Here is a 56,402-nt window from a genome sequence, read left to right as displayed (position 1 = left end):
GCCGCCCGGGACGACTCGATGCTCGCCGGCGTGGCGCCCGGACTGTCCGAAATCGGCGTGATGCTGGCCTACTCGCCCGTTCACCATCTGCTCTTCGATCGTTTGGGGCCGGTGCCGTTGGTGATGACGTCGGCCAACAACGGGGGATCGCCGATCGTCTTCCGCGATCGCGACCTGACCTGGATCGACGGGCTGGCCGATGCCGTGCTCACGCACGACCGGCCCATCCACGTGCCGTGCGAGGATTCGGTCCTCACGGTTGACGACGACGGCGGCGTGGTGCCGATCCGACGATCCCGCGGTTACGCGCCGCTTCCAGTCTCGGTCCCCGCGGCGGCCGACGCCCCCGTCGTGCTGGCAACCGGTGGGGACCTCAAGACCACGTTTTGTCTGTTGTCCTCCGACGGAAACGCGCACCTGTCGTCGCACCTGGGCGACATGGCCGACCCGCGGACCCAGACCTGTTTCGAGTCGGCGCTCGACCACCTGGCGTTCATGACCGACCGGCATGCCACGGTCATCGCGTGTGATCTGCATCCGTCGTATGCCACCACCGGCTGGGCGCAACGGCAGGAGCGGCCGGTCGTGCGGGTGCAACATCACCACGCCCACGCGGTATCGCTGCTGGCCGAGCACGGCCGGCTCGCCTCCCCGATGCTCGCGGTCGCGTTCGACGGCACCGGCTATGGCACCGACGGCACCATCTGGGGCGGTGAACTGCTGATGGTCAGCGACCCGGCCGCCTGCACCCGCGTCGGACACCTCAAGACGTTCGCACTGCCCGGCGGCGACGGGGCCGTGCGTCAGCCGGCCCGCATCGCCCTGGACCTGCTGTACCGCGCCGGAATCGAGTGGGCGCCGGATCTCCCGGCCGTCGAGAGTCTCAGTGCGCAGGCACGTTACGTCCTTGCCCAACAGCTTCCGCGTGGCATCGGATGCGTCCAGACCAGCAGCATGGGCCGCTTGTTCGACGCGGTCGCCAGCCTGCTCGGCGTGTGCCAGCAGGTGAGCTACGAGGGGCAGGCGGCCGTCGAACTCGAGCACCTGGCGCGCCGGGGCCGACCGGCACCGCTGGACTTCGAGGTGACCGACGGTGAGTTGGACCCGATGCCGTTGATCACCGAGTTGGTGCGGGGACTGCGAGCCGGCACGACGCCGGCCGACCTCGCCGCCGGGTTCCACGCCGCCGTCATCCGAGCCACGGCTGAGGCGGTCGGTCAGGTGGCCGGCGACGTCGGTACCGTCGGGCTGACCGGCGGTGTGTTCGTCAACCGGGTGCTGCGCGACGGTCTGCGTAGCGAATTGGCCGACAATGGTTTCGAGGTGCTGACTCATGCGGTGCTGCCGTGCAACGACGGCGGACTTGCGTTAGGTCAGGCCGTGATCGCGGCTCGGCGGCAAGAAAGGGTGGCATAGCTATGTGTCTCGGAATTCCCGGAAAGGTCATCGACACCTGGGACGAGGCGGGGACGCGGATGTGCACCGTCGACTTCGGCGGCACCACCAAAACCGTATGCCTTGCCTATCTTCCGGACATGCAGATCGGGGAGTACACCATCGTTCATGCCGGATTCGCCATCACCCGACTCGACGAGGCGTCGGCAAATGAGACGTTACGAATGTTCCACGACCTCGGCGTGCTGGACGAAGAGCTGGCCGGTGACGAAGGCCAGGGCAGGAGGGAGCCGGCATGAAATATCTAGATGAATTCCGTGATCCAGCGGCGGCGCGCACCTTGGTCGCCGATATCAAGAGGCGCGTCACCAAGACCTGGACCATCATGGAAGTCTGTGGTGGGCAGACACATTCGATCATTCGCAACGGCATTGACCAATTGCTGGACGGTGCGGTGGAATTCATCCACGGACCCGGATGCCCGGTCTGTGTCACGCCGCTGGAGATGATCGACCGTGCGCTGGAGATCGCGGCCCGCGATGACGTAATCTTCTGCTCCTTCGGTGACATGCTGCGGGTGCCGGGCAGCAGTCAGGATCTGTTCGGTGTGCGTGCTCGGGGTGGTGACGTCCGAATCGTGTACTCGCCGTTGGACGCCACTCGGGTGGCGGCCGACAATCCCGACAAGCAGGTGGTGTTCTTCGGGGTCGGCTTCGAGACCACCGCGCCGGCCAACGCGATGGCAGTTGTGCATGCGCAGCGACTGGGGCTCACCAACTTCTCCATGCTGGTGTCGCATGTGCTGGTGCCCCCGGCCATGACGGCGATCTTGAGCTCGCCGACCAACCGAGTCGAGGCCTTTCTGGCGGCCGGCCACGTCTGCACGGTGATGGGTACCGGCGAATACGGGCCGCTGGTCGATGAATTCCGGGTTCCCATCGTGGTGACCGGTTTCGAGCCGCTGGACTTGCTCGAAGGCGTGCGGCAAGCTGTCGACCTGCTGGAGGCGGGCACCCCACAGTTGCGCAACGCCTATCCGCGCGCGGTGACCGCCGCCGGGAACGCGGTCGCGCAACAGACCCTCGCGGGGGTGTTCGTGGTGACGGATCGACAATGGCGCGGCATTGGCCTGATCCCGAAGTCCGGATGGACGCTGTCCCCACGCTACGCGGAGTTCGACGCCGAATTGAAGTTCGGGGTCGGGCATCTGCGGGTCTCCGAATCGGCGGAATGTCACAGCGGCGAAGTGTTGCAGGGCCTGTTGAAACCCAACGAATGTCCGGCGTTTGGAAAATCATGCACACCGCGCACGCCGCTCGGCGCGACCATGGTGTCCAGCGAAGGCGCCTGCGCCGCCTACTACCAGTTCCGGCGGTTGGAAGCCGCTGCCCATGCCTGAGTCTCGCGTCGCCACCGATCCGGCCGACTGGGTGTGTCCGCTGCCGTTGCGCGAGACGAAACGCATTGTGCTGGGCCACGGCGGTGGCGGTGTGCTCTCCGAGGAACTGATCGAGAATCTATTTCTGCCCGCGTTCGGTGGCGCGGCCGGCGCGCCCCGTGATTCCGCATTGGTCGACATCGCGGGCGGACGGATCGCGCTGACCACCGATTCCTATGTGGTGCAACCTCTTTTCTTTCCGGGCGGCAACGTCGGCGACCTGGCGGTCAACGGCACCGTCAACGACTTGGCTTGCAGCGGAGCCCAACCGCTCGCGCTGACGGCCGGGTTCATTCTCGAGGAGGGACTCGATCTGGACGTGCTCGGCGCGGTCGCCGAAACCATGGGCAGGGCCGCCGCCACCGCCGGGGTCGGCATCGTCACCGGTGACACCAAAGTGGTTGCCAGGGGCGGTGCGGACCAGCTTTTCGTCAACACCGCCGGGGTAGGTGTCGTGCCGGCGGGGGTGCACGTCGGGCCGGAGAGGGCGCGCGTCGGCGACCACATCATCGTGTCGGGCAACGTGGGCGAACACGGCGTCGCCATCATGAGCGTGCGCGAGGGCATCGACTTCGGCACCGTCGTCACGACCGACAGCGCACCGCTGCACCGACTGGTTGCGGCCATGCTCGCCACCGCCGGTGCCGGCGTGCACGCGCTACGCGACCCTACCCGTGGTGGCCTCGTTGCGGCGGTCGTCGAGATCGCCCGCGCTGCCTCGGTTGGTATCGAACTCGATCAGGCGGCAATCCCTGTCCCCGAGACGGTTTCGTCGGCATGCTCGTTCCTCGGGCTGGACCCGCTGCAGGTGGCCAACGAGGGAAAGATGGTGGCTTTCATCGACCCCGCGCACAGTGAGGCAGTGCTGGACGCCATGCGGTCGCGTCCCGAGGGGGCCAACGCCGCGATCATCGGCCGAGTTGTCGCCGAACATCCCGGCCTGGTGGTGGGCAGGACGCCGTTTGGCACCACACAGGTCATCGAACGTCAACTGGGCGAGCAACTTCCGCGCATCTGCTAGGTCCGGTCCGCCCGGAGATCTCGACGTCGAAGATGGCCGCCTCTAGCGTCACGAGTCATCCGGACGCCGCCGCGATACTGCGCAGCGCGGCGTCGAAGACCGCCGCCGCGGTCAGGCCCAGATGCGCTGCCACCTCGGGGCCCGGCCCGCTCTCGCCGAAGCGGTCGATGCCGATCACCGTGTCCGCCGGCCGTGCCAGAGCTCGCCAGCCGCTGCTCACGCCGGCTTCGATCCACACGACCGGCAGATCGGGCAGTGCGGTGCCGTCGGCCTGCAGCGCGGCGGCGATGCGTTCGCGCCACATCACCGAGATGACGATCGCCGATATCCCGTGCTCGCTGAGCAATTCGGCGGCCTCGAGTGCCAAGGCGACCTCCGAGCCGCTGGCCGCCAGCATCACATGAGCGGTATCGGCTACCGGCCGCACCACCCGCATGCCGTAGTGGCGGACGTCATCTAGCCCGGCACCGCCGAGTACCGGAAGATCCTGTCGGCTGAGCACCAAAGCGGTAGGGCCGTCGGTGTTGTCCGCCGCCAGCTGCCATGCCAACGCGGTCTCGGCAGCGTCGGCCGGGCGTAGCACGGTCAGCCCCGGAATCAGTCGAAGCGACTCCAGCTGTTCAACCGGTTGATGGGTCGGGCCATCCTCACCGACATGCACGGAGTCATGCGTAAACACATACACCACAGGCAATTTCATCAGCGCCGAGAGCCGCAAAGCCGGGCGCAGGTAGTCGGCGAACACCAGAAAGGTGCTGCCGAAGGGGCGCAGCCCGCCGTGCAGGGCGATGCCGTTCATCACCGCCGCCATCGCGTGCTCGCGAATACCGAAATGAATCGTGCGGCCGCTGTAGTCCTCCGGTGTGATGTCACCACCGGGGATCGCGGTGTTGGTCGAGGCGGCCAGATCGGCGGATCCGCCGACCAGCCCCGGGTAGGCGGCAGCCAACGCTGCCAGTGCCGCACCGGATGCCTTGCGAGTGGCCGACGTTCCACCCGAGGCCAGGCCGTCGGCCAGCGGCGTGAGCACCGACAGGTCGTCGGCGGCGGGAACCGTGTCGAGCGGGAAGTCCGCGGAAAGCTGCGGATGGTCAACCTGCCACGCCGCATGCATCTGAGCCCACCGCGCATGCGCCGCGCTGCCCCGCGCAGCCACTACGGCGGCGGTCGCGCTGACCGCGAGCGGCACGTGGAAATGCTCGTCGGGCCAGTCCAAACGGGAGCGCATGGCATGCAGCACTTCCGATCCCAACGGGCTCCCATGTGCTTTGGAGGTGCCTTCGATGCCGGGCGCCCCAAAGCCGATGATCGTGCCCACCCGGATGAAGGTGGGCCGGCCGTCTGTCCGAACCGCCTCGGTGAACGCGTGGTCGAGGGCGGCCACGTCGTTCCCGTCGGGGACGCCGAGCACACGCCAGCCGTAGGCGCTGAACCGGCCCTCGACGTCGTCGGTGCAACTTTGGGAGGCCGATCCGTCGATGGTGACGTCGTTGTCGTCGAAGATCACGATCAACTTGCCGAGCCGGAGGCGCCCGGCCAGTGATGCGGCCTCGTGGCTGATGCCTTCCATCAAGTCGCCGTCGCCGGCGAGCACCCAGGTGCGGTGGTCGACGACGCTGTGTTCATCGGTATTGCATCGCGCGGCCAGCATCCGTTCGGCCAACGCAATTCCGACCGCGTTGGCAAGCCCTTGTCCCAGTGGGCCCGTGGTGGTTTCGACGCCCGCGGTATGACCGCACTCGGGGTGTCCGGGAGTCAGCGAGCCCAGCTGCCGGAACTTCCGCAGTTGCTCGACCGGCATGTCGTAGCCGAACACGTGTAGCAGGGAGTAGAGCAGCATCGAGCCGTGGCCGGCAGACAGCACGAAGCGGTCGCGGTCGGGCCAACGCGGATCGGCGGGGTCGTGGCGCAGGTGGCGCGACCACAACGTCCAGGCGATCGCGCTGGCACCCAACGGTAGTCCCGGATGTCCGCTGCCGGCGGCCTGCACACCGTCGGCGGCCAGGAACCGCAGCGTGTTGATGGCTAACCGGTCCAATTCGTCCGTGCCGGTTGATGGTTCGGTCATGTCGGGGGCCAGTGTGGTTCCTGGTGTGCTGGTCGTTCTGGGTGTGATGGTCACGGTGCCACCAGCCTTCCGTTGGTCTCGCGGGCGGCTGCGCGAAGTGCGTGCGCCGCCTCGGTCATGTTCGGTCCGGCGAACAGCGCCGAACCGGCGCAGAACACGTCGGCTCCGGCCGCTGCGGCGGCGGCGATGGTGCCCGGTCCGATACCGCCGTCCACCTCGAGCTCGATATCCAGTCCGCGCCGGTCGATTTCAGCTCTGGCGGCCGCGATCTTGGGTTCCATGCTGGTCAAATAGCGTTGCCCGCCGAACCCGGGGTTGACCGTCATGATCAGCAGCAGGTCGGTGACGTCGAGCACATCGAGGACCGCGCCCAGCGGGGTAGCCGGGTTAAGGGCGACGCCGGCGCGGGCGCCAAGGCCGCGGATGCTCGACAGGGTGCGGTGCAGGTGCCGACACGCCTCGGCATGCACGATCACGATTTCGCAGCCGGCTTCGATCACCCAGCGCGGCAGCATCGGGTCAGGATCCTCGACCATGAGGTGCGCCTCGAAACCCATTGTGACTCGGTCGCGGCAGGCCGCGATCACGTCGGGACCGAAGGTCAGATTTGGGACGAACCGTCCGTCCATGACATCCCACTGGATCCGGTCGACACCGGCGCGCTCGATCTCTGCGACGTCGCGGCCCAGTTCGGCGAAGTCCGCCGGCAGCACGGACGCGACCAAAGTTGGTGTCACCAAAGCGATTCCTCCCTGAAACTCGTTTCCAGCACGTTAGGGCGCAATGCGGCAACGCTGAATCCCCCAACGCGGGGGAATCCGGGGTGATGTTCTCACCGGTGAAATCCAGCAAAAGGAGATGACGACATTGGTACTCGGCAATTATCGTGTTCGCATGACGGCGGTTACTGCAGTGCCTATTACCGGGCCCGTTCGGGTCGTTTTGGTTGACGACCACGAAATGGTTATCGAGGGCCTTAAAGCGATGCTCGCCTCTTTCCGGAACCGCGTGCGGGTCGTCGGCGAGGCAGTGGGCGCCGAAAATGCACTCCAGGTCATTGAGAGCCTGCAACCTGACATTGTGCTCTGCGACGTCAGAATGCAGGGCGCCAGCGGTCTGGACCTGTGCCGTGCCATCCGCGAACGCAACCCCGCAAGCAAGGTCATTCTGCTTTCGGTGTACGAGGACGAGCAGTACTTGTTCCAGGCCTTAAGGGTCGGGGCGTCGGGTTATCTGCTGAAGGGCATCAACAGCGACGAGCTGGTGCGGCAGCTGGAGTACGTCCAGAGCGGTTCGACCGCCATCGACGCGGGCCTTGCCGCGCGGGCCGCCGACACTGCGGCCCGGCTGCAACGGGACGAATTCTGGCCGGGCGCGCGACAGGGCCTGAGTCAGCGGGAGAGCGAAATCCTGTCGTTCGTCGTGGCCGGCCTGTCGAATCGCGGCATAGCCAGCAAACTCGTCATCGGCGATGAGACGGTCAAGAGTCACCTGCGCTCCATTTATCGCAAGCTGGGCGTCAACGACCGCACCGCGGCGGTGGCGGTCGCGCTGCGCGAGGGGATCTACCAGTGACGGGATCGGTGCGGGGGCTGGTGGACGCCGACCGCGAGGTCGCACTGCTGCTCGACATCGTGGCCGCCACCGGCAGCGGTCCGGCGATCGAACCGGTCGCGGCGGCGGTCGCGCGACTCATCACAGCGGCCACAGCATCCGACGTCTGCTTCGTGCACGTCCTCGATGATTCCGGCGGGTCGCTGACCCTGGCCGGCGCCACACCACCGTTCGACGAATGCATCGGCCAGGTCCAGCTGCGACTTGGCGAAGGAGTCTCGGGATGGGTAGCGCAACACCGTGAACCCGTGGTGATCACCAGCCGCAAAGACGAAGACCCGCGCTATGTGCCGATCGCGGCGTTGCGCGGCTCGGACTTCACTTCGATGGCGTCGGTGCCGATGGAGACGGGACCGGGCCGGCTCGTCGGCGTCCTCAATGTGCACACGGTAGCCCGCCGGGAGTTCACCGACCGCGACATTGAGCTGTTGCTGGCGATCGGGCAATTGACCGCCGGCGCGTTCGACCAAGCGCGGGTGCACCGGCAGTTGGCCGCGCGGGAACGGGTGCACGGCAGTTTCGCCGAACAGGTGATCGCCGCGCAGGAATCCGAACGCAGGCGGTTGGCCGGCGATATTCACGACGGGATCTCTCAGCGGCTGGTAAGCCTGAGTTACCGGCTCGATGCGGCCGCCCACGCCGTCGAGACCGACGACCAGGACGAGGCCACTGAACAGCTCGAAAAGGCCCGTGATCTCGTCGATCTCACGCTGGCGGAAGCCCGTTCGGCGATCGGCGGGCTCCGCCCACCCGTGCTGGACGACCTCGGTCTGGCCGGCGGCCTGGCCAGCCTGGTATCGACGATCCCCGAGGTAGACCTCGACCTGGAGTTGGCTGACGAACGGTTGCCCGAACATGTCGAGGTGGCCCTATACCGGATCGCACAGGAGTGTCTGCAGAACGTCGTAAAGCACTCCCGCGCGATGACCGCCACGGTGCGCTTTGCCGTCGAGGCAGGCGTAGCCCGACTGGAGGTTGCCGACGACGGGATCGGCATCGCCGGATTCGATCCGTCCGCCCGCCCGCCCACCAGCTACGGCATGCTGTCGATGACAGAGCGTTCCGAGCTGGTGGGCGGGCGGCTGGCCGTGCGCTCGACGCCCGGATCGGGTACCACCGTCACGGTGACGGTCCCGCTGGACGGCGCGGGCATCGCAGGTCAGGCCGGCTGAAGCTGGTCGCGCAGGCGCACCGCGGAGGCGTTGGCCGACACATGACCCAATAGCGCCTCCTGCGCCGTGCTGACCCGTGTTTCATCACCGCGCCACGCCGCCAGCGCCGGGGACACCAAGGCCCTGCCGAAGGAAAAGGTCAACGGCCACGGTGTGCGATGCGCCTGCAGCGCCGTCAGGTTGCTGGTGGCACGCGTCGGCGACTGTCCGCCGGACAGAAACGCCACCCCGGCGAGGTCGGCCGGCCAGGCACGCAGCACCGAAACCGTGGCCGCGGCAACCTCTTCCGCCGTGGCCTGGGTGGGGTGGTCTTCGCCTTCGATCACCATGTTGGGTTTGAGCACGATGCCGGCCAGGTCCACGCGTAGCAGGCCCAGCTGTTGGCGCACCGCCGCGTGCACCTCGGCGGTCACTTCGGCGCACCGGGCGATGCTGTGGTCGCCGGTCATCAGCACCTCGGGTTCGACGATTGGCACGATGCCCGCTTCCTGGCAGGCCGCCGCGTAGCGGGCCAGTGCGTTGGCGTTGCATGCGATGGCGCCCCAGCTCGGGGTGCTTTCGGTGATGCTGAACACGGCCCGCCACTTGGCGAACGCCGCGCCCATTTCCGCATACCGGGCCAGTCGGCCGGCGAGACCGTCCAAGCCCTCGGTCACCGTTTCACCCGGCAAACCCGGGCAGGGCTTCGCGCCGGTGTCGACTTTGATGCCGGGCAGCATGCCCAGTTCGCGGACCCGCTGCGGAAACGGCCGCCCATCGCTGAAGACCTGGCCCAGGGTTTCGTCGCAGAAGATGATCCCCGAGACGCCGTCCGCGAGCCCGGGCGTGCTGGCCAGGAGTTCGCGGTAGTTCCGCCGGCTGTCCGAGGTCGCGGTGACGCCTGCCTGCTCGAGACGGGCCGACATCGTCGTGATGCTCTCGTCGGCGGCGAGGATGCCCTTGCCGGGCGCCGTCATGGCCTGGGCGATCTTCCTGCACGTGCTCATCAATGCTTCCTGTCTCTAGGGGTGCGCACACCATAAGAGCAGCGCCGATAGTGCGGCGTCACCCGAATGGTGGAAAGAATGGGGGTCGCTGGACACTTAACTAATAACCTAAGTATCAGCCCCCCCCGCCTATTATCGATAGACAGGTTGATTGTTCGCTGACACGATTCGAGCCATGACCGACAGATGGAACGCGGGAGTGATCCCGTACGCAGAGATGGGCTACTGGCAGCCGGATTACCAGCCGAAGGACACCGACGTTCTCTGTGCCTTCCGGATCACCCCGCAGGAGGGGGTCCCTCCGGAGGAGGCGGGCGCCGCCGTCGCCGGTGAATCGAGCACCGCGACGTGGACGGTGGTGTGGACGGACCGCCTCACCACCTTCGAGCACTACCAAGCCAAGTGCTATCGCGTCGACGCGGTGCCCGGCGTGCCCGGACAGTGGATTGCGTGGATCGCCTACGACCTCGACCTGTTCGAGGAGGGCTCCATTGCCAACCTGACCAGTTCGATCATCGGCAATGTGTTCGGGTTCAAACCGCTCAAGGCGCTGCGCCTGGAAGACATGCGGATCCCAACGCACTACGTCAAAACCTTCCAGGGGCCCGCACACGGCATCGTGATGGAGCGCGAGCACCTCGGCAAGTTCGGCCGGCCGCTGCTGGGCGCCACCACCAAACCCAAGCTCGGTCTCTCGGCGCGCAACTACGGCCGCGTCGTTTACGAGGCGCTGCGCGGTGGACTGGACTTCACCAAGGACGACGAGAACATCAACTCCCAGCCATTCATGCGATGGCGAGACCGCTTCCTGTTCTGCATGGAAGCCGTCAACCGGGCGCAGGCCGCCACCGGCGAGATCAAGGGGCACTACCTCAACGTCACCGCCGGGACGATGGAGGAGATGTACGCGCGGGCGAACTTCGCCGCCGAGCTCGGTTCGGTGATCGTGATGATCGATCTGACGATCGGCTACACCGCGATCCAATCGATGGCGAAATGGGCCCGCGATAACAGCGTCATCCTGCACCTGCACCGCGCCGGGCACGGCACCTATACGCGGCAGAAGTCGCACGGCGTCAGCTTCCGGGTCATCTCGAAGTGGATGCGGCTGGCCGGGGTCGACCACATCCACGCCGGAACGGTGGTCGGGAAACTCGAGGGTGACCCCAACACCACGGCCGGGTTCTACGACACCCTGCGCCTCGACCGCGTCGAAGCAGACCCGGTCAAGGGCCTGTTCTTCGACCAGGAGTGGGCGTCCATGCCCGGCGTCATGCCGGTCGCTTCCGGCGGCATCCACGCCGGTCAGATGCACCAGCTCATCCACTACCTGGGCGAGGACGTGGTGCTGCAGTTCGGCGGAGGCACGATCGGGCACCCGATGGGAATCGCCGCCGGGGCCGAGGCCAACCGGGTCGCTCTGGAGGCCATGATCAAGGCCCGCAACGAAGGCCGCGACTACTACCAGGAAGGCCCCGACATCCTGAAGAAGGCCGCCGCACGCAACCGCGCGCTGGACACCGCGCTGGCCACCTGGGGCGACATCACCTTCAACTACGAATCCACCGACACCCCGGACGTTGTCGCGACGCCCACTCGGGCCTGAGCCGTGGCGATCGCGAGCCCGGCGCGAGCCGGGCGAAGCGGGTCGCCACTATCAACACAGCCAAAGGAGCCAATCATGTGCATCACCCAGGGCACCTTCTCGTATCTGCCCGACTTCACCGACGAGGAGATCACCGCGCAGATCAACTACGCACTCGACCACGGCTGGCCGCTGTCGGTCGAATTCACCGACGACCCGCATCCGCGCAACATCTATTGGGAGATGTGGGGGCTCCCGATGTTCGACCTCAAGGACGCGGCGGGCGTGCTGCTCGAGGTCAACGCATGCCGGGCGGCAAACCCGAACAGCTACATCCGCCTCAACGCGTACGACGCGAGTTTGGGTCGGCAGACGACGGCGCTGTCGTTCATCGTCAACCGGCCCGCCGAGGAGCCCGGCTTCCGGCTGGACCGCGCCGAGCGGGCGAACCGGCAGATCGGCTACACCACGTTCGCCTATGCCACCGAGCGGCCGAGCGGGCAGAGGTATGAGTCGTCATGACCGCGTTCGGCTGCCGGCCGGTTCTCGCCGAGCCCGAAGCGGAACCAAAGCCGGAAACCCTGGACCCGGGTGCAGTCGTCGACCTGGCGGCCGCCCGGGCCACCTCGGGTATCGATGAGGTGCTGTCGGGGTTGGACCGCGAGCTGGTCGGCCTGGAGCCGGTGAAGACCCGCATCGCGGAGATCGCGGCGCTGCTGCTGGTCGACCGCATGCGGGAACGTTTCGGCGTGCAGGCAGCTCAGCCGACTCTGCACATGTGCTTCACCGGCAACCCCGGTACCGGCAAGACCACGGTGGCAACGCGGATGGCCGACCTGTTGCACCGGCTCGGCTATCTGCGCCGCGGCCATCTGGTCAGCGTCACCCGCGACGACCTGGTCGGGGAGTACGTCGGGCACACGGCACCCAAGACCAAGGACGTCATCAAGCGGGCGATGGGCGGCGTGCTGTTCATCGACGAGGCCTACTACCTCTACAAGGTCGAGAACGAGCGCGACTACGGCGGCGAAGCCATCGAGATCCTGCTGCAGGTGATGGAGAACAACAGGGACGACCTGGTGGTCATCCTGGCCGGCTACGCGGACAAAATGGACCAATTTTTCTCGGCCAACCCCGGGATGCAGAGTCGCATCGCCCACCACATCACGTTCCCGGACTACTCCGTCGGCGAACTCGAGGACATCGCGGGACTGATGATCGCCGGCCTGGGCTACCGGTTCTCCGAGGAGGCCCACGGCGTGCTGCACAGATACCTCCAGCTACGTCGCGACCAGCCGTGGTTCGCCAACGCGCGCAGCGTACGCAACGCGCTGGAGCGGGCCCGGCTGCGGCACGCGCGCCGGCTTCTTGCCGAGGCCGACACGCCGGTCGGTCTGGCCGAGCTGACCACGATCGAAGCGGTAGATCTATTGGCCAGCCGGGTGTTCGAGACGCGGGAGACGGCATGACAACAAACGCGCGCCTGCGGGCGCTGGTCGAGGTGGCTGATACCGGGTCGGTGCGCGGGGCCGCCGAACGCCTGGTGGTCACCGAGTCGTCGATCTCCTCGGCGTTGCGCGCTTTGAGCAGCGACATCGGCATCACGCTGGTCGATCGGCACGGTCGGGGAGTGCGGTTGACGCCGGCGGGTCTGCGCTATGTGGAGTACGCGCGCCGCATCCTTGGCCTGCACGACGAGGCGATTCTGGCCGCACGCGGCGAGGCGGATCCGGAGAACGGCTCGATCCGGCTGGCCGCGGTGACATCGGCGGGGGAGTTGCTGATCCCGGCGGCGCTCGCGTCGTTTCGCGCGCAACATCCGGGGGTGGTCCTGCACGTCGAGGTGGCCGCGCGCAGCGCGCTGTGGCCGATGCTGTCGCGCCACGAAGTCGACCTGGTGTTCGCGGGTCGGCCGCCCGAGGATTTGCGCAAGAAAGTCCGGGTCCGCGCGATCAGCCCGAACACGCTGATCGTCGTCGGGTGCCCGGAGTTGGCCGGCGGCTTCGCGCCGGGGACGGCTACCTGGCTGTTGCGTGAGCAGGGTTCCGGCACCCGCTCGACGCTGATGACGCTGCTCGAGGAGCTCGACGTCGCGCCGCCACAGCTGGTCCTCGGCTCGCACGGTGCGGTGGTGGCGGCGGCTGTTGCGGGGCTGGGCGTCGCGCTGGTGTCGCGGCAGGCGGTGCAGCGCGAGCTCGACTCCGGCACACTCGTGGAGCTAGCCGTGCCGGGCACTCCGATCAAGCGGCCCTGGCATGTCGTCAGCCAACCCACGCCACCGATGGCCACCGAGTTGCTCATCGAGCACCTGGTCTCCCGTCCCGAGCTCGGCTGGCGCCAGGTGAGCGCGGTGCCTCGCGCGTCCTAGCAACGACCGGGTGAGGGATCAACGCCGCAGGGTGTCGGAGGGCGCCTCGCCCCACCGCTTGCGGTATTCCACGGCAAAACTCCCGAGATGGTTGAAGCCCCATCGCTCGGCGACAGCCGTGACGGTGATCCCGTCGGAGGGCATCGCGTCCATGAGCTCCTCGTGGACGCGCTCCAGCCGGCGCTCGCGAACGTAGGTCATCGGCGTCATGTTCAGCTCGTCGCGGAAGCCCTGCTGGATCGAGCGGACACTCATGTGGACCACTCTGGCGAGGTCGTCCATCGTGATGCGCTCAGCAAGATGGTCGTCGATGAAGTTCATGGCGTCATGGACGACGGCCCGCCGTGGATCTGGCTGCGCCGGCTGCAAAAACTCTTCGTGGTAATTGGACGGCTGCAGCTGCAACAGGGTGCTCATCACCAGTTCCTCGATCGCACCGATGCCCTGACCCCGCTGGATCAGCGATCCCGGGTGGAACACTTCGCTGTGGATGAGCTGGACCGCGGTATGCCAACGCATGGCGGCCTCGCTGGCAAGGTCGAATTCGGGTTCGAATTCCAACGGCCGTGTCAGGGTTCGGCCCAGTAGCCGGGTGAGGTGGGCGGCCATGGCGCGCTGCTCGATCCGGATCAGTAACTGCGGGGAGTCGTGGTCGAACTGAATCCGCAGTGCCTCGCCCGGGCTGGTCACTACCGCGCGGATCGTGTTGGCTTCGAAGTTGCGGCCGCGGTGATCGACCATCGCACGTCCGTTCATGGGCATGTGCACGCCGAAGTACTGGCCCAGCACGGGAATGTCGACCGTGGCCGCGACATGCACGTCGAGGTACAGCATGCTGACGTTGCGCAGCCGCACCCCGTGCATGGTCGCAGCAAACCCGGCCGCGTCATCGGGCCCCACGTGCAATGACAACGGCGCCAGCGCTTTGCCCATCAATCGGGTGGCTTCGGCCGGGTTCTCGGTGTAGAAGATCTCGTTGTCCGCGAGGGCCGGCGGGACGCCTCGCGAACGCACCTTGCGCCGCACCGGGTTCGCCGTGCGGCGGACGTCGATATAGCCCAGACGGGTCAGCCGCGACACCACGTAGCCCCTGCTTGTAGCTGCATCGACACATCATCGAATGGTGAAGTGCTCACTAAACAATCGGTGACAATCATGCAAGTCTCCCAGCAACTGAGCGCGCACCAACGCGCTTAACTCTTCGCAATCGTGACAGCTGCTGCGCGAAAGCGATAGGCAGAACGCCGACCGGCCGCTAGTTTGTGATCGGGGCCACAGCTCGCTGCGGCCCCCGCGAAGTCGGGGAACAGCCCACCCGATCCGTCCAGGAGGTGCCATGTCGGCAAACGGTCAGGTCACCACTCTGTCGCCGTACGACCAGTTGCGCGAACGGCTCGACGACCCGGCCGTCGCGGCGGCGCTCAACAGCCTGCTCGACCACGCCGATCTGTTGGCGATCCTGCTGACCGGCCTCGACGGCTTCGTGCGTCGCGGTGACGAGATCAGTGAGACGTTGGCCTCGAGCGTCGGCGAGCTGCGCGCGGGAGCGCGCAGCGCCTCGATAGCCGGCCTGCCCGGCTTTGACGGCGTGGCATCCGGCGCAGGGTCGGTCGATCTGCCGGCGCTGGCCGCGAGCTTGTCGGAACTGGCGTCGTCGCTGGCGACTGCCGCGCCGGCGCTGACCAAGATCCTGCGGTCTCCGCTCGTCGATCCGCAGGCCGTCGATGTGCTGGCAGAGGTGGGCCAGGCCCTCGTCGTAGGGAAAGCGGCCGCCACGGCGGACCCCGGGGGACCGAAAGGCTTGTTCGGGCTGTGGCGGGTCAGCAAGGACAAAGACGTCAACCGCGGCTTGGGTTTCCTGGTACAGGTAGCGCGAGCATTCGGCAGGCGTCTCCCGCAGTAAAGCAGACTTCAGCCCACGATTCAGCAATGCGGCCGCGACCACGGCCGCCATTTCGGAAGGAGTTTCCAATGGCTTCTGTCTTATGGTTTCAAGGCGGCGCGTGTAGTGGAAACACGATGTCTTTTCTTAATGCCGAGGAGCCAAATGTCGTCGACTTGATTGTCGATTTCGGACTGGATCTCTTGTGGCATCCGTCATTGGGGCTCGAACTCGGCAAGAATGCGCAGAAGGTCTTCTGGGATTGCGCTAATGGCGAGCGACCGTTGGACATATTCGTGTTCGAGGGCACGGTCATCGAGGCGCCAAACGGCACCGGCCGCATGGACATGTTCGCGGATCGTGCGATGAAGGACTGGGTCACCGACCTCGCCGCGGCCGCGCAGATCGTCGTGGCGATCGGTGACTGTGCGTGTTTCGGCGGCATCCCGGCCATGGAGCCCAACCCGTCGGCATCAACGGGTCTGCAATTCCACAAGCGCGACAAGGGTGGATTTCTCGGTCCGGACTTCCGATCCAAGATGGGCTTGCCCGTGATCAACATTCCCGGATGCCCGGCCCATCCCGACTGGATCACGCAGATCCTCGTCGCGTTGGCCACCGGTCGAGCCGGCGACATCACCCTCGACGAACTACACCGGCCCGAGACGTTCTTCAAGACGTTCACCCAGACCGGTTGCACCCGAGTGCAATTCTTTGAGTACAAGCAATCGACGACGTCGTTCGGAGAGGGCACCCGCACCGGCTGCCTGTTCTACGAGTTCGGCTGCCGTGGCCCGATGACCCACTCACCCTGCAACCGGATCCTGTGGAACCGCCAGTCGTCGAAGACACGAGCCGGTATGCCGTGCCTGGGTTGCACCGAACCGGAATTCCCGCACTTCGATCTCGCGCCGGGGACCGTGTTCAAGACGCAGAAGGTCAGCGGCATGATCCCAAGGGAAGTGCCGGAGGGATCGGATCACCTGACCTATATGGCGCACGCTGCGGCCGCCCGCATCGCCGCACCGCAATGGTCCAAAGAAGACATGTTCGTGGTCTGACGACCGCCACACCCACAGCCCTGGTAGTGCTCCAAATCCCGGTAAGCCCTAGAGAGGATCTTTTATGACTGCGCTCGACCTCTATGTCAGCCCATTGGGCCGCGTCGAGGGAGACCTCGACGTTCGCGTCACCGTTGAGGACGGCGTCGTCACGTCGGCCTGGACCGAGGCCGCGATGTTCCGGGGCTTCGAAATCATCCTGCGCGGCAAGGATCCGCAGGCCGGCCTCATCGTGTGTCCGCGCATCTGCGGCATCTGTGGCGGCAGCCACCTCTACAAGTCGGCGTACGCGTTGGACACCGCGTGGCGAACGCACATGCCGCCCAACGCCACCCTGGTGCGCAACATCTGCCAGGCCTGCGAAACACTGCAGTCCATCCCGCGCTACTTCTACGCGCTGTTCGCGATCGACCTGACCAACAAGAACTACGGGAAGTCCAAGCTCTACGACGAAGCGGTGCGTCGGTTCGCCCCCTACGTCGGTACGAGTTATCAACCGGGCGTGGTGCTTTCGGCAAAGCCGGTCGAGGTGTACGCGATCTTCGGCGGCCAGTGGCCGCACTCGAGCTTCATGGTGCCCGGCGGGGTGATGTGCGCGCCGACCCTGTCCGACGTCACCCGCTCGATCGCGATCCTCGAGCACTGGAAGGACAATTGGCTGGAAGCGCGCTGGCTCGGGTGCACCATCGACCGCTGGCTGGAGAACAAGACCTGGGAAGACGTGCTGGCCTGGGTGGACGAGAACGAATCCCAATACAACAGCGACTGCGGCTTTTTCATCCGCTATTGCCTGGACGTCGGGCTGGACAAGTACGGCGCCGGCGTCGGCAACTACATCGCCACTGGCACCTACTTCGACCCGTCGCTGTATGAGAATCCGACCATTGACGGGCGCAATGCCGCATTGATCGGCCGCTCCGGTGTGTACGCGAAGGGTCAGTGGTACGAGTTCGACCAGGCCAACGTTCGCGAGGACGTCACGCACTCGTTTTACGAGGGCAGCCGCGCGTTGCATCCATTCGAAGGTGAGACCATTCCGATCGACCCCGAGCAGGGCCGCAAAGACGGCAAGTACAGCTGGGCCAAGTCGCCTCGGTATGCCGTAGGCAACCTGGGCAATATCCCGCTGGAAGCCGGCCCCTTGGCTCGTCGGATGGCGGCCGGTGGTCCGAATGCCGCCGCACACCAGGACAACGACCCGCTCTTCGTGGACATGTACAACAAGATCGGACCCAGCGTCATGGTCCGCCAGCTCGCACGCATGCATGAGGGCCCGAAGTACTACAAGTGGACCCGCGAGTGGCTCGACCAGCTCGACCTCAAGGAAAGCTTCTACTCCAAGCCCATTGAGCACGCCGAGGGCATGGGGTTCGGCTCCACCGAAGCCGCGCGTGGTGCGCTTTCGGACTGGATTGTGCTCGAGGACAACAAGATCAAGAACTATCAAGTGGTAACCCCCACTGCGTGGAACATCGGTCCGCGAGACAGTGGACAGGTGCTCGGCCCGATCGAGAGTGCGCTGGTCGGCTCGCCGATCGTGGACCCCGAGGATCCGGTGGAACTCGGCCACGTCGCGCGCAGCTTCGACTCGTGTCTGGTGTGTACCGTGCACGCCTATGACGGCAAGACGGGTAAAGAGTTGTCCCGGTTCGTGATCAACGGGATGGTGTGACGCTGACTGCGCACGACTGCGGCTTGGGACCTGCCGACGACACGGACGACCTCGCACCCCCGGGGTGTGCGGTGTTGGTGGTCGGTTGCGGCAACCTGTTGCGCGGTGACGATGGTGTCGGACCCGTTCTGATCCGCCATCTTTGGGAACGCGGCATGCCCGAGGGCGCACGTCTGGTCGACGGCGGTACCGCGGGAATGGACGTGGCGTTCCAGATGCGCGGCGCCCAGCGGGTGGTCATCGTCGACGCCGCGGCGACGGGTTCGGCGCCGGGCACCATCTTCAAGGTGCCCGGAGCGGAGTTGGCGGACCTACCGCCACTGCAGGGCCTGCATACCCACTCGTTCCGATGGGACCACGCCATCGCGTTCGCCCGCTGGGCGCTCGGCGAGGACTGCCCGACCGACATCACCGTCTATCTCGTCGAGGTGGAAGCCGTGGAGCTCGGCGCAGAGCTGTCCGCGCCGGTGCAGGCGGCGATGGAGCTGGTCATCGACCGAATCGAGGCCGACCATCTGGCCGCCCTCCGGCCGGCCGCCGCGCCGGAAACCGTCGTCGAATTCACCGCCGATGGCTATCTGCGACTGGATGCGGCTTTGGCGGCCAGTCGATTTCCCTCCGACGCGGTCGCCGCCGTGATCCGCGACGGCGACCTGTGGCTGATCCCGTTGCGCGGTCCGCGCAGCGGGGGACTGCTGTTGAAGCAACGCAACCCCGCGGGTGACCGATCGCTGCTCATCCGCGAAGTGCTCGCTGACCGCGCAATGTCGGGCACCGCTGGTGCATTCTGGGACGATGCAACCAAGTCGCTGCGCGTCCCGTTGCAGGGCCGGCGGGAGCCGCCGGGGTGATTCTGATGGCTGAGCGGCCGACGGACGGGGGACAGCCGGAACGCCCACCGACGGTGGTTCGCGCCGACAGCTCGGCCGACGAAGCCCTGGACGTGCAGACCGTCGTCGTCGAGGAATGCGGCCGCTGGTTCGTCGAGATCGTCGTGGTGTTCGCCGACGGTGTGGTGCGGAAGCGAATCGACGGCCACGCCACCAAGCGCCGCGCCGAGTTGTCGGCCAACCTGATCAAACGTGCCGCCGAACGCAATATCCGAGGACCGCTCAATGGGTGAACGCCATGACCAGTACCGCTGAAGCCGCCCCCGCCACCACCTTGGCGGCCAGACCGCAGCCGCTCGGGGCGTTCCCGCTGCCGCTGGGGTATCTGCTGATTCCCGCGGGATCCGAGCACGACGCGGTGCGCACGGCGCTGTTGGAAGGAAACGAACCGGCCGCCTGGCCCGACGGGTTGCGGGCACTGCAGCTTGCCCATTCCGGTGATGTCGAGGCGGCGTTGGGCCGGCTGACCACCGATGATCCCGTGACCCGGTACAACCGGTTCGTGCTGGCACCCGACGGTGTCGACACCGACAAGCTGCGCGCCGACCTAGGCGAATTCGGCATCCTGGTCGACCTGGTGCTGTTCACGATCGGCGAGCGCGACACCGTGCCCGAAGTCGACGGCGCGACCGGCGAACTTGCCGCCGTGGCGTTGTCTGCACACGCCAGTCACGCTGTGGCACAAGGCGATTCAGCGGCAGCCGTCGCTTTGCTGGAGCGCGCCGCCCAGGCCGCCGCCGACGTGTCGTCGTGCCTTGAAGGTGTGCTGGTTGGGGCGGCCGGATCGATCTGCCGCGATATGGATGAGGCTTCGGCATTGGAGGCGCAGCCGCGCCTCGAACGGGCGTTGCGTCTGCTCGACGGCGCCGATGGACTGCGCGTTGCGCGGGCGGAATTGCATCTGGGCATCGCGGCGCTGATACACGAACGCGCCCAAGACAATCCGGGCCTGTTAGCCCAGGCGATACCGCATTATCACGCCGCGCTGCAGCTGGTGTTGCGCGAGGAGGCGCCGCTGCTCTGGGCGTCGGCGCACGCCAACCTGGCGACCGCGTACCTGACGATGCCGATGGTAGAAGCGTCCGGCCAGCTGCGTCTCGGGGTGGCAGCGCAATCGCTGCGTTCCGCGCTGAAGGTCTACACACCCGAGCGATACCCCGACCAGTGGGCGAGCGTCCAGCTGAATCTTGCTAATTCGCTGGTGTATACGCCATCCAAACACCAGGCCGACAACCTCGTCGAGGCGGTGGAACTGTACGAGGCCGTGCTCGCGGCCCGCGGCCGCGACACCGACCCGCTGGGCAGGGCCCGGGTGCTGGCCAACCAGGGCAACGCTCTGGCCCACCTCGGGATGTTCGACCAGGCCAAGGCCAAGCTTTACGAGGCGCGGTTCCTCTTCGAGCAGCAGCAGGACCACGATTCGGTGCGTGCGGTTCGAGGCGTCCTCGACGAAATCGCCAGGCAGAGCGCGCTATTACGTTCCGAGGACCTAACATGACGATGGTCGCGAAGGTGTCGACGCCCGGCGTCGAAGAACTGGCCAAGCGGGTCGACGACGCGGTCGCGGCGTTGGCCGATCTCGACCCGAAGGCGCGCGCCGTGGCCGAAGAACTCAAGTCCGCCCTGGAGGCCGTGCACCGGGAGGGACTGGTCACCATCGTGCGCCGGATGCGTGCGGACGATTCCGCACGTGCGGTGCTCTTCGAGCTGGTCGACGATCCGGTGGTGCATCTGCTGCTGTCGCTGCACGAGATCGTTCGGCCTGACCCGCTCACCCAGGCCGGCCGGGTGCTGGAATCGGTGCGACCCCAGCTGCAAAGCCACGGCGGCGATGTCACCCTGGTCCGGGTGCAAGACGGCACCGCCTATGTACGCCTGGACGGAGCCTGCAACGGCTGCTCCATGTCGTCGGTCACCCTGCGCAACCTCGTCGAAGACGCGTTAGTGCAGGAGGTGCCCGCGATCTCGGCCGTCGAGGTGCTGCCCAACGACCCATCGCCCACCCTGATCCCGATCGAAGCCCTCCGGATCGGTCCGGCCTCCAGCCGCGAGGGGTGGGCCAGGGTCGGTCCCGCCGCGGGACTGCTCGACGGTGCGTTGACCGCGTGCAGCCTGACAGCCGATTCCGGAGAGCGGGCCGAGGTGATCGTCGTCAGCGTCGAGCACCGGTTGTCCGCATACCGCAACGAATGTGCGCATGAGGCAATGCCGTTGGACAACGCGATCCTCGACGCGGGCAACGGCACCCTGACCTGCCCGTGGCACGGTTTCTGCTACGACGCGTCCTCGGGCGAATGCCTGAGTGCACCCGGCGCGCAACTCGAACAGCTGCCACTGCGCGTGGACAACGGAGACGTCTGGGTCCGAGTGCGCGGATGAGCCGCTACACGGTCCGGCGCAACATCACCGCGCTACCCCCGCGGGTCGACCCGGTGGCCGAACTCGACCTCACCGACGGCTGGTCGCCCGACGTCTGGCTGGGCGCACCGGCCCCCGGCGGCCTGGCGCTGCCACCGGCGAAACCGACCATGGCGTGGATGTATTCGCCACGCGGGGTGTACCTGGGGGATGAACATCTGGTGGTCGCGGACTCCGGAAACCATCGCGTTCTGCTATGGCACGGGATACCGACAAGCGATGAGCAGCCGGCCGATGTGGTACTGGGTCAGCCGGACGGCTCGACGGAAGGACGCGCGGCGGGCGGACGCGGACCCGAACGCGGAATGAACCTGCCCACCGGGGTCCTGGTGCATGACGGACGACTCATCGTCGCCGACGCGTGGCATCACCGCATTCTGATCTGGGACGAAGTACCGCGACGCAGTGACGTCGCACCCGACATCGTGCTGGGACAGCCCGACGCGTCTTCGGTGGACCCCAACGCCGGCGCCGATTGCTGGGCCGGGTCCTTTTATTGGCCGTTCGGCATCGCGGTGATCGGTGACGCGTTCTGGGTCGCCGATACCGGTAATCGACGTGTGCTCGGTTGGCGCAACGGAATTCCCGACCCCGGTCAACCCGCCGACGTGGTGCTAGGCCAGCCGAGCGCCGCACACCGGGAGGAGAACCGTGGCGAGACTGCCGGCCCCGCGAGCTTCCGCTGGCCACACGACATCGCGGGACGCGGGGATCTCCTGCTTGTCGCCGATGCCGGCAATCACCGCATACTCGGCTGGTCACCTCCGCCCGACCTCGACGGTCCCGCCGGCGTCTTGATTGGCCAGCCGGACTTCAGCAGTTCGCAGGAATGGCCATACGGTCCGCACACGGGTGACCGATTCCGGTTTCCCTATGCGATCGGTTTAGCGGGGGACCGGCTGGCGGTGGCCGATACCGCCAACAACCGAATCCTGTTGTGGGACAGCATTCCTTCCGACGGTCGCCCGGCTGATTACGTATTGGCCCAACCGCACTTCGGCGCCAACGGCGAGAACCGCTGGACGTCGGTTCAGCGTGACACCCTGTGTTGGCCGTACGGGCTGTCGCTGAGTGGGGACCGATTGGCGGTTGCGGACTCGGGAAACAATCGGGTCGTGATTTGGCGACGGCGATGAGACCGCGCATCGTCCAGACTGACGGGCAGACCGGGTTCTACTGGGTCACATCGGCGGGGATGCGCACCTCGCTTCCGCAGCTGGTGGCCGACGACGACGAGGCCGATCGGCTGGTGGCCACGCACCTGGAAGCACTCGACGACGCGTTGATCTTCGCGGCCGAGTCGTTCGGCGAAATCCTGGGCGGGGGAAGGAGTCCCGCTGATGCCGCCGAGCGCGACCTCCTGATTGAGCTGCACCGGACATTGGACCGGTTGTGTCTCGAGTACGCGGCCGCCGGCGACCTCGCCGGGGTCAAGCCCGACCTGCGCGCTGGAAAGATCATCGGAACCACCGCCCTGTTCTCCATCCGCGCCCGGCAGTCGCTCGGCCTGTTGGGACCGGCACCGCTGGACGGGCAACTGGACGAACCCACCCTCGGGGTGGTGGGCGGCTTTGGGGAGATGCGGCAAGTGGATCCCAACCGGCCGTGGCTGGGTGGCCGGTGGGTGGTGAGAACCGATACAGGACAACGATTTCCGCTCACGTTGTCGATGTTGATGTTTGACAGCTCGGGCGTGAACAAGGACGGCGCACGCCGGGAGCACCTGGATGCGCTCAGATCGGTGGTCGTGGCATCACGGGTCGCCGAGGCCGATCCGCTGGCCGTCACGTGTGCCGTCGACTGGCTGCTCTACGACTGGCTGATGGCCCACCGTGACGGACCCGACAGTGCCGAGATCGTCTTTCCCAGAGGCTACGAAGGTGAGGCCGGCGTCGTCGTGGCGGCCGCCGCCACCTCCGTGACCGCACGGGCAACCTTCGACCCGGGACTGGCCGGCCTGGGCGCGCTCCGGCGCTGAAAGGTCCTGCGAAACCACCTGGTATATCCCCCGATTCGGTGATCAACGGGCCGGCGGGAATGCGCAAGCTACAGGTGTGGATCCCCATCTTCTCATCATGGTTCTCGTAGTGGTCGCGGCAGCGGTGGTGTGCGAGGTGGCGGTCTCGCTGACCGCCACCATGGTTTCGGGCCGTGACGATCACCGCGCCAACCCGGGCGTCGACGTGGACGACGTCAAAACGCGCAGGCATTGACGAATGGCGCCGCTCATGTGGTTGGTGATTGTGTTGCCATTGGCCGGTGCGGCGATCATGCTGCTCGGCGGAAAGCGCACCGATGCCTGGGGCCACCTGCTTGGATGCGCCACCGTGCTGATGTCTTTCGGCTGGGGGCTATGGCTTTTCGCAGGCATGTTGCAGCGCGCCGCGCCGGATCGCGTACTGCACGAGACATTGTTCACCTGGGTGCCGATGGCCACGCTCAATGTCGACTTCGGTCTACAACTGGATGCTCTGAGCGTGTGTTTCGTCCTGCTGATCACCAGTGTCGGTGCGTTGATCCACCTGTATTCGATCGGCTATATGCGCGATGACCCGGCGCGACGCCGATTCTTCGGCTACCTGAACCTGTTCGTGGCGGCGATGCTGTTGTTGGTGATGGCCGACAACTATCTCGGACTCTACTTGGGCTGGGAAGGTGTCGGTTTGGCGTCGTACCTACTGATCGGATTCTGGTCGGATAGACCGGCCGCGGCGACCGCGGCCAAGAAGGCTTTTATCGTCAACCGGGTTGGTGACGTGGGGTTGGCGCTGGCGATGATGATGATGTTCGCCAACCTCGGGAACCTTTCCTATGCAGGGGTATTCGGCCAGCTGGCGTCGGCTTCACAGCACACGCTGACTCTGATCGGCTTGGCCTTGCTGCTGGCGGCGTGTGGCAAGTCCGCGCAGGTTCCGTTGCAGTCGTGGCTTGGCGACGCGATGGAGGGGCCGACTCCGGTCAGTGCGTTGATCCACGCGGCGACCATGGTTACCGCCGGTGTGTATTTGATCGTGCGCTCGGGTCCCGTGTTCGATGCGGCCCCCATCGCCCGTACTGCGGTGGTGATCGTCGGGGCGGTGACACTGCTATTCGGTGCGATCGTCGGCTGCGCCAAGGACGACATCAAGAAAGCCCTTGCGGCTTCGACCATGTCGCAGATCGGGTACATGGTCCTGGCCGCCGGTGTGGGACCGGCCGGTTACGCCGTGGCGATCATGCATCTGCTCACGCATGGCTTCTTCAAAGCCGGGCTTTTCTTGGGCGCCGGATCAGTGATGCACGGTATGGATGACGAGACCGATATGCGCCGTTACGGCGGACTGCGCAGGGCGATGCCGATCACCTTCGCCACCTTCGGGCTCGGTTATCTGGCCATTATCGGAGCCCCGCCCCTGGCCGGGTTCTACTCCAAGGACGCGATCATCGAAACTGCCTTCGCGGCAGGCGGTATCCGCGGTGCGCTGCTGGGCACCGCGGCGCTGCTCGGCGCCGGGTTGACGGCGTTCTACATGACCCGGGTCATGGTGATGACATTTTTCGGCCAACCTCGCTGGCGCCCGGACTCCCACCCCCATGAATCACCCGTCGTCATGACGGTACCCATGATGGTGCTGGCCCTGGGCTCACTCGGTGCCGGGGCGGCCCTTGCCGTCGGTGGAACCCTGCAACGCTGGCTGCAACCGGTGACCGACGCGAACCACTCGGCTGAGTTGGCGCCGCCCGGGCCCGGCTGGGCGCTCACGGGTATCACATTGACCATCGTCGCTCTCGGCGTCGCCGTCGGTTATCGCAGCTACGGCGCTCGCCCGGTGTCGACCGCCGCCTCGGAGTGGGTGTCGATCTTGGTCGTCGCGGCTCGCCGCGATCTGTTTGGCGACAGCGTGAACGAGGCCGCGTTCATGCGGCCCGGCCAACGCCTTTCGCGGCACCTGGTCGACGTGGAACGTCTGCGAATCGACGCCGCGGTCGAAGGCATTGCGCGCCTCGTCGGTGGTGGCTCGACACAGATCCGCAGGGCCCAGACTGGATTCGCGCGCTCGTATGCGCTGGCGATCTTCCTCGGAGCCACCATGCTGCTGTTGAGCATGGTGGTGGGGAAGCTGGCATGAGTCAGTTCCCCTTATTGAGTGCCTTGTGGCTGACGCCTCTGGTGGGAGCGTTTCTGGTCCTGTCGATGCCGGCCAACCGGCCGACGGCGGTCAAGTACGCCGCTGTCGGCGTCTCCACCGGCGTGCTGGTGATCGCCGGCACGTTGACCGTTCTCTTCGATCCGGCGGAACCCCGCTACCAGTTCGTCGAAAGCCAGCCATGGATAAGGTCTTTCGGGGCCGGATACGTCGTCGGTGTCGATGGCGTCGCCTTGGTGCTGGTGATCTTGACGACGGTGCTGATGCCGTTCCTACTGATCGCCGGGTGGAACGACGCCGAACAACCGCGCGGCTATCTGGCGCTGATACTGGTGGTCGAGTCGATGATGCTCGTCTCGCTGCTTGCGCTGGACGTCCTGCTCTTCTTCGTCTTCTTCGAAGCGATGCTGGTCCCCATGTTTTTCTTGATCGGCCGTTACGGGGGCCCGGGCGCCCCTCGTGCCGCGCTGAAGTTCCTGCTGTACAGCCTGTTTGGTGGATTGCTGATGCTGGCCGCCCTGATCGGATTGAACCTGGCGATGGGCGGAACTTTCGATTTCCGCGCCATGGTGGCCACGGTAACCTCCGGTGGCATCGCATCCAGTCCCGCGGTCATGCACCTGATCTTTCTCGGCTTCATGTTCGCCTTCGCCGTCAAGGCGCCGCTGTGGCCACTGCACACCTGGTTGCCGAGGGTAGCCACCGAAGCGTCGCCGGTGACCGCGGTGTTGATGATGGCCGTCGTCGACAAGATCGGTACCTTCGGGATGCTCCGTTACTGCCTGAAACTATTTCCCGACAGCGCAATTCAGTTTCGGCCGTTGGTTGCGACGCTCGCGGTTGTCGCGATCATCTACGGCGCTTTGGTCGCCATCGGGCAGCGCGACATCATGAGCGTGATCGCCTACACGTCGATCAGCCATTTCGGCTTCATCGTCCTGGGTCTTTTCGTCATGACGGAACAGGGTCAATCCGGCGCGACGCTGTACATGGTCAACCACGGCGTGGCGACCGCTGCATTGTTTCTGACTGCCGGATTTCTGGTGTTGCGTAAGGGCACCCGCCTTATCGCGGAGTACGGCGGAATACAGCAGGTCGCTCCGGTGCTGGCCGGAACGTTCCTGATCGCCGGCCTGGCTTCGCTGGCCTTGCCCGGGCTGGCGCCCTTCGTCAGCGAGTTTTTGGTGTTGGTCGGCACGTTTACCCGGTACCCCGCGTTTGCGGTGGTGGCCGCGACTGCGCTGGTGCTTTCCGCGATTTACGTTCTTTGGCTATACCAGCGGGTGATGACGGGCCCCAAGCGGCAAGAAGACGCTGCGCTGCGTGATTTGCGGCCACGTGAACTGGCCGTTGTCGTTCCGTTGCTGGTGCTGCTTGTCGTCCTGGGTGTGTATCCGAAACCCGCTCTGGACGTGATCAATCCGGCGGTCGCCCACACCGGGACCGATGCGGTTGCGCCACCGCCGAGGCGAGGTTAGTGCGCCGCCGACAGCTGCGCTTTGCGTAGTTCCAGCAGACGCAGCACCATCGGCGTGAAGATCAGCTGCATGGCCAGATCCATCTTGCCACCGGGGCACACGATGGTGTTCGGGCGCGACATGAACGAATCATGCAACATGGCAAGCAGATACGGAAAGTCGATGCCGTGCGGGTCGCGGAATCGGATGATCAGCATCGATTCGTCGGCGGTCGGTATCGACCGGGCGATGAAGGGGTTGGACGTGTCGACGACCGGTACCCGCTGGAAATTGACGTCGGTGTGCGAGAACTGGGTGCACATGTAGTTCAGATAGTCAGGCATGCGTCGCAGAATGGTGTCGGTCACCGCTTCCGAGGTGTACCCGCGGGTCACTTTGTCGCGGTGCAACTTCTGGATCCATTCGAGGTTGATCACCGGCACCACGCCGATCCGCAGGTCGGCATGCGCAGCGACGTCCACCTCGTCGGTGACGATCGCGCCGTGTAGCCCTTCGTAGAAGAGCATGTCGGTGTCCTCGGGAATCTCCTCCCACGGCGTGAAGGTACCCGGCTCCTGTCCATAGGGTTCGGCCTCTTGTTCGTCATGCAGGTAGCGCCGCACCTTGCCGGTACCCGTCTCGCCGTAGGTCTCGAATAGGTTTTGCAGATCGTCGAACAGGTTGGCCTCCGGACCGAAATGGCTGAACGAGTGATCGCCGCGCGCGTGTGCGTCGGCGATCGCGGCCTTCATCGCGACTCGGTCGTAGCGGTGAAAGCTGTCGCCCTCGACGAACGCGACATTGATGCCTTCGCGGCGGAAGATCTGATCGAAGGTCCGCATGACGGAGGTTGTCCCCGCCCCGGAGGATCCGGTAACCGAGATGATCGGGTGCAGACGCGACATATGTTGCCTCCAAGAATGATTGAACGATTGATTAGCCGACTACGCTGCGGTACAGGCCGCGGACGCCGTATAGCGGTGACGTGGACGGCCGTACGTAGTCCTGGCGGTGGTAGTCCTCGATCAGCTTGACCTCGTCGCACGCCCCGAATATCAGAGGCACCCGCTGATGGAGGCTTGTCGGGACGACGTCGAGGAGGCGTCGACGGCCGGTGCTGGCGGCCCCGCCCGCCTGCTCGACCAAGAACGCGATCGGGCTGGCTTCGTACAGCAGTCGAAGGCGTCCCGGCTTCTCCGGGTCCTTGGTGTCACGCGGGTACAGGAATACGCCGCCGCGGCTCAGGATTCGGTGTGTCTCCGCGACGAGCGACGCGACCCACCGCATGTTGAAGTCCTTGCCGCGTGGACCGGTCCGGCCGGCCAAGCACTCGTCGATGTATCGCTGGACCGCGGGCTCCCAGAACCGCCTGTTCGAGGCATTGATAGCGAACTCGCGCGTGGAATTCGGGATTTGGATCGACGGGCGGGTCAGGACGAATTCCCCGAGCGTGGGATCCAACGTGAAGGCGTGTACGCCGGTACCCACCGTCAGCACCAGCATGGTCGACGGACCGTAGATCGCGTAGCCGGCGCACACTTGCTGAGAGCCGGGCTGTAGGAAGTCCTCGAGCGACGGGTCCGCACCTGGACTGGCCGCGCGCAGGATCGAAAAGATACTTCCCACCGACACATTGACGTCGATATTCGACGAGCCGTCGAGCGGATCAAAGACCAGCAGGTACTTGCCGCGCGGATATTGCGCGGGCAGTAGATACGGATCGGCCAGCTCCTCGGAGGCCATTCCCGCCACCTGACCACCCCACTCGTTGGCGCGCAGGAAGTAGTCGTTGGCCAGTAAATCCAGCTTTTGCTGCTCCTCGCCCTGGACGTTCACCACATTGGCGGCACCCAAGACACCGCCGAGCTCGCCCTGCGCCACCCGGGTCGAAATGGCTTTGCAGGCAAGGGCGACGTCGAGAATCAGCGAGTTCAGTTCGCCACTGGCTTCAGGGTGGCGTCGGCGTTCCTCGATCAGGAACTTGACCAGCGTGGTGTGACGGGTGAGCATGCGCGGGAACCTCCGGCGGGCAGCAGGATACCTACCCATGGTCGGACCGGCGAGACGTTCGTTCATCCCCCGGTCGGGTGGTCAGGCGGGGGCACGCGGGCGCCGACCCGTCACGATGGCCGGATTTACCGGCGGTGAAAGCTGAGACTTGCCGGGTCGTCGTGATGGATCCCGCGCAGGTCCGCAGCGATGTACGTTGGCTGGTGTGCCGGCTGCGCACACGCCGCGTCGGCTGCGCTACTCACCCCGCTTAGCACCAACAGGCTGGGCAGCCCGGCCGAGTTCGCACCGGCTATGTCGGTGTCGAGCCGGTCTCCGACCATCAACGGCCGCTGAAAGTCGCCGCGAGACAGCGCTTCCCGGAAGATGAAGCCGTGTGGCTTGCCGACTACTCGCGGTTCGGCGCCGGTTGCCGCACGCAGCGCCGCCACCAGAGAACCGTTTCCGGGCACCAGGCCACGCTCGGTCGGCAGGGTGAGATCGGGGTTGGTTGCAATCCACGGTGTCCCGGCGCCAATCGCCAGGGCCGCCTCGGCCAGATCACGCCAACCGATGTCCGGGGCGAATCCCTGGACCACCGCATCCGGGCCGTCGGCCCACCGCCGGATGGGCTGCAGGCCAACCTCGTTGACGTCGGCTGCCAGTGCGTCCGAGCCGATGACCAGCACCCGCGAGCCCGGGGTCAACTCGGCACCCAGCAGAAGTGCCGCGCACCGGCCGCTGGTGACTACGTCGTGCGGACTCGCGTCAAAGCCCAACTCGCACAGGTGTCGTGCGACCTCGGCTGCGCTGCGTGACGCGTTGTTCGTCAAGAAAAGGTTGCGGGTGGTGGTCCGCGAAAGTGCTTCAGCGACGCCGTCGATCGCGCGTGCTCCGCGAAACAGCGTGCCGTCCAGGTCGAGTAATAAGCAGTCGTGCGACGTTGCGAGCGAGACCACGGACGTCACCGCTGGTGCGGCGGCGTGCCGACCAGTGTGACCAGGTCAACGAGTCGGTTGGAGTATCCCCGCTCGTTGTCGTACCACGACACGATCTTGGCCTGGTTGTCGATCACCTTGGTCTTTCTGCAGATTCGGCCACGCCGACAGGCGCAGCCGGGGGTTGGCGATACCCTACGGTCGGCCTTAGCCTGGTCTTCACCCCTGAATGGGGGAGACGAAAGAGTAACTGCTGGAAAGGATGTCGCCCGCCGCCCAGCACGTGCGGACGCGGATACCCGGCGAATCTAGGGCGTGCTGTCCGAAGGGGCGGTCCATTTCTCTTCGATGCGGCCATAGCGCCACACGAGCAGCGCCAGCGCCCAGGTGGCGACGAAGAGTGCGACCACGACGAACCCGGCGGTGTTGAGGTCGAGGCCGGTGAGCCAGTCCCAGACTGGGCCCCGCCATCCCAGTTGTTCGGTGAACAGGTTGAGCAGTTCGATGCTGCCGATCACCCACGCGACGACGACGGACAGACCTGTGATCGTGATGTTGTAGTAGATCTTGCGTACCGGGTTGGAAAACGCCCAGCCGTAGGCGAAGTTCATGAACGAGCCGTCGATGGTGTCCAGCAGGCACATGCCCGCGGCGAACAACACCGGCAAACACAGGATCGCGTACCAGGGCAGCCCGGCGGCGGCGCTGGTGCCGGCCAGCACCAGCAGGGCGACCTCGGTGGCGGTGTCGAAACCGAGGCCGAACAGCAGGCCGATCGGGTACATGTGCCAGGACTTGGTGATCGAACGGGTTAGTCTGCCCAGGAAGCGGTTGAGAAATCCGCGATGCTCCAGTTGCCGTTCCAGTTCGGCGGCATCGGTGCGCGGGTCGTATTGGCCGCGGCGCAATCGCAGGAAGACCCGCAGGATTCCGACCAGCACAATGGCGTTGAGGATGGCGATCAGGTAGAGGAACACCCCCGAGACGCTGGTGCCGATCAGTCCGGTGTAGTGATGCAGCGCCGAGGAGTCGTCCTGGACCGGCCCGACGATCGCCTTGGTCCCGATGGCCAGCAGCATCGCCAGCGTGAACACCACGGTGGAGTGGCCCAGTGAAAAGAAGAACCCGACGGCCAGGGGGCGCTGGCCGTCGCTCATCAGCTTGCGGGTGGTGTTGTCGATGGCGGCGATGTGGTCGGCGTCGAAGGCGTGCCGCAGACCCAGCGCGTAGGCGGTCAGCCCGACGCCGATGCCAAAGGCCTTGCCGCCCACGCTTAGTCGTGCCGGCTCAACTATCAGCAGCAGGGTGGACCAGCCGACGAGATGCAGCGCCACGATCACGGCGACCATGACTGAAACGCGCCGCCACTCCTGCGGCGTTAATGCGCTCTGCCATCCAAAGCGCAGTGAGCGTTTCCGTTCACCGACACCATCTACCACGAAGCGGCTCCTTTGGCGCGGCTTGCAACCCCATGCAAAAGTAGTGCCGACGATGAATTAGTTGCAAGTGATTCGCAGGACATTCCCGCGTAAGTTTGCGACCGACAGTCAACCGTTTCACACATCGACCCGCTCGGTGCGCTCACCCCGTGCATCCACCCGATGGGTGACGCCTCACGGCCGCCGTCGTCGCTACCGTTGCCCCGGTGGAACCGGAACTGATCCGGGGCAGGAGTGTGGTCATGCCGGACCGGAGGCTGGTGGGTCCGCTCGAACGCTGCGTGATGGAGCGGCTGTGGAGCGATCCGGGGCCCAAGACCGTACGTGAGATACACCTCGCGGTTTCTATGAGACGCAATCTCGCGTACACCACGGTGATGACGGTCCTGCGCCGACTCGCAGCTAAAGGCCTCGTCGTCCAATACCGCAACGATCGTGCCTACCGATACAGTGCGGCGCAGGGCCTCGACGAGTTGGTCGCCGAGTTGATGCTCGGTGCGCTGGCCGAGATCGCCGATTCAACGGGCCGCCGCGCCGCGTTGTCTCACTTCGTCGATAGCGTCGGAGCAGACAACGTGCGCCTGCTTGCGCAGGCGCTCGAAAGGCTGGAGACCGAGTCCAAGTTCGGCGCGGCTGAGTCAGCTACGCAAACTCGAAGCGAGTGAGGTGACCGCAGGTTCGCGGCTTGGGCGCGCCGGTGGGGCGTGGAGGACTTTGGGCCGGCGCGAGCTCAGTGCCCGGCGGCGGTCAGCTGGTGATCCGCCTCGAGCAGCATCCAGGCGCTCAGCTGTATCGAGAGATCGCGGCTGGGGTTCGGCGGGGATGCGTGCGCCGAGTCCGCGAACTGGGTGAAGCTTTCCAGACCCGCCGGCGCGGTGACCGGGCGGTTCCAATGCGCACCGAACAGTGGCAGCCCGTCCACTTCGGCGCGGTTGTCCCAGGCGGCCCGCGCCGAGGCGTGCACGAGCTGCGCGGCGACGCTGTCACCCAGAGCCAGCGCGGTCTGAGCGAGATACCGGGCGAGAATGCCCATGAACAGCCCGGAGTCGTTGCCGGCGCACCCGGCGATCACACTCCCGTCGGCGAGCCTGTTGGAGGTTCCGGCGACCAGCGCCGCCGCGCGGTCGCGATGGCTCGGATCGTTTGTGCGCAGCGCCAATTCGGTCTCCAGCCCGATGGCCACGCCCTGACAGTAGGTCAGCAGCGAGCGGTCCATCCGCCCGCTGGGTTCGTGCACGCCGTCGAAGATCAGACCGCTTTCGCTGTCGCGCAGCCGGGTGTGCAGATAGTCGGCGAGTCGTTCGGCGCGGGACAAATTACCCAGGCGCGCCATCGCAATGCCGGTCGGACCAACCCCGGAGGTGCTGTAGTAGTCGTGGCCGATCTTCCACGGCACTGCGCCGACGGCCGGGTTCCAGCCATTGAGCAGGGCGGTCCGCAGCTTCGGAACCGCGTCGCCGAACCGGACGCCGAGCAGCCTGTCGGCGCGTTCGAGCGCGAGCACCAGCCACGACATGTCGTCGCAATACGAATTGGTCCAGCTGGCCAAATTGCGGGTGTGAATGCCGCGCGCGATGGCGCCGATGCGGTCGATGCGTTCGGGGGTGCGTGCGCGGTACGCGGCATCCACGGCGCAGTCCAGCAAGTGCGCCTGCCACCAGTAACACCAACGGAACAACAACAATTGGTCGAACACGGACGACGGCCAGTGCAGCGTGCCCAGTTGCATCCCCGACTGCCACCAGAGTGTGTGCACGTGTCGTTCCGTCACCGCCCGCTCCGCCAGGTCCGCGCGCTCCGCGGGTCCCACCGGCCCGGGGGACGACTTCTGCATGATCGCCGACGCTTGTGTCGGCTGGTTCACCGCGGTCAGCGCGATGGCACCCGCGACCGCGAAAAGCAGTCCGCGTCGGCTGATCCCGCTGTTCGGGCGATCCATCCGCTCGAGCTCCCCTTTACTGAACAACGATCGGCGGCCGGAAACCGTGCAGCCGAATTTTATTCTGACATCGACGAAACCCTGAAGGACCAGAAAACCGGGCGCGTCCGTCCATCGACTCGGCGACCGGCAGTTCAGGACGACGCACGCGGCAACCTTAAGCGGACCGGTACAAACGGTGGCCCCGTTGGACAGACTGTTAACAGGCCGTTTCTGATGGGTGAAAGGGGTTCCCCCCTTGTGGTGGGACCAGCAAGGGTTGTTAACCAGGGAGTCGAAGAGCGGGGGAGTCGATGTCGCTGTCGGATGTAGTGATGCGGGCGGTCGGTTTCCTGCGGGCCGGCTACCCCGAAGGTATTCCGACGCGTGACTACGTGCCGCTACTCGCCCTGCTTCGTCGCCGCCTTTCCGACGACGATGTCATCGCGGTCGCCGCTGCGGTGATCTCCCGCAACAACACGTCGGTGGACGTCACGGATGTGCGAGTCGCAATCACCAAGCTGACCGATGAGATGCCGTCGCCCGAAGACACCGAGCGGGTCAAGCGGCGACTGGCCGCGGTCGGCTGGCCAGTCGACGACGAGGTCGAAAGTTGATCCCGACGAATACGGCTGGGGCACAACCAGTTTCGCTGGCCATGGTAGGCGCATCGGTCTCTTATAAAACCGTTTCCGAGTGCGGCAAATGTAGCCACACCGCTTGCGGCCACGGTTGTCGGTTACGCGATACTGGTCGGCGCATCCTGGGCGCAGGCGCCGCTGCCACGAACCATGGCACGGCACAGGGTGTTTCGGGGACTGGCACGCCTTATTGATGCCCGCAACAAGCAGAAAGTATGAAATCGTTGTGCTGCACCACTAGCTGGGGATTTGGCCTTGATGACTGGGGCAGTAGACCGTCACTGATGCCGTGACGAATTTGACCGCGGTGCGGGTGACGCGATCGGGGACCAGATGTAAGGACGGACTGCCCGAGTAGGTCGTGTTCGTCTCCTCGTCGACGACGGACTGGAACGAGGCGCCGCGATCGAGTTCGCCACAGATTTCGCGAGCCCGATAGACCAGCCCGGGCACGTTGTCGATGACGGGAATCTGTAGCTGCGCGAGCGTCGCCACGAACTGATCTTCCTGCGCATCGGCGCCCGCTGCGCCGGCACAGGTGATCGCGACGGAAAGCGCCGTCGAGGCGCTGACCATAGCGCCTGCAAACCTGCTGATGTGGATGCGCACGGCACGTTCCCGCTTCGTCGGTGTCACCTGCCCGCGTCTCATTAGATCGACACCAACCGGTAACAATGGAGGCAACTAGCGCCTGCAATGATGGAAATCGTAACTGGCTGCAACCGTGAATCACCACTCGGCTTTCGCGCGCACTCGCAGATGAGGGGAGGGGCGCGACGGTCGCGCAGGGGTATGACCGAATCGAACCGTAGCGAGATGTGGCCGTCTGACACGACGGCTACCCGCAGGCGGCCGGTGCCTGCTCTGGTTGTGGTGATCGCGGCCCTGATCAGCTCGAGTGTGGCGAGTGGGCCGATGCACCGGGCTGCCGTCGGCATCCCGAACGGGGCCCGTTCGGCAAACATTTCCCCAACCGGCGAGCGTGGCGTGCTGCTTATCGGACAGCTCGGCCCGGCTCCCCTGGGGGACATCACACCGGATCCGCCGCCGGGCATCCCGGCCCCGACGGCAAAGCCGCTCGAGCCGCCCGTGGCGGCGCCGCCACCGCGAGCACAACAGCCGCAAGCCCCTAAACCGCAACCCCAGGCACCCGCACCCCAGGAGCAAGCACCCGCACCAGCGCCGGAGGCGCCCCCGCCGCCGCCCCCACCGCCGCCGCCGCCGCAACCTCCGCCGTCGCCGCGCCCCCCGGGAGGCCACGTCCAGCTCTCGCCCTGAGGCAGACGACGCGTGGAACGGGATGCTCCGAGAGGCTGCGCACGGCAAGCGGCAAGGGCACACTTGTGGGCATGCAGATACCTCAGCTCACCGTGTTGACCGAAACCGCCCGAGCCGCGACATCACCGCGGCAGGCGTGATCGTGGCGCCGGGGCCCGAGCGTCGGGTGCTGAACGGTTTGTCGGATATACGCGCGTTCTTTCACACGAACAAGGTGCCGCTGTACTTCATCTCGCCGACCCCGTTCAATTTGCTCGGCGTTGACCGCTGGATACGAAACTTCTTCTACCTCACCTACTTTGACTCCTTCGAGGGCACCCATTCGCGGGTGTTCGTGCCCCGGCGACGCGACCGCCGTGACTTCGACTCGATGGACGAGGTGTGCAGCCATCTGCTGTCCGATCCCGAAACGCTCGAGTTCGTGGCGGGCAAAGGTCCCGGCGGCAAGTGCTGCTTTGTGATGCTGAACGAGGAGATCCAGGCCCTCGCCCGGTCCGCGGGTCTCGAGGTGATGCATCCGCCGATCGAGCTGCGCCAGCGCCTGGGCTCGAAGATCGTCATGACGCGCCTGGCGAACGAGGCGGGTATCCCCAGCGTTCCGAACGTGATCGGGCGGGCCGGCTCCTACGACGAATTGCAGGCGCTGGCACAAAGCGCCGGATTGGGAGACGACCTCGTCATCTCGATCGCGTATGGCAACGCCGGCAGCGGGACGTTCTTCGTGCGCGGTCAGCGCGACTGGGACGAGCACGCGGGTGACCTGACCTCGCAGCAAGAACTCAAGGTGATGAAGCGCATCCGCAATGTCGAGGTCTGCCTCGAGGGTGCTGTGACCCGCCACGGCACGGTGGTCGGCCCCGCGATGACGAGTCTCGTCGGGTACTCGGAGCTCACCCCGAGCCGGGGCAGCTGGTGCGGCAATGACATCTGGCGCGAGGTGCTGCCGCCCGCCCAGACCCACGCCGCGCGAGAAATGGTGGCAAAGCTGGGCGACGTCATGCGCCGCGAGGGCTACCTCGGTTATTTCGAAGTGGATCTTCTGCACGACCTCGACTCCGACCAGCTGTACCTCGGCGAGGTGAATCCGCGGCTGTCCGGCGCCAGCCCGATGACGAACTTGACCACCGAGGCCTACGCCGACATGCCGCTGTTTCTCTTCCACCTGCTCGAGTACATGGACGTGGAGTACGAGCTCGACATCGACGAGATCAACGCGCGCTGGGAGCGGGGTTATGGCGAAGACGAGGTATGGGGCCAGGTGATCATCACGGAGACGTCCCCGGATATCGAGATCTTCACCGCGACGCCACGCACCGGGGTATGGCGCATCGACGACGACGGTCGGGTCTCCTTTTCGCGGACCGCCAACGACTGGGCGACGCTGCTCGACGGCTCCGAGGCCTTTTACATGCGTGTCGCGGCACCCGGCGACTTGCGGTCCGAGGGTGCCCAACTCGGCGTGCTCGTCACTCGCTCACACTTGCAGACCGACGACTATCAGCTCAGCGAGCGCTGCCAGCGCTGGGTCAAGGGGATGAAGGCGAAGTTCGTCTCGACGCCTTTGACGCCGGCCGCGCCGATCGTCTCGCGGCTCGTCGCACGAGCGTGAGCCCCCCGGCCGGTATCTCGCTGGACAACTGGTTGTCGCCGCCGTATGCGCATTGGTCGTTCCAGCACATCGAAGACTTCGTGCCGACAGCGGTGATCCCGCGCGGGGACGGTCCGGTCGCGGCGCTGCCCGCGGCCCGCGCCCCGATCCCCGAGATCCCGGTGATCAGCACCGAAGGGGACGCCACCACCGTGGGAGCGGTGATGACCGGCACCGCGACCGACGGATGGGCCGTCGCCCACCGCGGGTCGATCGTGGCCGAGGAGTACCTCGACGGCATGGGTGCCGAGACCCGGCACTTGCTGTTCTCGGTGAGCAAATCGCTGGTGGGTGCGGTGGTAGGCGCGTTGCACGGCGCCGGTGCGATCGATCTTGACGCGCAGGTCACGAAATACGTTCCCGCTCTTGGGAATTGCGGCTACTCCGGTGCGACGGTGCGCCACCTGCTGGACATGCGGTCGGGTATCGCGTTCTCGGACAACTACCTTCATCCGACCGCGGAGATCCACGTTCTCGACCAGGCGATGGGATGGGCGCCGACGAACCACTCGGACGTCCCGTCCACGCTGCGCGACTTCCTGCTGACCCTGCAGCAGAAGTCGGCACACGGCGGCCCGTTCGAATATCGCTCGTGCGAAACCGACGTGCTCGGCTGGATCTGCGAGGTGGCCGGCGCCCAGCGGATGCCGGCGCTGATGTCGGAGCTGGTGTGGAGCCGCATCGGCGCCCAACGCGATGCCACCATCGCCGTCGACACGGCCGGGACCGGATTCTTCGACGGCGGCATCAACGCCTGTCTGACCGACATGATCCGGTTCGGGTCGCTGTTCTTGCACGACGGTGTCTCGTTGACCGGGCAGCAAGTGGTCCCGGCCGCTTGGATCGCCGACACTGTCGACGGCGGTCCGGATTCGCGTGAAGCGTTTGCCGCCAGCCCCGACGACACCCAGATGCCCGGCGGCATGTACCGCAACCAGGTGTGGTTTCCCTACCCGGGCAACAACATCGTGTTGTGCCAGGGGATGTGTGGCCAGATGATCTACGTCAACCGGGACGCCGAGCTGGTCGCCGCCAAGTTATCCACCCAGCCGGACGCGGGGGACCCGCAGATGCTGTGGGACACGCTGCACGCATTCGACGCGGTGGCAAGGGAATTGGCGGGAATCACGACCGAGTAGTTCACTACTGCATTGCCTTGGCCTGCGTTAGTCGTCCCCCGGCCGCAGGGCCGCGGTGACCGAGGCGTACATCGTGGTCTTGATGGCTCCGAGGGTGCCGCGGTCTTTGCCCAGTAGTGGCTGCAGCCGGCTGACCGCGGCACTGACCACCTCTTCGTCCGGGGCCGTGTCGTCGACGAGGCCGGCGGCGTGCGCATCGGGTCCAGTGAAACGATAGCCGGTCGTCATGGCCGTCACCGCCGTCTGCGGGGACAGTTTGGCTTGCACCAGTGCCGCCATGCCCTTGGTGAAGGGGATCTTGATGTCGACTTCGGGAAAGCAGTAGTAGCCGCGGTCCGATCGCATCACGCGGTAGTCGTGTGCGATGGCCAACATGGCGCCCGCGCCAAAGGCGTGGCCGTTGACCGCAGCGACCGTGGGCCGCGGAAAGGTGAGCAGGCGAGCTAGCAGACGTTGCACCGCTTCGATATACCAATCGCCGCGGCTGCTGTTCGCGGACAGCCAATCGAGGTCGAGACCATTGGAGTAGAACTTGCCGGTGCCCGCCGTGACCAGCGCGTCGGCGTTGTTCTCGATGTCCGTCAGGTGAGAGTTGACGGTGTCCAGCCATTCGGGTGAGAAACGGTTTTCGTCGTCTCCCAACGTCAAAATCGCGATCGACCCATCACGTTCAACCGTCACGCTCATGGTGTGCTCCCGTGTTTCTTCTTGGTGGATGCCTTGATCGGGGGTGTCAGCGTCAGCACGGCACGCACGGCGACGTCGAGCCGTTGCAACGCCGCGCCATCGGGCGGCTCCTGGCCTCGAATCACCAGCGCAGTGGGCAATTCGACGACGCAGGCGCGAATGGCGGCTACCGCGCAGCGGTCCCGCCTGTTCCACATGCGTTCGCTGAGCTCGATGAGCAAACCGCCCAGCTCGTCATCGAGCCGACGCAGATCGTCGGCCAATTCGCTGGGTAGATCACCGGATTCGAAGAGCTCGTCCCGGTGCACCGCGAGCAGGAATCGGGCTGAGAAGGGGTCCTGGCTGAAGAAGGTCGCGGGACATCGGGCGGCCGAGACTACCGCGTCGACCACCGGCTCCCGCGCGGTACCGGACGACAATGCTTGCGCAACCGCGGCACGTTGGACGCTGAGATATCTCTTCGCGGCGCGCAACCACACGTGACCCAGCAACCCCGCGCGCGATCCAAATGCGTGGTAGATCGCCCCATTCGATATCGACGTCGCGTCTGAAAGAGCGCGGATGGTGACGGCACGAGGTCCGGATTCCGCGGCCAGGCGCTCGGCCATATCCATCAACTGGGACAGATCGAGCACCCTGGGGCGAGGCATGTCGACACCATAACAGAGCGACTGCTCTGTTATGTCGGCCCCCCGGCGACGTGAACGTGAAGTGTCTCCGCGGTGACGGTTGGGCATGACGTCTGGCGATTCGACGCGCCGGGGTGTTCGGTGCAGGCTATGAATCAACGGTGAGCACCCACCATGTGAACCTGACCCAGCAGGAAAGCTCGTTGATCGCCGAGAGTCATCCCGAGTCACTCAAGCGGATGGACGAGCAGTCGCTGAAGGAATTGCAGAGCCGGCTCAGGCAGGCGCGCGAGAAGAATTTCAGCTTGTTGCGGCGTCAGGGTGCGGCTCGGGTGGAGGCCGAAGGCGCCCGTGGCGCCGCGCAGCCGGCCAACGAAAAGCGCGGCGAAAAGGTGGAGATCTTCGACGAGGCACTGGCTCGGGTGAGCCAGCGCTTGGGTGCCATCGGCGACGCCGAATAGCGATAACGCCGGCACGGGAAGGCCGGCGGCAGCGTGCGCGTTGAACCGCACAGTGCCGGCCTGCCTTAGGAGACCTCGATGGGACTGCTCGACCACAAGACCGCCGTCGTTACCGGCGCCAATTCGGGTATCGGCCTGGCCACCGCCGAGCGTTTCATCGCCGAAGGTGCCGACCGAGTGTTCATCACAGGTCGGCGGCAAGCCGAATTAGATTCCGCGGCACTGCAACTGGGGTCCCGCGCCACCGCGGTGTGCGGCGACGTCGGAAAGCCCGAGGACCTCGACCGGCTCTACGCCAAGGTCGAGGAGGCCGGCAGGGGTCTGGACATCCTGATGGCCAATGCCGGGTCCACCAGGGTCTCTCGCCTCGGTGAGATCACCGATGAGGATCTCGACACGCTGTTGACGACGAACGTCAAAGGCGTCGTCTACACGGTCCAAAAGGCGCTGCCGCTACTCAATGACAACGCTTCGATCATTTTGACCGGGTCCACCACCGCCGACCGCGGCCGCCCGGGGCTCAGCATCTACGCCGCCACCAAGGCAGCCGCGCGGTCGTTTGCCCGCACCTGGGCCGGCGAACTCGCTGACCGCAAAATTCGGGTCAATGTCCTGGTCGCCGGCTCCACCGCCACCCCGGGCAGCGACGCACTGGCGGCTCAAACCAACCCGAACGCGTCGATCGAAGAGTTTCGCGCCGGCCGCGTCGCCACGATCCCGTTGGGACGCTTCGCCGACCCCGTCGAAATCGCCCATGCCGCGGTCTTTCTCGCCAGCGACCTGTCGAGCTTTACCACCGGGTCGACGCTGACCGCCGACGGGGGATTCAACCAGGTCTGACTTGGCTGGCGATTCGGCTTCGGTAGCGGCCTGCCCGTTTGCCGGGGTGCGCACTGACGGACATGGAGCTGCGCATAGACCTACAGTCGTTGTTTGCACGATTTCTCGGGCCGGACCGGGCCGGGGCCCGACGGCTTCCTGAGGTCAACGCCGGGCGCCCGACACTCGGCAGCGGCTGGCACAGCACGACCTCAGTTTCGCTAACCTGGTCGAAGACGGTCGGGCCGTCGCCCCTCTTTGCCGAAGTATAAAAGGATGCTTTCGCGGGAGATTGCGTGCTCAACGAGACCTTGAGCATCTCGCCCTTGTGACGAACGAGGTGCGGATTCCGCGACTGGCAGGGGAGGGCCACCAGATCGACGATCTCGTTCCGGTCGGAACACCCATCGACCTCGAAAACTGTGCTCGCGAGCCGATCCACATCCCGGGCAGCATCCAGCCGCGCGGGGTGCTCGCCGTGGTCCACGAGCCGGCTTTCGAGGTGCGTCAGGTCAGCGCCAATGTCGGCGAGCTGCTCGGTCGTCCCGCCGACGCCGTCCTCGGTCGGCATCTGTCGGCACTGGTCGGCCACCAACAGGCCGGGCGCATCGAGCAGGTGGCCTCGAGCTACGGCAGCCTGCGCCAGCACAACCCGCTCGAATGCATGATCGACGTGGCCGGTGAGCGGCGAGCATTCGACGCCATCCTGCATCGCGAGCCGGGCGGGGTGCTCCTGGTGGAGCTCGAGATCGCCTACGGCGAGCGGCCGTTCTCCTTCCCGAACACCTATCAGGCGGTGCGCGGCGCGGTGGAGGAGCTGAACCGGGCCTCCACCCTGACAGAGCTGTACGCCACCGCCGCGCGGGCCGTCCGCGATCTGACCGGCTTCGACCGGGTGATGGTGTACCGCTACGACGAGGAGTACAACGGCGAGGTCGTCGCCGAATCGAAGCGCGACGACCTCAATTCCTTTCTGGGACTGCACTATCCGTCCACCGACATCCCCGCGCAGGCGCGCGCGCTCTACGAGAAGAACTGGATTCGGCTCATCTCCGACGTCGACTACGCGCCGACGCCGCTGCTGCCGAGTGTCGACCCGGATAGCGGCACGCCGCTGGACCTCACCTACGCGACGCTGCGCAGCGTCTCGCCCATCCACGTCGAGTACCTGCAGAACATGGGCGTGCACGCGTCGATGTCGATCTCGCTGCTGCGCCAGGGCCGGCTGTGGGGGCTCATCGCTTGCCATCACTACGCCGGCCCTCATCTGCCGCCGTTCGGCACCCGGGCGGCGGCGGAGTTCCTCGGCTCGACCCTGTCGTTGCGACTTGTCGACCGGTTCGAGGACGAACAGCTACACCAGCGACTGGCCGCCCAAGCGGTGCTGGGCAAGCTGACCGCCGCCACGCTCGACGACCGCGAATCACTGACGGCGGCGTTGCTCGGGGCGCCCGATCTGCTCGACCTGGTGCCCGCCGAAGGCGTCGTGGTCAACATCCAGGGCGATCACCAAACCCTAGGGTCGGTTCCGCCGCCGCGGGTGGTGGCCGCGGTCATCGACTGGGCACGCGGCGCCGACGACGAGATCGCCGGCAGCGAATGCCTTTCGAGCGAGCTCCCCGACCTCGACCTCGACCCGCAGTCGGCCGCCGGCGCGCTCGTGATCAACCTGCCCGACGGCCAGTACGCCGTCTGGTTCCGCCGCGAGGTGCTGCGCTCGGTCGACTGGGGCGGCGACCCGCACAACAAGACCATCGCGGTCGGCGAGGGCGACGGCGTGCGGCTCAGCCCGCGCAAGTCGTTCGACCGGTGGCGCGAGGTCGTCCATCAACGCAGCGAACCGTGGACACCCAGTGAGTGCGAGTCCGCTGAGTCGTTGCGACGCCACCTGGTGGAGTCGCTGTACCGTCGCACCCGGGGCGCGCTGCGCATGGCCGAGATGGTGCAGCGCAGCCTGCTGCCCGAGTCGATACCCGAGCTCGAAAGTTGGCGGCTGTCAGCGTATTACGAGCCAGCGGCGGGCGGCAACGTGGGCGGGGACTGGTACGACGCATTCGAGCTGCGCGACGGCCGCCTGATCCTGCTGATCGGCGACGTCGCCGGGCACGGCATCACCGCGGCCGGCACGATGGCGCAGTTGCGCAACGCGTTGCGGGCGCAATTGTTCGCCGGGGCGACGCCGGCCGAGGCGCTCACCCAGCTCAACGAATTCTGTGTGCACATGCTGCCCGGCGCCTTCGCCACCGTCGTCGCCGTGCGGGTCGACCTCGGCTCGGGCTTGGTGCAGGCCGCGTGTGCGGGCCACCTGATCCCGTACCTGACCCACCCGGCGACAGTCCTTGCGCCCATCGAACTTTCGCCGCCGATCGGCATCCGCGGCGTGACGTACGTACCGAGCGAATTCACCGTCGAGCCCGGCAACGGGTTGGTCATGTACTCCGACGGCCTGGTGGAACGGCGAGGTGAGGTGATCGACGAGGGTCTGGACCGTCTCGCCGAGACCTTGAGCCGCGCGGCCGATGCCCCGGCATCCAGGATCTGGACCGCGATGGACTCGGGCAATATCGACGACGACGTCACGATCGTCGCCCTCCGGCGCCCCTGAACTTTCGCGGTGACTACTGCTGATAGGCCGGCAGATTGTCCGACAGTTCGTCGAACACCGCCTGATTGAGGCCGAACGCGACCTTGACTTCCTCGACCGCACGACGAACCGCGTCGGGACCGAGGCGCAGCGCGTCAAGGCGAGCCCGATAGCGGTCTTTGAAAGGCTTGGGCCGCATCGGGAATCGATACATTGCCAGCCCGGCACCGCCGAGCGAGAACGTGCGGTCAAGAATCCTACCGATGGCCTGGCCGCCGGAGAGGTCCCCGAGATAGCGGGTGTAGTGGTGGGCTACCAGCGCCCCGCCCCACGAGGCTCCCTGAATTCGCTCGCGGTAGGCCTGGGCGGCGGGCGATTGGATCTCGTTGCCGCCGTTTGGTTTCCAGTGTTCGAGGTCTGCATCGATGGCCGGCAGGCGTTCCAGCATCGGGTCGTATACCGCAGCCACCATCGGATCGTCGCGACGGCTGCGGACGGCATCCTCCAATGCGGCATAAACCACGCGCAGCCGAAGCAGGTAATCGGCGTAACCGTGATTGTTGACCCGTCCCGCCAGCAACTCGGTCACGAACGGCGACTGCTCGGCCCGGGCGTGCTCTTCGGCCGAGCCTTCCTTCATCGCGACGGAAAGCGGCCGGCCCGTCTCGGCGACGCTCACCGGCATTGCGTGCTCTCCTCGATGTAGCCCGCCCCATTCATCGTCTTGGATGCTACCGAGCCACCACCCGCGGTGGGAGGCTGATCCTTATTGGCCGAGGTGTATCTCGCGCGTGACCTGATCGCGACTGCGGCAATGGACGCTCGTCACCATGGTGGTTCTGGTGCTGGTCGGTGCGCTTGCGACGGCGACATCGCTCGGCTATTACCTGGGCCGTCGCGCCAGCTCGTCGCCGCCGACCTGGAGACAGCGCACCAGTCGGTTCGCGATGGGCAGGCTCGCGCTGAGTTTCGTGGTGCTGGTGGCTGCCCGGCGCATCCGGCAAACCGCCCGGACGCACCGCCCGTTCCGCCCCGCAGACCTGAAATCGGTTGAGCCGGTTGAACTTCTGCGCTGGAGTGTGGCGCTGGTCTTGAGGCGAGCAAGGCTGGTGTGACGCGGCTGGGAACCCCTGGTGGAATGCGCGACCGCGAGAGTTGATTTGCTAGTCGCCATGACAACACTGCAAGGCAAGATCGCGTTCGTCACCGGTGCATCGTCGGGCCTGGGCGCCGAAACAGCCAAGCTGCTTTCCCGTCAGGGCGCGACGATTTTCGGCATAGGGCGGGATACCGCACGCTTGGCCGAGGTTTTCGCCGACATCGAGCGTGGTTCCTTCGCATCGGTGGACGTCGGCTCGGCGCCGGCCTGCAAGGACGCCGTCGAGCAGTGTGTCCGCGAGTTCGGCGGTCTGGACGTCCTGATCAACATCGCCGGCAAACACCAGATGCGCCGGACCGAGTCGATGACCGACGACGACTGGACCGAGGACCTCGCGGTCAATCTGAACGGTTCGTTCTATCTGTGCCGGGCCGCGCTGCCTCAGCTGCTGGAACGGGGCGGCAACATCGTCAACGTCGCGTCCATTGCGGGTGTGGAAGGGCAGGCCTATTCGGCCGGCTACTGCGCGGCCAAGCACGGACTCATCGGGCTGACCAGGGCATTGGCGGTGGAGTACACCGCGGACCGTTTGCGCGTGAACGCGGTATGCCCGGGCGGCATGCTCACTCCGCAAATCGAACAGTTCACCGCGCCGGAGAATCCGAACTACGACCTGATCATGCGCACGGCCTCGCCACGCGGCATGATGCAGCCCCTCGACGTCGCGAATGTGATCGCGTTCCTGGCCAGCGACGCCGCGGCGGCCGTTCATGGCGCCGTCTACCGTGTCGACAATGGCAAGGGCGCCGGGTAGCTTACCCGAACGCCGTTCGGGGCCAAGCAAAGTCAGCGCCGGATCGCAATTCCAGTTCGGAGTAGACCTGGATGTGCTACCGGACTGGTCCGCGCACTGATGGCGGTCACTTTGATGTCGCAAAAGCGCCAGCATGTGGGCATCTGAGCATGATCTTGTGGCACCTGTGAACAGAATCTTGGCCTCCATTCTTGGGCGGCCGCGCGTTCGCGCCGGTTTCGCTCGCGTGCTTGCTGACATTCCCGGCGGCCCCGGGCTGCTGCGGTTTGCAAACGCCCCTGCGCAGGGGGCGTTCATCGCGTTCGTGCAGGCCATGCTCGCGGCCGATCCGGGTGCACCCACGCGGTGTGCCGGATGGACCGTCCACGAGCTGACCGCGCACCTCGCCGCTGGGTCTGCTGAAATCGCCGACCTCGTTGCGCTTGAGCTCTCCGGGGCCGCTTCTCGCCCCACCCGCGACTTCGAAGAGCGTGAGGTGCCATACCGGGCACTCGCTCCAAAGCAATTGCACCGCAAGTTCTTTGAGGAAGCACTTACCGCGACGGTTGCCGTGGAGCGGCTGCGGCAGTGCAAGGGGCGCAGTGTGGCATTCACGGGTGCTTTGCTGGACGCACGGGCGCTGACGTTGCACATCGAAAGTGAGTTGATACTTCATCGGTGGGACATCGTCGGCAGCGACGAAACCAGTATCCGGGCGCTGAGCGACGCACGAATCGGCGTCCATGCAGCGACAACGGTCGCCGCCATGCAGCCAAACGTGTTTCCGCCCCGCGGCGGTGAATGTGCCTCGGTCATCCTGCGCTCGGTGGGTGCTTCGGATATCACGGTTACCGGTAGTCCGGTGACAATAATTGGACTCGGCTCTGCAGACCATTTGCATCCCGTCGTCGAATGTCGCCCTGCAGCACGGACCCTATTGATTTGGGGACGATGCCCGGGACCCGATCTACCGACTCCCGACGGCGACCCGGAAATGGTCGACGCCGTCATCACGATGCTGCGGCCGAATCCGCACCCATTGACGCGCCGCGAGCCCCAAGAATGTTGAGTCGGGATCGCGCCCGGACGAAATAAGTTGTCGGCATTTGTACAGGCATTGGATATGTCAACCGGGTAGCGTGCCCCCATGGCTTTCACAGTGACCTGGGCAGATGGCACCGAAATTACGTACGGTGACGAACTCCATTTCGACACCGATGGCGCGGTGCTCAAGATCGGGCCTTCCACGGGCAAGTGGACGTGGTACTTCTCGTCCCACCAGTGGGCACGCATCGAGCTTGATGATCCGCACACCGCGCTGCGACCCGAATTTCCTCCGGTGGTCGCCCACGCTCACCCCTCGGCCTGAGCCGGACCTGCCCGCGGCAGGTGGCATACGCCGAACCGCGACGATCGGCGTGAACTGACCCGGCTGGTAGGGTCCGCCAGGATGCCAGGCTGCGCGCGGCCCATCCGTTTTGGCATTCTCTCCCTCGCGGGCGGCTGATCCGAGAGCTGGATTTTCCGCGGCTTGCGACGCGCGGTGGCGGGTATCTCTCTATCCACCGAGAACGGAGACAGGATGAGCCCAGGCGCGCAAACGAAAACCATCACGACGCATGTTCCGGCGCGACTGGACCGGTTGCCGTGGTCGCGGTTTCACTGGCGCGTCGTGGTGGGGCTCGGCGGGGTATGGATCCTCGATGGGCTCGAGGTCACGATGGTGGGCAACGTCTCGGCCCGGCTGACCGAGAAGGGCAGCGGCGTCGAGCTCAACCCGGCGCAGATCGGCTACGCGGCGGCGATCTATATCACCGGGGCATGCTTGGGCGCCTTGTTCTTCGGTCACCTGACCGACCGGTTCGGCCGCCGCAATCTGTTCATCCTGACCCTGGCCGTCTACCTCGTCGCCACCGTCGCGACCGCATTCGCCTTCGCGCCGTGGTACTTCTTCATCACCCGGTTTTTCACGGGTGCCGGCATAGGCGGCGAATACGCGGCGATCAACTCGGCGATCGACGAGTTGATTCCGGCCCGGGTGCGCGGCCGCGTCGACCTGATCATCAACGGCACCTACTGGCTGGGTTCGGCCGCCGGGGCCGCCGGCGCCCTGGTCCTGCTGGACACGTCGAACTTCCCCGCCAACGTCGGTTGGCGACTTGCCTTCGGCATCGGAGCCATCTTCGGCATCTTCGTCCTGCTGGTCCGGCGCAACATTCCGGAAAGCCCCCGCTGGCTGTTCATTCATGGGCGCGATGAGGAAGCCGAGCAGATCGTCGGCGAGATCGAACAAGACGTGCAGCGCGAAACCGGGCAGCCGCTGCCCGAGCCGGACGGTGAGCCGCTGAGAATCCGTCAGCGCCACGCGATTTCGTTCATGGAGATCGCCCGGGTGGCGTTCAAGCTCTATCCCAAGCGTGCGGTCCTGGGGCTGGCCCTGTTCATCGGCCAAGCGTTCCTGTACAACGGCGTCACGTTCAACCTGGGCACGCTGTTGAGCGGGTTCTACGGCATTCCCTCCGGGAAAGTGCCGGTGTTCTTCATCCTGTGGGCGATGAGCAATTTCCTCGGCCCGTTGATTCTGGGCCGGCTGTTCGACACCATCGGCCGCAAACCGATGATCACCGGCACCTACATCGGCTCCGCGGTGATCGCGGTCGTCCTCGGAGTGCTGTTCGTGGATCAGGTCGGCGGTGTCTGGACCTTCATCGTCGCGCTGGCGGCGGCGTTCTTCCTGGCCTCGGCGGGCGCGAGCGCGGCCTACCTGACCGTCAGCGAGATCTTCCCGATGGAGACCCGGGCGCTGGCGATCGCGTTCTTCTACGCGGTGGGCACCGCGATCGGCGGCATCACCGGCCCCGTGCTGTTCGGGGAGCTGATCAACTCGGGGGATCGGGGCCAGGTGCTGTGGTCGTTCCTGATCGGGGCGATCGTGATGGCGGTCGCGGGTTTGGTGGAGCTGTGGCTCGGGATCGCCGCCGAGCAACGCGCCCTGGAAGACCTGGCGTTGCCGTTGACGGTGGCCGACGCCGAGCACCGATAAAGAAGCGACGACGGCCGGGGTTATCGTCGGCGACGTGACGGTTCCGCGCGGCGACGTCGATTCCTACTACGACCTGGGCTCCTACCACCGGGCCGTCGATACGCCCTCGGCTGCGGCGCAGGTGTGGTTCAACCGCGGCATGGTGTGGGCCTACGCGTTCAACCATGAAGAGGCGGTGCGGTGCTTCGACCGGGCGCTCGCCGTGGACCCGGACCTTGCGATCGCGCGATGGGGTATCGCGTACTCGGTCGGCCCGAACTACAACAAGGCCTGGGACGCATTCGATCCCGTCGATCTGGCCGAGTCGCTGGCCCGGGCTCGCGAGGAACTCCGCCTCGCCGCCGCGGGCCGCGCCACGGCCGCCGAGCGCGGCCTGATCGACGCCCTGGCCGTTCGCTTTCCGACCCTCGACGTCGCCGACACCGCGGCGCTGGCCGACGGGAACGCCGCGTACGCGGACTCGATGTCGAGGTTGGCATCGGTGTTTCCCGACGACATCGACATCGCGGCTCTGGCGGCCGATGCGCTGGTCAACGTGACGGCCTGGGCACTATGGGACACCCGGACCGGCGAGCCGGCGGCAGGGTCGCGGGTGCTGGCGGCCAAGGACATTCTGGAGGCCGCCCTGTCGACCCCCGCCGGCCGTGCCCATCCGGGCATTCTGCACCTCTACCTTCACACGATGGAGCTATCCGCCCATCCCGAGGAGGCGCTGCCCGCGGCCGACCTGTTGCGTGGGCTGGCACCCGACGCCGGTCATCTCGAACACATGCCCAGCCATATCGATGTACTGTGCGGCGACTACCGCAACGCGGTGGTGTCAAACCTGTCGGCAGTGCGCGCCGATCGCAAATTCCTTGAACGCGAAGGCGCACTGAACTTCTACTCGGCCTACCGTGCCCACGATCTGCACTTCGTGGTGTACGCGGCGATGTTCTCCGGGCAGTCGGCGGTCGCGCTCGAAGCCGCCGACGAGATCGCCCGGCAACTCACCCCGGAGGTGCTGTCGATCGCGTCCCCTCCCATGGCGGACTGGCTGGAAGCCTTTGTGCCGCTTCGGGTGCACGTCTTGATCCGGTTCGGCCGTTGGGAGGATTTGATAGCCGAGCCGCTGCCCGCAGACCAGGATTTGTACTGCACCACGGTGGCCACGGTGTACTACGGCCGCGGCGTGGCCTATGCGGCCACCGGTCAACTGGCACAGGCGGATTCCGCGCGGGAAGCCTTCACCGATGCCTACGCCCGCATCCCTGCCTCACGGTATCTGTTCAACAACACCAGTCGTGACATTCTCGCGGTCGCCGCAGCGATGCTCGACGGTGAAATCGCTTACCGCTACCGGGAATTCGATTCGGCATTCGCGCACCTGCGCCGCGCGGTGGAACTCGACGACACCCTGCCGTACGACGAGCCATGGGGCTGGATGCAGCCGACTCGCCACGCCCTCGGTGCGTTGCTGCTGGAGCAGGGCCAGGTGGAAGAAGCGGCCGGCGTGTACGCGGCCGATCTTGGTCTGGACCCCTCCGTGCGCCGATGCTGCCAACATCCGGGCAATGTGTGGAGCCTGCACGGGTACCACGAGTGCTTGCGACGTCTTGGTCGCTCCGCGGAAGCGGCGATCGTCGAGCAGCAACTGACCATGGCGCGCGCCCACTCCGACGTTCCGATCACCGCGTCCTGCGCCTGCAGCGGAGCCGCTTCCTCCTGAGTATTGTGTACTATACCTAGCATGAGTGAGAAACTTCCGGCTCGGCTGGCGGAGCATCCCACCGTGCGAAAAGTGCGATCGCGCCGGTTACCGAAACCCGAAGTGATCGACGCGGGGTGGCTGCGCGAGGCCTGCCTGGAGGCCGGAGTCGACGACGTCGCTTTCGCCAGCGTCGACAACCCCGACCTGGCCTCGGAGGTCGAGCACGTCGAGGCCGCGCTGCCGGGCACCAGAAGCTACATCTCGCTGGTGGTCAAGATGAACCGCGACAACATCCGCTCGACGGCGCGCAGCGTCGCCAACCAGGAGTTTCACCGCAGCGGTGAGTTGCTCAACGAGGCGGCCTACCGCATCGTGCGTCGGCTGCAGGACGCGGGCCACCGGGTGCTGAACCCGTCGGCGACCTTTCCGATGGAGATGGACAACTACCCGGGGCGGATCTGGGTGGTGGCACACAAACCCGTCGCCGTCGCTGCCGGACTCGGCGTGATGGGCATCCACCGCAACGTGATTCATCCCAAGTTCGGCAATTTCATCCTGCTGGGCACGATCTTGGTGGACACCCCGATCAGCAGCTACGGCGAGCCGTTGGACTACAGCCCGTGCCTGGAATGCAAGCTGTGTGTCGCGGCGTGCCCGGTCGGCGCGATCGGCAAGGATGGCAGTTTCGATTGGCTGGCGTGTTCGACCCACAACTACCGCGAGTTCATGGGCGGTTTCACCGATTGGGTGCAGACCGTTGCCGACAGCACGGATGCGGCCGATTTCCGTTCGCGGGTAACCGATTCCGAGAACGCGTCGATGTGGCAGAGCCTGTCGTTCAAGCCCAATTACAAGGCGGCCTACTGTCTGGCGGTGTGCCCGGCCGGCGAAGACGTGATCGAGCCCTACCTGGACAATCGCAAGAGCTTCATGGACCTGGTGCTGAAACCGTTGCAGGACAAGAAGGAAACCCTGTACGTGCTGCCGAACTCCAAGGCGAAGGAATACGCGCAACGCCGCTATCCGCACAAGCAGGTGAAGGTCGTCGACAGCGGGCGGCGCGACTAATCAGAACCGTAGGCGCGGGCGATGTCGGGGGAGTCCAGCCAGCCCGAGTAGGTGGGCCGCGACGGCCAACCCTCCGGCGAATCTAGCCATTCCTCCTGGCGTCCCCACGGCAACAGGTCGATCAGCGCGAACGAGTGGCTGAGTTGTTCGGTGCCACGACCATTCGTGTGCCAGGTGCGATACACGGTGTCGCCGTCACGCAGGAACACGTTGACCCCGAAGCCCCCGCCCGGGGGCGCGTCCGTGTCGGCGCCGAAGGTGCTCTGCGACGACGAGTACCACTGCATCCGATTGCCGACCCGCTGTTTGTAGGCGAGCGCCTCCTCGATCGGGCCGTTGGTGACAATGACGAACCGGGCGTCGTAGTTGTCCAGGAATTCGAGCCGAGTGAACTGCGACGTGAAACCGGTGCACCCGCCGCACTGCCACTGAGCGCCGTCCGACCACATGTGGTGGTAGGTGATGAGCTGCGAACGGCCATCGAACACCTCGGCGAGGCGGACCGGCCCGTCGGCGCCGATCAGGGTGTAGTCGGGCAACTCGACCATCGGCAAACGGCGGCGCTGCGCGGCGATCGCATCCAGTTCACGCGTAGCGGCCTTCTCGCGTTTGCGCAGTTCATCGAGCTCGGCACGCCAGGCCCGGGCATCGACAATGGGCGGCAGCGCGGTGTGGTTGGGGGACATGGGATGCACCTTTGCTCTCGATTTTCTCCGGCTCAAAGGTCTGACCGGTCGGCTACCCGGAATTCATCGGGAAGCGTCGGCGGGCGCAAAAAGCGCTGCTCACAGCTGAGAACTCGCTTTGAATATGGTTTGCGACGCGCGCGCCGGGGTATCTATGTGCAAACTTTAGATGTCACGCGGGGGGACCCTGGGTCCGGAAAGGCGACGCAACATGACTCAGGGGTTGAGCCCGAACGTCGACGACGTGCAGGCCCGGTACGACTTGTCGGACGACTTCTTCCGCCTGTTCCTCGATCGGACTCAGACCTACAGTTGCGCGTACTTCGAGCGCGAGGACATGACGCTGGAAGAGGCCCAAATGGCCAAGATCGATCTGGCACTCGCCGAGCTCGATCTGCGGCCCGGCATGACGCTGCTCGACATCTCCTGCGGCTGGGGCACCACGATGCGCCGGGCAATCGAGAAGTACGACGTCAACGTCGTCGGCCTGACGAAGTCCAGCGATCAGGCCGCCCACGTCCAGAAAATGTTCGACGAGATGGACACCGAGCGCAGCAAGTGGGTGCTGTTGCAGGGCTGGGAAGAGTTCACCGAGCCCGTCGACCGGATCGTGTCCATCGGGGCGTTCGAGCAGGGCCGTTACGACCGCTATGACGATTTCTTCGAAATGGCCTACACCGTTCTGCCCGACGACGGCGTCATGTTTCTGCACACGATCACCGGCCTGCCGTCCATCGACCCCGTCGAGTTGCACGCGGCCGGGGCGGGGTTCACCCTGACCCAGCGCGAGCCGCTGCAGCCGCATTACGTCAGAACCCTCGACCTGTGGGCCGAGGCTCTCGAGGCGCATCGGGCCGAAGCCATCGAAATGCAGTCCGAAGAGGTCTACGAGCGATACCTGCACTACCTGACCGGCCGGGCCAACGCGTTTCGCACCGGCCAGATCGACGTCAACCAGGTGACCCTCGAGAAGAACTGAACGCGCCCGCGCGCGTTCTGCCGACAACGACACGGCCAACGAGACGATAACGATTCGCACATCGCCCTGGCATGGCGTCAACGCCGGTGAGAGGGTGGTGCCCGTGAGTGTTCATGTCAACGAGCTGGCGCATGGCTCGCGCACGCAATGGATGGACAGACCACCACAACGGTGTGCACGTGGTCACTGGCTGTTGCCGGGACACATGATCGTGGCAACCATGCCGTGCTCCTGCGGCCGGCACATCTGCTGGGAATGCGAGTGCGGTGCGGCCACCTATGGGCCCGAGCTGGGCGAGTCGTGCAGCCTTGCCCGCGGTCGGCGCGGATCCGCGGTGATCGCGTCGGACCCGATGAAAAGCCTGTCCTGAAACAGGGTTATCGCCACAAACGGGTCATTAACGGGTCACGACCGCCGAGTTGTGATTGGGCGCCCATGCCCGTTCGAAGGCGGCGATCGGTATCTGCTCGTCGCGGCCGCTATCGATGCCGCTGTCGTTGAGGTGCACCACGCCGGCCTTGGTGTCGATGCCGGTGACGACGACAAAGTGGTTTCCGATGTCACGATTGCCGGAGTGGTTCCAGACTGTCTCGGCGTTGACAAGAGCGATCACCTTGCGGTGGTCGGCCAGATTCTGTTGTAAGGCAGCGATATTGGTCTGGATGTTGTCGGCCCTGACCCAGTAGTGCCAGAGCAGCGGCGGCAAATCCCTGATGTCGGTGTTGCCCGGCGGATCCCATATCGGTTTGAAACCGGTTGCGCCTGAGGTATTTTCGGCGACCGCGGTGATCTGCCACTCGGTGGGCTGGCGGCCCGTGAGCTCGCCGACCACGTCTGCGACCGCGACTTCGCCGCAGTCCGAGGAGTGTTGCCGGCGCCAATGGGGCGCGGCAGCTGCCGGGTCGCCGTACATGCCCGCCTCGTGGTCGGCGTCCGGCGCGGGTGGGCCCGGGGTCGCTTGGGCAGCGGTGGCCCAGGCGGCCGATGTCGCCGCGGCGGTTGCCCACAACAGAGCGGCCGTGCCGAATCTCGTCGTCCGGGTGTGGGCCATCGGCGTCCTTTTCTCGAGGATGGCGGGCGCGCAACGAATTGAGAAAAGGGTTATTGGTCGCCCTTTCCGGAGCATTAAACTCCGAAGTTGGCCAAGATCGCGGGCGAACGCGCCGAAATGTTGCCGGCATGAGACCGCGCCGATCCGCCGGCTACCCGCCGGTGTCCGATTCTTTTCATCAGCGTGACTTTTACGTCGGCGCCACTCGTGCACGGACATCACGCCCGGCTAAGTCGGTGTGCGGGCTTCGTCGCCGGCCCGGCAACGACGAATACCACGGTCTAGCACCGTCGTACGGGTCCGTCTGCTTTGCTACGCTCGCCCCATGCATGCGGCAGCCGGTTCTCTGGTGCGCTTTGCCGTCGTGCGCTGTTGTCGCTGACGCTGCTGTCCGTTCGCGGTCTGGTCTCGTGCCGGCGAATTCCTCCAATGCCGTAGTGCCCTTCCGCAGCAACGGGATCGACGCACCCAAACCCCGCATTGGAAGGCCGACTCATGTTCGACGACACCGGTGTCGCAACCCGGTGGCGCCACGCCGTCGCGATGCTGTCGGCCGCCGGCTTGATGGCGGCGTGTGCCGGCGGCGCCAGCGACGCCGTGGGCGGCGGCGCGCCGAACAACGCGGACACCAAGATCACTCTCGTCGCCTATTCGGTTCCAGAACCTGGTTGGAGCAAGGTGATTCCGGCCTTCAATGCCTCGGCAGAAGGCAGGGGTGTCCAGGTGGTCACGTCTTACGCGGCGTCAGCCGACCAGTCGCGCGGGGTTGTCGAAGGCAAACCGGCCGACATCGTGAACTTCTCGGTCGAACCCGATATCACCCGCCTGGTGAAGGCGGGCAAGGTGGCCGCGGATTGGGACAAGGGAGCCGGCCATGGCAACCCATTCGGGTCGGTCGTGACTTTGGTTGTGCGCAAGGGCAATCCGAAGAACATCAGAGATTGGGACGACCTGCTGCGGCCCGGTGTCGAGGTCATCACGCCCAGTCCGCTGAGCTCGGGTTCGGCGAAATGGAATCTGCTCGCGCCCTATGCCGCCAAGAGCCGCGGCGGCGCGGATCCACAGGCGGGTATCGATTTCATCAGCACGTTGGTCCACGAGCACGTCAAGTTGCGGCCCGGGTCGGGGCGGATCGCTACGTCGGTTTTCGCCGAGGGTAGTGGCGATGTGTTGATCAGCTACGAGAACGAGGCCATCGCCGCCGAGCGGCAGGGCAAGCCCGTCGAACACGTCATCCCGTCGCAAACGTTCAAGATCGAGAATCCGGTGGCCGTGGTGAGCACCAGCGCCCACCTGGACGTTGCGACCGCCTTCAAGAACTTCCAATACAGCGCCGCGGCGCAGAAGCTATGGGCGCAAGCAGGTTTCCGGCCGATCGACCCCGCGGTCACCGCAAGCTTCCGTGGTCAGTATCCGGTGCCGGTCAAACTCTGGACGATCGACGATCTCGGAGGCTGGGGCACGGCGGATGCGCAGCTGTTCGACAAGAACACCGGAAGCATCACCAGGGTCTATCGGCAGGCCACCGGATGACTGGATCGCTTTTAGGCGCAAACCTCGGTCCGGAGGCGATCCGGCCCGCGCTGGCCACGCCCGGTAGCGAACTTCCGGAGCCGCCCGAGGGGCTGCGGGCGACGACCCGGCCGGACCTGACCTCACTGCGCGTCGGGGTGACGACGCTGTGGCTGTCGGTGATCGTGCTGCTGCCATTGGCCGCCATCGCGTGGCAGGCCGCCGACGGCGGATGGCAGGCCTTCTGGTTGGCCGTCACCTCGCATGCCGCGGTGCAGTCGTTCCAGGTGACGTTCGGGATTTCCTTGGTGGTAACCGTTCTCGATGTGGTGTTCGGACTGGCGACCGCGTGGGTGTTGGTGCGGGACGACTTCGCCGGAAAAGGACTGGTCGACGCGATCATCGATCTGCCGTTCGCACTGCCGACCATCGTGACCAGCCTGGTGATGCTGGCCCTGTACGGCAAGAACAGCCCGGTGCACATTCATCTGCAGCACACGCCGCCGGGCGTGGGGATGGTGCTGGCGTTCGTCACGCTGCCGTTGGTGGTGCGTGCCGTGCAGCCGGTGCTGCTGGAGATCGATCGCGACGTCGAAGAGGCGGCGGCCTCGTTGGGGGCCAGCGGCACGAAGGTCTTCAGCACGATCGTGCTGCCCTCGCTGGCGCCCTCGTTGCTGACCGGCGCCGGGTTGGCCTTCTCGCGGTGCATCGCCGAGTTCGGCTCGGTGGTGACCATCGGCGGTGCCGTGCCGGGCAAAACCGAAGTGTCGTCGCAGTGGATCCGCTCGTTGATCGAAAACGACGACCGCACCGGGGCGGCCGCGATGTCCATTGTGCTGCTGTCGATTTCGTTCACCGTGCTGGTGCTGCTGCGTCTCGTGGGCGGGCGCACGGCCAAACGCGAGGAAAAGGCGGCATGACGCCGTCGTTGGCCCGCTACGTCACCCGATCCGTGACGCTGGCCTACATCGGCGTGATGCTGATCGTGCCGGTGTCGATCATCCTGTGGCGGACCTTCCGGCCGGGGCTCGATCAGTTCTACGCGTGGATCGCCACACCGGCCGCGATCGCGGCGCTGCACCTGTCGCTGCTGCTCGTCGCCATCGTGGTGCCGCTGAACGTGGTCTTCGGTGTACTCACCTCGCTGCTGCTGGCCC

At 65.8% G+C, this 56,402-nt stretch carries 56 protein-coding genes and 2 pseudogenes (2 of these 58 cut by a window edge); 42 read left to right on the top strand and 16 right to left on the bottom strand.

Annotation, left to right across the window (positions count from 1 at the left end; translation table 11 throughout):
• The 4 genes in view from hypF to hypE are tightly spaced (at most 2 nt apart) and all read left to right on the top strand, a layout consistent with a single transcriptional unit that may run on beyond the window.
• Positions 1-1,416, top strand: the 3' portion of a protein-coding gene (gene hypF / locus AC5Y5O_RS12360) for a carbamoyltransferase HypF (RefSeq protein WP_500025411.1). Its footprint begins 834 nt before the window's first position; the window shows 1,416 of its 2,250 coding nt (coding positions 835-2,250); its start codon lies beyond the left edge, outside the window; its stop codon occupies positions 1,414-1,416.
• 2 nt (positions 1,417-1,418) lie between these two features.
• Complete coding sequence (locus tag AC5Y5O_RS12355; protein ID WP_342927529.1) at positions 1,419-1,694, top strand: HypC/HybG/HupF family hydrogenase formation chaperone; 276 nt, start codon at positions 1,419-1,421, stop codon at positions 1,692-1,694.
• Positions 1,691-2,794, top strand: a complete 1,104-nt coding sequence (hypD, locus tag AC5Y5O_RS12350) for a hydrogenase formation protein HypD (protein ID WP_500025410.1) — start codon at positions 1,691-1,693, stop codon at positions 2,792-2,794. The genes AC5Y5O_RS12355 and hypD overlap by 4 nt, the downstream gene beginning before the upstream one ends.
• On the top strand, positions 2,787-3,854 hold the full coding sequence (hypE, locus tag AC5Y5O_RS12345; RefSeq protein WP_500025408.1) for a hydrogenase expression/formation protein HypE: 1,068 nt from the start codon (positions 2,787-2,789) through the stop codon (positions 3,852-3,854). The genes hypD and hypE overlap by 8 nt, the downstream gene beginning before the upstream one ends.
• Positions 3,855-3,909: 55 nt before the next feature.
• Here hypE and tkt read toward each other — a convergent pair whose 3' ends face one another.
• Together tkt and rpe are read right to left on the bottom strand one after the other, a co-directional pair.
• A complete protein-coding gene (gene tkt / locus AC5Y5O_RS12340) occupies positions 3,910-5,922 on the bottom strand; it encodes a transketolase (RefSeq protein ID WP_500025406.1) in 2,013 nt (670 codons plus the stop codon).
• 50 nt (positions 5,923-5,972) lie between these two features.
• Positions 5,973-6,659, bottom strand: coding sequence for a ribulose-phosphate 3-epimerase (gene rpe / locus AC5Y5O_RS12335; RefSeq protein WP_243393999.1), 687 nt, complete (start codon positions 6,657-6,659; stop codon positions 5,973-5,975).
• A 157-nt stretch (positions 6,660-6,816) separates the two neighbouring features.
• Between rpe and AC5Y5O_RS12330 the strand changes: the two genes are divergently transcribed.
• Together AC5Y5O_RS12330 and AC5Y5O_RS12325 are read left to right on the top strand one after the other, a co-directional pair.
• Complete coding sequence (locus tag AC5Y5O_RS12330) at positions 6,817-7,497, top strand: response regulator (protein WP_165796397.1); 681 nt, start codon at positions 6,817-6,819, stop codon at positions 7,495-7,497.
• A complete protein-coding gene (locus tag AC5Y5O_RS12325) occupies positions 7,494-8,708 on the top strand; it encodes a GAF domain-containing sensor histidine kinase (protein WP_500025403.1) in 1,215 nt (404 codons plus the stop codon). Before AC5Y5O_RS12330 ends, AC5Y5O_RS12325 begins: the two co-directional genes overlap by 4 nt.
• Here AC5Y5O_RS12325 and AC5Y5O_RS12320 read toward each other — a convergent pair.
• Positions 8,696-9,694: a class I fructose-bisphosphate aldolase gene (locus AC5Y5O_RS12320; protein WP_096287446.1), complete on the bottom strand. Its 999-nt coding sequence runs from the start codon at positions 9,692-9,694 to the stop codon at positions 8,696-8,698. The genes AC5Y5O_RS12325 and AC5Y5O_RS12320 overlap by 13 nt on opposite strands.
• A gap of 175 nt (positions 9,695-9,869) precedes the next feature.
• Here AC5Y5O_RS12320 and AC5Y5O_RS12315 point away from each other — a divergent pair, with 175 nt between their 5' ends.
• The 4 genes from AC5Y5O_RS12315 (at position 9,870) to AC5Y5O_RS12300 (ending at position 13,647) form a co-directional block, all read left to right on the top strand.
• Positions 9,870-11,300, top strand: a complete 1,431-nt coding sequence (locus AC5Y5O_RS12315; protein ID WP_096287448.1) for a form I ribulose bisphosphate carboxylase large subunit — start codon at positions 9,870-9,872, stop codon at positions 11,298-11,300.
• A 75-nt stretch (positions 11,301-11,375) separates the two neighbouring features.
• Entirely contained in the window at positions 11,376-11,801 is a 426-nt protein-coding gene (locus AC5Y5O_RS12310; RefSeq protein WP_500025397.1) for a ribulose bisphosphate carboxylase small subunit, read from the top strand.
• The gene (gene cbbX, locus AC5Y5O_RS12305) at positions 11,798-12,748 is read left to right on the top strand and encodes a CbbX protein (protein ID WP_500025395.1); all 951 of its coding nucleotides are present in this window, start codon (positions 11,798-11,800) and stop codon (positions 12,746-12,748) included. Before AC5Y5O_RS12310 ends, cbbX begins: the two co-directional genes overlap by 4 nt.
• Positions 12,745-13,647: a LysR family transcriptional regulator gene (locus AC5Y5O_RS12300; protein ID WP_096287454.1), complete on the top strand. Its 903-nt coding sequence runs from the start codon at positions 12,745-12,747 to the stop codon at positions 13,645-13,647. Before cbbX ends, AC5Y5O_RS12300 begins: the two co-directional genes overlap by 4 nt.
• A gap of 18 nt (positions 13,648-13,665) precedes the next feature.
• Here the strand turns inward: AC5Y5O_RS12300 and AC5Y5O_RS12295 are convergent, their stop codons facing one another.
• The gene (locus AC5Y5O_RS12295; RefSeq protein ID WP_500025392.1) at positions 13,666-14,730 is read right to left on the bottom strand and encodes an AraC family transcriptional regulator; all 1,065 of its coding nucleotides are present in this window, start codon (positions 14,728-14,730) and stop codon (positions 13,666-13,668) included.
• A gap of 253 nt (positions 14,731-14,983) precedes the next feature.
• Between AC5Y5O_RS12295 and AC5Y5O_RS12290 the strand changes: the two genes are divergently transcribed.
• From AC5Y5O_RS12290 to AC5Y5O_RS12235, 12 genes are all read left to right on the top strand, one after another.
• A complete protein-coding gene (locus tag AC5Y5O_RS12290) occupies positions 14,984-15,550 on the top strand; it encodes a DUF1641 domain-containing protein (RefSeq protein WP_500025390.1) in 567 nt (188 codons plus the stop codon).
• 68 nt (positions 15,551-15,618) lie between these two features.
• Positions 15,619-16,590 (top strand): NADH-quinone oxidoreductase subunit B family protein, encoded by a 972-nt coding sequence (locus tag AC5Y5O_RS12285; RefSeq protein ID WP_342927542.1) that lies wholly within the window; start codon positions 15,619-15,621, stop codon positions 16,588-16,590.
• Between the two features lie 64 nt (positions 16,591-16,654).
• Positions 16,655-18,262: a nickel-dependent hydrogenase large subunit gene (locus AC5Y5O_RS12280; RefSeq protein WP_096287460.1), complete on the top strand. Its 1,608-nt coding sequence runs from the start codon at positions 16,655-16,657 to the stop codon at positions 18,260-18,262.
• A 77-nt stretch (positions 18,263-18,339) separates the two neighbouring features.
• Positions 18,340-19,113, top strand: coding sequence for a hydrogenase maturation protease (locus AC5Y5O_RS12275; protein ID WP_500025446.1), 774 nt, complete (start codon positions 18,340-18,342; stop codon positions 19,111-19,113).
• Between the two features lie 5 nt (positions 19,114-19,118).
• The gene (locus AC5Y5O_RS12270; protein ID WP_096291102.1) at positions 19,119-19,385 is read left to right on the top strand and encodes a hypothetical protein; all 267 of its coding nucleotides are present in this window, start codon (positions 19,119-19,121) and stop codon (positions 19,383-19,385) included.
• A gap of 5 nt (positions 19,386-19,390) precedes the next feature.
• Entirely contained in the window at positions 19,391-20,650 is a 1,260-nt protein-coding gene (locus tag AC5Y5O_RS12265; RefSeq protein WP_500025387.1) for a hypothetical protein, read from the top strand.
• A gap of 2 nt (positions 20,651-20,652) precedes the next feature.
• A complete protein-coding gene (locus tag AC5Y5O_RS12260; protein WP_096287462.1) occupies positions 20,653-21,531 on the top strand; it encodes a NifU family protein in 879 nt (292 codons plus the stop codon).
• Positions 21,528-22,706, top strand: a complete 1,179-nt coding sequence (locus AC5Y5O_RS12255) for an NHL repeat-containing protein (protein WP_096287464.1) — start codon at positions 21,528-21,530, stop codon at positions 22,704-22,706. Before AC5Y5O_RS12260 ends, AC5Y5O_RS12255 begins: the two co-directional genes overlap by 4 nt.
• Positions 22,703-23,548, top strand: coding sequence for a hypothetical protein (locus AC5Y5O_RS12250; protein ID WP_096291103.1), 846 nt, complete (start codon positions 22,703-22,705; stop codon positions 23,546-23,548). The genes AC5Y5O_RS12255 and AC5Y5O_RS12250 overlap by 4 nt, the downstream gene beginning before the upstream one ends.
• A 97-nt stretch (positions 23,549-23,645) precedes the next feature.
• Positions 23,646-23,783, top strand: coding sequence for a hypothetical protein (locus AC5Y5O_RS12245; protein WP_500025385.1), 138 nt, complete (start codon positions 23,646-23,648; stop codon positions 23,781-23,783).
• A gap of 3 nt (positions 23,784-23,786) precedes the next feature.
• Entirely contained in the window at positions 23,787-25,679 is a 1,893-nt protein-coding gene (gene nuoL, locus AC5Y5O_RS12240; RefSeq protein WP_500025382.1) for an NADH-quinone oxidoreductase subunit L, read from the top strand.
• On the top strand, positions 25,676-27,175 hold the full coding sequence (locus AC5Y5O_RS12235) for an NADH-quinone oxidoreductase subunit M (RefSeq protein ID WP_500025380.1): 1,500 nt from the start codon (positions 25,676-25,678) through the stop codon (positions 27,173-27,175). The genes nuoL and AC5Y5O_RS12235 overlap by 4 nt, the downstream gene beginning before the upstream one ends.
• Here AC5Y5O_RS12235 and AC5Y5O_RS12230 read toward each other — a convergent pair.
• From AC5Y5O_RS12230 to nicT, 5 genes and pseudogenes are all read right to left on the bottom strand, one after another.
• Positions 27,172-28,059 carry a phosphoribulokinase gene (locus AC5Y5O_RS12230; protein ID WP_096287470.1) on the bottom strand — a complete coding sequence of 296 codons (888 nt, stop codon included), beginning with the start codon at positions 28,057-28,059 and terminating at the stop codon, positions 27,172-27,174. The genes AC5Y5O_RS12235 and AC5Y5O_RS12230 overlap by 4 nt on opposite strands.
• A gap of 31 nt (positions 28,060-28,090) precedes the next feature.
• The gene (locus tag AC5Y5O_RS12225) at positions 28,091-29,164 is read right to left on the bottom strand and encodes a class 1 fructose-bisphosphatase (RefSeq protein ID WP_096287472.1); all 1,074 of its coding nucleotides are present in this window, start codon (positions 29,162-29,164) and stop codon (positions 28,091-28,093) included.
• 158 nt (positions 29,165-29,322) lie between these two features.
• Positions 29,323-30,102 (bottom strand): annotated as a pseudogene (locus AC5Y5O_RS12220) (HAD-IIA family hydrolase); the annotation flags it as partial.
• Positions 30,103-30,107: 5 nt separating this feature from the next.
• A pseudogene (locus AC5Y5O_RS12215) lies at positions 30,108-30,224 on the bottom strand (hypothetical protein); the annotation flags it as partial.
• 165 nt (positions 30,225-30,389) lie between these two features.
• On the bottom strand, positions 30,390-31,520 hold the full coding sequence (gene nicT / locus AC5Y5O_RS12210) for a Nickel transporter NicT (protein ID WP_500025376.1): 1,131 nt from the start codon (positions 31,518-31,520) through the stop codon (positions 30,390-30,392).
• Between the two features lie 242 nt (positions 31,521-31,762).
• Between nicT and AC5Y5O_RS12205 the strand changes: the two genes are divergently transcribed.
• Positions 31,763-32,185 (top strand): BlaI/MecI/CopY family transcriptional regulator, encoded by a 423-nt coding sequence (locus AC5Y5O_RS12205; RefSeq protein WP_096291105.1) that lies wholly within the window; start codon positions 31,763-31,765, stop codon positions 32,183-32,185.
• A 65-nt stretch (positions 32,186-32,250) separates the two neighbouring features.
• Here AC5Y5O_RS12205 and AC5Y5O_RS12200 read toward each other — a convergent pair whose 3' ends face one another.
• The gene (locus AC5Y5O_RS12200; RefSeq protein ID WP_500025374.1) at positions 32,251-33,459 is read right to left on the bottom strand and encodes a glycoside hydrolase family 76 protein; all 1,209 of its coding nucleotides are present in this window, start codon (positions 33,457-33,459) and stop codon (positions 32,251-32,253) included.
• Positions 33,460-33,758: 299 nt separating this feature from the next.
• On the opposite strand from AC5Y5O_RS12200, the gene AC5Y5O_RS12195 reads away from it, so the two are divergent.
• Positions 33,759-34,055, top strand: coding sequence for a DUF3349 domain-containing protein (locus tag AC5Y5O_RS12195; protein ID WP_500025442.1), 297 nt, complete (start codon positions 33,759-33,761; stop codon positions 34,053-34,055).
• A 261-nt stretch (positions 34,056-34,316) separates the two neighbouring features.
• Here AC5Y5O_RS12195 and AC5Y5O_RS12190 read toward each other — a convergent pair whose 3' ends face one another.
• On the bottom strand, positions 34,317-34,715 hold the full coding sequence (locus AC5Y5O_RS12190; protein ID WP_500025372.1) for a DUF732 domain-containing protein: 399 nt from the start codon (positions 34,713-34,715) through the stop codon (positions 34,317-34,319).
• Positions 34,716-34,934: 219 nt separating this feature from the next.
• On the opposite strand from AC5Y5O_RS12190, the gene AC5Y5O_RS12185 reads away from it, so the two are divergent.
• The 3 genes from AC5Y5O_RS12185 (at position 34,935) to AC5Y5O_RS12175 (ending at position 38,144) form a co-directional block, all read left to right on the top strand.
• A complete protein-coding gene (locus AC5Y5O_RS12185) occupies positions 34,935-35,357 on the top strand; it encodes a hypothetical protein (RefSeq protein ID WP_500025370.1) in 423 nt (140 codons plus the stop codon).
• A 136-nt stretch (positions 35,358-35,493) separates the two neighbouring features.
• Positions 35,494-36,966: a biotin carboxylase gene (locus AC5Y5O_RS12180; RefSeq protein WP_500025368.1), complete on the top strand. Its 1,473-nt coding sequence runs from the start codon at positions 35,494-35,496 to the stop codon at positions 36,964-36,966.
• Positions 36,963-38,144: a serine hydrolase domain-containing protein gene (locus AC5Y5O_RS12175; RefSeq protein WP_096287484.1), complete on the top strand. Its 1,182-nt coding sequence runs from the start codon at positions 36,963-36,965 to the stop codon at positions 38,142-38,144. Before AC5Y5O_RS12180 ends, AC5Y5O_RS12175 begins: the two co-directional genes overlap by 4 nt.
• Positions 38,145-38,171: 27 nt before the next feature.
• On the opposite strand, the gene AC5Y5O_RS12170 is transcribed toward AC5Y5O_RS12175, so the two are convergent.
• The gene (locus tag AC5Y5O_RS12170; protein ID WP_096287485.1) at positions 38,172-38,831 is read right to left on the bottom strand and encodes an enoyl-CoA hydratase/isomerase family protein; all 660 of its coding nucleotides are present in this window, start codon (positions 38,829-38,831) and stop codon (positions 38,172-38,174) included.
• Positions 38,828-39,466 carry a TetR/AcrR family transcriptional regulator gene (locus AC5Y5O_RS12165; RefSeq protein WP_096287487.1) on the bottom strand — a complete coding sequence of 213 codons (639 nt, stop codon included), beginning with the start codon at positions 39,464-39,466 and terminating at the stop codon, positions 38,828-38,830. The genes AC5Y5O_RS12170 and AC5Y5O_RS12165 overlap by 4 nt, the downstream gene beginning before the upstream one ends.
• Before the next feature lie 155 nt (positions 39,467-39,621).
• On the opposite strand from AC5Y5O_RS12165, the gene AC5Y5O_RS12160 reads away from it, so the two are divergent.
• The 3 genes from AC5Y5O_RS12160 (at position 39,622) to AC5Y5O_RS12150 (ending at position 43,345) form a co-directional block, all read left to right on the top strand.
• Positions 39,622-39,921, top strand: coding sequence for a hypothetical protein (locus tag AC5Y5O_RS12160; RefSeq protein WP_096291106.1), 300 nt, complete (start codon positions 39,622-39,624; stop codon positions 39,919-39,921).
• Between the two features lie 78 nt (positions 39,922-39,999).
• Positions 40,000-40,761 carry an SDR family NAD(P)-dependent oxidoreductase gene (locus AC5Y5O_RS12155; protein ID WP_500025359.1) on the top strand — a complete coding sequence of 254 codons (762 nt, stop codon included), beginning with the start codon at positions 40,000-40,002 and terminating at the stop codon, positions 40,759-40,761.
• A gap of 307 nt (positions 40,762-41,068) precedes the next feature.
• Positions 41,069-43,345: a SpoIIE family protein phosphatase gene (locus AC5Y5O_RS12150; RefSeq protein WP_500025357.1), complete on the top strand. Its 2,277-nt coding sequence runs from the start codon at positions 41,069-41,071 to the stop codon at positions 43,343-43,345.
• 13 nt (positions 43,346-43,358) lie between these two features.
• Here the strand turns inward: AC5Y5O_RS12150 and AC5Y5O_RS12145 are convergent, their stop codons facing one another.
• Positions 43,359-44,009, bottom strand: a complete 651-nt coding sequence (locus AC5Y5O_RS12145; RefSeq protein ID WP_096287491.1) for a biliverdin-producing heme oxygenase — start codon at positions 44,007-44,009, stop codon at positions 43,359-43,361.
• Between the two features lie 145 nt (positions 44,010-44,154).
• Here AC5Y5O_RS12145 and AC5Y5O_RS12140 point away from each other — a divergent pair, with 145 nt between their 5' ends.
• From AC5Y5O_RS12140 to AC5Y5O_RS12110, 7 genes are all read left to right on the top strand, one after another.
• The gene (locus AC5Y5O_RS12140; protein WP_096287493.1) at positions 44,155-44,439 is read left to right on the top strand and encodes a hypothetical protein; all 285 of its coding nucleotides are present in this window, start codon (positions 44,155-44,157) and stop codon (positions 44,437-44,439) included.
• A gap of 57 nt (positions 44,440-44,496) precedes the next feature.
• Positions 44,497-45,237, top strand: coding sequence for an SDR family NAD(P)-dependent oxidoreductase (locus AC5Y5O_RS12135; protein ID WP_500025351.1), 741 nt, complete (start codon positions 44,497-44,499; stop codon positions 45,235-45,237).
• 226 nt (positions 45,238-45,463) lie between these two features.
• Positions 45,464-46,285 (top strand): maleylpyruvate isomerase N-terminal domain-containing protein, encoded by an 822-nt coding sequence (locus AC5Y5O_RS12130; RefSeq protein ID WP_500025349.1) that lies wholly within the window; start codon positions 45,464-45,466, stop codon positions 46,283-46,285.
• Between the two features lie 78 nt (positions 46,286-46,363).
• A complete protein-coding gene (locus AC5Y5O_RS12125) occupies positions 46,364-46,585 on the top strand; it encodes a hypothetical protein (RefSeq protein ID WP_096287497.1) in 222 nt (73 codons plus the stop codon).
• Positions 46,586-46,798: 213 nt separating this feature from the next.
• Positions 46,799-48,259, top strand: a complete 1,461-nt coding sequence (locus AC5Y5O_RS12120; protein WP_500025345.1) for an MFS transporter — start codon at positions 46,799-46,801, stop codon at positions 48,257-48,259.
• Positions 48,260-48,293: 34 nt separating this feature from the next.
• A complete protein-coding gene (locus AC5Y5O_RS12115) occupies positions 48,294-49,967 on the top strand; it encodes a tetratricopeptide repeat protein (protein ID WP_500025342.1) in 1,674 nt (557 codons plus the stop codon).
• Positions 49,968-49,988: 21 nt separating this feature from the next.
• Positions 49,989-51,017, top strand: a complete 1,029-nt coding sequence (locus AC5Y5O_RS12110) for an epoxyqueuosine reductase (protein WP_096287502.1) — start codon at positions 49,989-49,991, stop codon at positions 51,015-51,017.
• Here the strand turns inward: AC5Y5O_RS12110 and AC5Y5O_RS12105 are convergent.
• Positions 51,014-51,703, bottom strand: a complete 690-nt coding sequence (locus AC5Y5O_RS12105) for a DUF899 domain-containing protein (RefSeq protein ID WP_500025340.1) — start codon at positions 51,701-51,703, stop codon at positions 51,014-51,016. The genes AC5Y5O_RS12110 and AC5Y5O_RS12105 overlap by 4 nt on opposite strands.
• 211 nt (positions 51,704-51,914) lie before the next feature.
• On the opposite strand from AC5Y5O_RS12105, the gene AC5Y5O_RS12100 reads away from it, so the two are divergent.
• Both AC5Y5O_RS12100 and AC5Y5O_RS12095 read left to right on the top strand, forming a co-directional pair.
• The gene (locus AC5Y5O_RS12100; protein WP_096287506.1) at positions 51,915-52,682 is read left to right on the top strand and encodes a class I SAM-dependent methyltransferase; all 768 of its coding nucleotides are present in this window, start codon (positions 51,915-51,917) and stop codon (positions 52,680-52,682) included.
• Between the two features lie 103 nt (positions 52,683-52,785).
• Positions 52,786-53,052, top strand: a complete 267-nt coding sequence (locus AC5Y5O_RS12095) for a hypothetical protein (protein ID WP_133160856.1) — start codon at positions 52,786-52,788, stop codon at positions 53,050-53,052.
• A gap of 27 nt (positions 53,053-53,079) precedes the next feature.
• Here AC5Y5O_RS12095 and AC5Y5O_RS12090 read toward each other — a convergent pair whose 3' ends face one another.
• On the bottom strand, positions 53,080-53,733 hold the full coding sequence (locus AC5Y5O_RS12090; RefSeq protein WP_500025337.1) for a C39 family peptidase: 654 nt from the start codon (positions 53,731-53,733) through the stop codon (positions 53,080-53,082).
• A gap of 495 nt (positions 53,734-54,228) precedes the next feature.
• Between AC5Y5O_RS12090 and AC5Y5O_RS12085 the strand changes: the two genes are divergently transcribed.
• The 3 genes in view from AC5Y5O_RS12085 to cysW are tightly spaced (each overlapping or abutting the next) and all read left to right on the top strand, a layout consistent with a single transcriptional unit that may run on beyond the window.
• Complete coding sequence (locus AC5Y5O_RS12085; RefSeq protein ID WP_096291108.1) at positions 54,229-55,266, top strand: sulfate ABC transporter substrate-binding protein; 1,038 nt, start codon at positions 54,229-54,231, stop codon at positions 55,264-55,266.
• Complete coding sequence (cysT, locus tag AC5Y5O_RS12080; RefSeq protein ID WP_500025335.1) at positions 55,263-56,165, top strand: sulfate ABC transporter permease subunit CysT; 903 nt, start codon at positions 55,263-55,265, stop codon at positions 56,163-56,165. Before AC5Y5O_RS12085 ends, cysT begins: the two co-directional genes overlap by 4 nt.
• Positions 56,162-56,402 carry the start of a sulfate ABC transporter permease subunit CysW gene (gene cysW / locus AC5Y5O_RS12075; protein ID WP_500025333.1) on the top strand. It continues 575 nt past the right edge of the window, so the window shows 241 of its 816 coding nt (coding positions 1-241); the start codon lies at positions 56,162-56,164; the stop codon falls past the right edge of the window. Before cysT ends, cysW begins: the two co-directional genes overlap by 4 nt.

The sequence above is a fragment of the Mycobacterium sp. NGS40 genome, assembly GCF_059812735.1.
The sequence above is the reverse complement of the archived record's forward strand: the minus strand, read 5'-3'. Positions and strand labels throughout refer to the sequence as shown.

Coding starts and splice junctions, on each gene's coding strand:
- AC5Y5O_RS12355 (WP_342927529.1), top strand. CDS start 1,419: ATGTGTCTCGGAATTCCCGGAAAGGTCATCGACACCTGGGACGAGGCG.
- hypD (WP_500025410.1), top strand. CDS start 1,691: ATGAAATATCTAGATGAATTCCGTGATCCAGCGGCGGCGCGCACCTTG.
- hypE (WP_500025408.1), top strand. CDS start 2,787: ATGCCTGAGTCTCGCGTCGCCACCGATCCGGCCGACTGGGTGTGTCCG.
- tkt (WP_500025406.1), bottom strand. CDS start 5,922: ATGACCGAACCATCAACCGGCACGGACGAATTGGACCGGTTAGCCATC.
- AC5Y5O_RS12330 (WP_165796397.1), top strand. CDS start 6,817: ATGACGGCGGTTACTGCAGTGCCTATTACCGGGCCCGTTCGGGTCGTT.
- AC5Y5O_RS12320 (WP_096287446.1), bottom strand. CDS start 9,694: ATGAGCACGTGCAGGAAGATCGCCCAGGCCATGACGGCGCCCGGCAAG.
- AC5Y5O_RS12315 (WP_096287448.1), top strand. CDS start 9,870: ATGACCGACAGATGGAACGCGGGAGTGATCCCGTACGCAGAGATGGGC.
- AC5Y5O_RS12310 (WP_500025397.1), top strand. CDS start 11,376: ATGTGCATCACCCAGGGCACCTTCTCGTATCTGCCCGACTTCACCGAC.
- cbbX (WP_500025395.1), top strand. CDS start 11,798: ATGACCGCGTTCGGCTGCCGGCCGGTTCTCGCCGAGCCCGAAGCGGAA.
- AC5Y5O_RS12300 (WP_096287454.1), top strand. CDS start 12,745: ATGACAACAAACGCGCGCCTGCGGGCGCTGGTCGAGGTGGCTGATACC.
- AC5Y5O_RS12290 (WP_500025390.1), top strand. CDS start 14,984: ATGTCGGCAAACGGTCAGGTCACCACTCTGTCGCCGTACGACCAGTTG.
- AC5Y5O_RS12285 (WP_342927542.1), top strand. CDS start 15,619: ATGGCTTCTGTCTTATGGTTTCAAGGCGGCGCGTGTAGTGGAAACACG.
- AC5Y5O_RS12280 (WP_096287460.1), top strand. CDS start 16,655: ATGACTGCGCTCGACCTCTATGTCAGCCCATTGGGCCGCGTCGAGGGA.
- AC5Y5O_RS12270 (WP_096291102.1), top strand. CDS start 19,119: ATGGCTGAGCGGCCGACGGACGGGGGACAGCCGGAACGCCCACCGACG.
- AC5Y5O_RS12265 (WP_500025387.1), top strand. CDS start 19,391: ATGACCAGTACCGCTGAAGCCGCCCCCGCCACCACCTTGGCGGCCAGA.
- AC5Y5O_RS12260 (WP_096287462.1), top strand. CDS start 20,653: ATGGTCGCGAAGGTGTCGACGCCCGGCGTCGAAGAACTGGCCAAGCGG.
- AC5Y5O_RS12255 (WP_096287464.1), top strand. CDS start 21,528: ATGAGCCGCTACACGGTCCGGCGCAACATCACCGCGCTACCCCCGCGG.
- AC5Y5O_RS12250 (WP_096291103.1), top strand. CDS start 22,703: ATGAGACCGCGCATCGTCCAGACTGACGGGCAGACCGGGTTCTACTGG.
- AC5Y5O_RS12245 (WP_500025385.1), top strand. CDS start 23,646: ATGGTTCTCGTAGTGGTCGCGGCAGCGGTGGTGTGCGAGGTGGCGGTC.
- nuoL (WP_500025382.1), top strand. CDS start 23,787: ATGGCGCCGCTCATGTGGTTGGTGATTGTGTTGCCATTGGCCGGTGCG.
- AC5Y5O_RS12235 (WP_500025380.1), top strand. CDS start 25,676: ATGAGTCAGTTCCCCTTATTGAGTGCCTTGTGGCTGACGCCTCTGGTG.
- AC5Y5O_RS12230 (WP_096287470.1), bottom strand. CDS start 28,059: ATGTCGCGTCTGCACCCGATCATCTCGGTTACCGGATCCTCCGGGGCG.
- AC5Y5O_RS12225 (WP_096287472.1), bottom strand. CDS start 29,164: ATGCTCACCCGTCACACCACGCTGGTCAAGTTCCTGATCGAGGAACGC.
- AC5Y5O_RS12205 (WP_096291105.1), top strand. CDS start 31,763: ATGCCGGACCGGAGGCTGGTGGGTCCGCTCGAACGCTGCGTGATGGAG.
- AC5Y5O_RS12200 (WP_500025374.1), bottom strand. CDS start 33,459: ATGGATCGCCCGAACAGCGGGATCAGCCGACGCGGACTGCTTTTCGCG.
- AC5Y5O_RS12170 (WP_096287485.1), bottom strand. CDS start 38,831: ATGAGCGTGACGGTTGAACGTGATGGGTCGATCGCGATTTTGACGTTG.
- AC5Y5O_RS12155 (WP_500025359.1), top strand. CDS start 40,000: ATGGGACTGCTCGACCACAAGACCGCCGTCGTTACCGGCGCCAATTCG.
- AC5Y5O_RS12145 (WP_096287491.1), bottom strand. CDS start 44,009: ATGCCGGTGAGCGTCGCCGAGACGGGCCGGCCGCTTTCCGTCGCGATG.
- AC5Y5O_RS12140 (WP_096287493.1), top strand. CDS start 44,155: ATGGTGGTTCTGGTGCTGGTCGGTGCGCTTGCGACGGCGACATCGCTC.
- AC5Y5O_RS12135 (WP_500025351.1), top strand. CDS start 44,497: ATGACAACACTGCAAGGCAAGATCGCGTTCGTCACCGGTGCATCGTCG.
- AC5Y5O_RS12125 (WP_096287497.1), top strand. CDS start 46,364: ATGGCTTTCACAGTGACCTGGGCAGATGGCACCGAAATTACGTACGGT.
- AC5Y5O_RS12120 (WP_500025345.1), top strand. CDS start 46,799: ATGAGCCCAGGCGCGCAAACGAAAACCATCACGACGCATGTTCCGGCG.
- AC5Y5O_RS12110 (WP_096287502.1), top strand. CDS start 49,989: ATGAGTGAGAAACTTCCGGCTCGGCTGGCGGAGCATCCCACCGTGCGA.
- AC5Y5O_RS12105 (WP_500025340.1), bottom strand. CDS start 51,703: ATGTCCCCCAACCACACCGCGCTGCCGCCCATTGTCGATGCCCGGGCC.
- AC5Y5O_RS12100 (WP_096287506.1), top strand. CDS start 51,915: ATGACTCAGGGGTTGAGCCCGAACGTCGACGACGTGCAGGCCCGGTAC.
- AC5Y5O_RS12090 (WP_500025337.1), bottom strand. CDS start 53,733: ATGGCCCACACCCGGACGACGAGATTCGGCACGGCCGCTCTGTTGTGG.
- AC5Y5O_RS12085 (WP_096291108.1), top strand. CDS start 54,229: ATGTTCGACGACACCGGTGTCGCAACCCGGTGGCGCCACGCCGTCGCG.
- cysT (WP_500025335.1), top strand. CDS start 55,263: ATGACTGGATCGCTTTTAGGCGCAAACCTCGGTCCGGAGGCGATCCGG.